Source organism: Niveispirillum sp. (genome assembly GCF_017996735.1).
GTDB lineage: Bacteria > Pseudomonadota > Alphaproteobacteria > Azospirillales > Azospirillaceae > Niveispirillum.
In genome coordinates this window covers 1-57,671 of record NZ_JAGOGJ010000008.1, presented here as the reverse complement: position 1 = coordinate 57,671, position 57,671 = coordinate 1, and the positions used below count along the sequence as shown (strand labels likewise).

Sequence of the window (57,671 nt, the reverse complement as noted above, 5' to 3'; positions counted from 1 at the left end):
TTGCCCAGGACCGTCAGGTGCGGAAAGACGGAATAGCGCTGGAACACCACGCCCCGGTCGGGGCCGGGTTCGGGCGAAATAGGCACGCCGTCGATCAGGATGTCACCCCTGGTCGGCACCTCCTGGGACAGCAGCATACGCAGGAACGTGGTCTTGCCACAGCCGGACGGACCGACCAGGGCCACGAAGGAGCGGGGGGCGATTTCCAGGTTGATCCGTTCCAGGACCACCTGTTCCCCATATTCCTTCCAGACGTCGCGGACGGAGATCTGCGTCATGACCCGGCCCTCGCATCCTCAAACCACGGGAAGGCCCGGCGCTGCAGCACCCGCAGGCCCAGATCCATCAGGAAGCAGAGCAGGGTGATCCAGGCCACATAAGGCAGGATCACATCCATGGCCAGATAGCGGCGCACCAGGAAGATGCGGTAGCCAAGGCCGCTTTCACTGGCGATGGCCTCTGCCGAGATCAGGAACAGCCAGGCGGGCCCCAGGTTCAGGCGGATGCTGTCGATCAGGCGCGGCAGGATTTGCGGCAACACGACGCGGATGGCGATGGTCCAGCTATTGGCGCCCAGGGTCTGCGCCTTGATCAATTGCTGACGCGGCAGATCGTCGATCTTCAACATCAGGTCACGGATCAGGCAGGGCAGAACACCGACCACGATCAGGGTGATCTTCGACGCCTCCCCCAACCCCACCATGATGAACAGGATCGGCAGGACCGCCAACGGCGGCACCATCGACACGACCGTGACGAACGGCGCCAGGGTGGCCCGGACATAAGGCAGCAGCCCCGCCGCCAGCCCCACCAGCAGACCGCCCGCCGCCGCGATGGCAATACCCGCCGCAAGCCGCATCAGCGAGGTGCCGGTGTCCAGCCACAACAGGATATCGCCCGTCCGTTTGTCCGGGGTAAAGGCCATCCGGTCGATGGCATCGACAAAGGATGTCAGACCGGGCAGCAGCTTGTCCGACGGGTTTTCCGCAAGCCGCACCGCCGAACCCAGGGCATAGGCAATCAGCACCGCCACAAAGGGCAGGGCGGCCAGCAGCATCCAGCTTGTCCGGTCGGGCCTTCGGTTGATCAGGCGCATGGGGTCACTCCGTTGCGGCCCGGCTCCCATCATCCCGGCGACAGCCGGGATGATGCATGGAACGGATATGCGTTCGTGCTTACAGCTTCCCGTCTGCCGCCGCCGCCATGTAGGTGTCGGTGAAGCGGAACTTCACGGAGCCCTTGTTGCCGTAGGTCACGCCGCCCGGAAACTCGATCCCCACGGCTTCGGCCGACGGTGCGCCATTGCCCAGCAGGCCGTGGTCGAACAGGAAGCCGGCGACCTTCTGCATGGTGGCCTTCGGCTCCGCCCCGCGCACGAAAGCAAGCGCATCGGCGGGCTTGTAGAACATGCGGGTGGCCTTCAACTGCGCGTCATACCCGGCCAGATCGGTGCCCGACGCCTTGCCCATGGCGGTGCGGGCGGCAATGCCGGCCGGCGTGTCGGCGGACATGAGGGCCATGGTTTCATACCAGATGCCGGCCAGTGCCTTGCCAAAGGCCGGGTTGTCCTTCAGCACATCGGTATTGGCAACGGTCAGGTCGATGATTTCACCGGGGATCTGGCTGCTGTCGAACACCTTCTTGGCGCCCGGCGTGGCCAGGATTTCCGCGACCAGCGGGTTCCAGGTGACGACTGCCGTCACGTCGGGCGTGGACCAGGCGGCGACCATGTCGGCGTCAGACGTGGAAACGACGCTGACATCCTTCTTTTCCGTCAGCTTCACGCTTTCCAGCGCGCGGGTCAGCAGGTAATGGCTGACCGAATATTCCACCAGATTGACCTTCTGGCCCTTGATATCGGCCAGCTTGTCCTTGCCCTTCAGGATGACGGCGTCATTACCGTTGGAGAAGTCGCCGACGATGACGGCGGTTGTATCCACACCACCGGCGGCGGGGATGGACAGGGCGTCCATATTGGTCACGGTGACGGCGTCGAAGGCGCCGGCCGTGTACTGGTTGATGCTTTCAACATAATCGTTGAACTGCACCACTTCGATCTTGATGCCGTACTTGTCGGCCCATTTCTTCACGATGCCCTGATCGGCGGCATACTGCCACGGCATCCAGCCGACATAGATCGACCAGGCCAGCTTGAAGTCCTTCTTCGGTGCCGCGAAGGCGGGAAGGGAGAGCAGCGAGGCGGCAACCAGGCCGGCGGTCAATTTTCCTAGGAAGCGGCGCGTTTTCATCATCCAACCCCTCAAAGGTTTCCAAAACCGGTTTGGGGGTTGGCGGAGACCGGAAGGGGGCGCCAACCCACCTCGATCTCCCGGGCTTTTGTCCCGCCGTGTACCAGACAGGGCCATGAAGGCGGCGTCTGGCGGCAGCTCTCGGACCAGACACCGTGTTTCCCACGGCCGGAACCCTAGCCACCCTTACCTTGCATAGCAGCAAGGGACGTGCCAGCACGGGATTGGCGGTTTTGTTGGGGTTGCCGGATGCGGCCTGGCGCGCCAACGGGCAGATTGCCTTTCATCGCCGCATAAATTTTGGGCATGTGCGAAATGATGCCAAGTGAGGTTGACAGCGGCCGCCGGCTTGGGCCATTTGCCAGCCAACGCCGACCTGACGGAGTACCCCCCGTGATCGAACGTCTCATCGAACGCACCCTTTATGCCAGCCGTTGGCTGCTGGTGCCGATGTATCTCTGTCTGGCCATTGTATTGATCGCCTTCACCGTCCGGTTCGGGGTGGAGGTCGTGCATATGTTCGATTACGCCCTGTTCGGGGAGAGCGAGGCCGACCTGATCCTGGCGGCCCTCAGCCTTGTCGATCTGACCCTGGTGGGCAGTCTGGTGGTCATGGTGATGATCAGCGGGTACGAGAATTTTGTCTCCCGCATCGAACTGGGTGAGGATGATGAGAAACTGTCCTGGCTGGGCAAGCTGGACAGCGGCACGCTGAAGGTGAAGGTGGCGGCCTCCATCGTCGCCATCTCTTCCATCCATCTGCTGAAAAGCTTCATGGACGCGGACAAGGTGTCGAATGACAAGCTGATGTGGCTGGTCATCATCCATCTGACCTTTGTGATATCGGCCGTGCTGATGGGTTGGCTGGACAAGCTGTCATTTGCCGGCAAGGCGAAGGACTGATCCAGGCGGGTCCAGTCGCGACGGGGCAATTGGCCCCATGGTGGACGGGACCCCTCTTGCCCTTCCTGGTCCGGCATCGTTCCATTGCCGGTGAGCGCCGGAGTGGCCTGTTTATCGCGGTGGGGCCGGCCTTTCTAGGCCTTCATCTCCTGTCTCTGCGCCCGCCGCCGACGGGCGGGTTGTGACCAATCGTTCCAGGGTCGCAATATTTCCTGCAAAGCCTCAAAAAATTTATTAAAAAATCCTTAAGGGTGGGATATGTGATCGCGACATGTCCCTGGCGGGAAAAGGGGAACCGGGATGACCGGGCTTGCTGGTGTTGCGCGCGGGTTGTTGTTGGCCGTTCTGGCCAGCCTTGCCCTATCTGCGGCCACGCATGCACGGCCGCTGACCTTTGCGTTCGGTGATCATAACGAAGCACCCTTCGCCCTGGTTGATGGGGGGCAGTTGAAGGGCGGTTTCGCGCTTGAATTCGGGCGGGCCATCGCCGCGCGACTGGGGCGGGAGGTTGCGTTCCGGTTCGTACCCCGCAATCGCATCACGGCGGAAATCACGGCCGGCAGCGTCGATGCCTATTGTCTGGCCGCACAGCCCTACTACCCCACCTTCGCCGCCGACCGGTTCACCCAGGCCTTGTTCAGTGATCAGGATATCGTGCTGCTGTCCGCCGGATTGCGCGGTCCCGCCGATATGACAAGTCTGGTGGGCGCGCGGGTGGGCACTGTACTGGGCTTTCTGTATCCGCCGGTGCTGGAGGCGCTGTTCTCCACCGGCGGGGCGGAACGGATTGATGCCCGCAATGCTGATGGCAATCTGCGCAAGCTGTTGGGCGGGCGGCTGGACGCCGTCATCCTGCCCCTGGCGGCCTGGCGGCTGGCCTTGTCCCGCGACCCATCGCTGGCGGGCGCTGTGCGACCGGATTTTATCTCCGTCGCGGTGCGTGAACGTGTCTGCCTTGTCAGCCCGTCCAGCCCCGTCACCGTGCCTGAAATGAATATGGCCATACAATCGCTGGCCGCGGACGGAACCCTGCCCGCCATGATCCGGGCCATGGGGCTGGACCTGCCCGGCGGACAATCCGCCAGCATGCCGGGCCCCGTCCCGGCGCCCGCGCGGCGATAGGGTCAGTCCAGCAAACCGTCGATATCGGTGATCAGCCGCTGGCGGCGTTGGACCACGGGCGCATTGTCGCCGGATGCGCCGTCGGCCGTTTCCGGCTCGCGCATCGGTTCCGCAAGACCGGCATCCGCGGCCAGAATGGCGGCAACGGCGGTGCGCACCTCCTCCCGGCGGTCGGCCGGTACCCAGAACTCAAGACGCACAAGCCCCGCCGCCTTGCGCCGGGCACGTGCCCTTATTTGCCGGATCGCGTCGCTCATCCCGTCACCCCTTCCGATGAGACCAGAGTAGTGCAACCTTCGTGCGAATGGAAAGTGCCGCCGATGCCTACCCGTCATTCCATGATTGCGGCATGGTGGTCGTCCGGTGCCGCAGCCTTCGGCTTGCGCAGCAGCAGCAGCAGGGGGATGGCTCCCAGGGTTACCAGCATCATCAGCTTGAAATCATTGATATAGGCGATCATGGCTGCCTGTTGGTTGACCATCAGGTCGGCGGCGGCCAGCAATTCGGGCGCCGCCTGGCCCGCCATGGTCAGCGGCCCCTCCACATTCGGATTGAAGGGGCTGACATGGGCCGCCAGTTCGGCGTGGTTCACCTGGGTAAAATGGGCCAGCGCCGCCGTGACGACGGAGACACCCAGGCTGTTGCCCAGGTTGCGGACAAGGCTGAACATGCCGGCGGCATCGGCCCGGTCGGCCGGGGCCAGGGTGGCGAAGGCCAGGGTGGACAGCGGTACAAAGACCATGCCGATCCCCAATCCCTGGATGACGCCCGAGAGGATGATGGGCATGCTGCCCATCACGATGGTGAACCCGGTCATCATGTGCAGCGACCAGCCCGTGACGCAGAGGCCCGTCAGGATCAGCAGCCGGGGATCGACCACGCGCATGAGACGCCCGACCATCAGCATGGAGACCATGACGCCCACGCCACGGGGGGCCATGACCATGCCGGTGGTGATGGTGGGATAGCCCATCAGCCGTTGCAGCATGGGCGGCAGCAGCGCCATGGCCGCCAGGACCACGATGCCGATGACGAAGATGAAGACCAGGCCCAGCAGCAGGTTGCGGTCCCGCAGCAGATGCGGCGGCAAAAAGGGCTTTTCCGCCGTCAGCATATGCACCCCGAAGGCCCAGAACGCCGACACCGATATGCCCAGTTCGATCCAGATTTCCGTGGCCGCGAACCAGTCCAGTTGTTCACCCCGGTCCAGCATCAATTGCAGGGCGCCAACGCCGATGGACAGCAGCGCAAAGCCGATGAAATCAAACCCACGCTGGCGCTTCTGTGCGTTCGGCAGCCATGCCAGGATGCCAAGGAAGGCGATGATACCGATCGGCACATTGATGTAGAAGACCCAACGCCAGTTGAGGCTTTCCGTCAGCCAGCCGCCCAGGGTGGGGCCGATCACGGGCCCGACCATGACACCCGCCCCCCACATGGCCATGGCCTGTCCATGGCGTTCGGGTGGGTTGATATTCAGCAGAACCGTCTGTGACAGCGGTACCAGGGCGGCGCCGAACACACCCTGCGCCAGCCGCCAGACCACCATCTCCGTCAGGCTTCCCGCCGTGCCGCACAGCATGGAGGTGACGGTGAAGCCCACCACGGATACCAGAAACAATTGCTTCAACCCGATCCGGTCGGCAAGCCAGCCCGTCACAGGTGTCATGATGGCGGAGGCCACGATATAGGAGGTCAGCACCCAGGTGATGCTGTCCTGTGCGGCGCCCAAACTGCCCTGCATGCTGGGCAGGGCGACATTGGCGATGGTGGTGTCCAGCACCTGCATGACGGTCGCCAGCATGATCGCAACCGTCAGCGGACCGTGTTTAAGGGGAGGGGACTGAGCGGTCATGGCGGTTCTCCCGCTTTACCGGCCCGCCGCCCGCGCGGTGGCGAAGCCGGGAAGGCCGCGGCTGTGGCCTGTGTCGATTTCGACATTGGCCGACAGGCCGGCACGCAGAGGCACCTTTTCACCCTCCGCCAGTTCCAGGCGCACGGGCACGCGCTGCACCACCTTCACCCAGTTGCCGGTGGCGTTCTGGGCCGGCAGGATGGAGAATTCGGAACCGGTTCCGGCCCCGATGCTGGTGATCTTCGCCGTCAGGGTGCGGCCGGGATAGGCGTCCAGTTCGATCGTCGCTGTCTGGCCCGGCTGCATATGGGTAAGGTCTGTTTCCTTGACGTTCGCTTCAACATAGGTGGCCTGGGTTTCCACCAGGCTCAGCATCGACAGGCCGGGCAAGGCGAATTGGCCCACGCGCAGCCGGTCGGTCTGGCTGGTCACGCCATCGGCCGGCGCCCGCACGATGGTGCGATCCAGATCCAGCGCGGCGCGGTCGCGGGCGGCCAGCGCCTGCATCACGGTCGGGTGGCTGTCGGTGGCGATGCCGGGGTCGCCACCCAGATCAGCCAGAGCGGCGGCAACGCCCTGCCGGGCCTTGGCCACGCCCTGCTCGGCGGAACGCAACTGGTTGCGGGTCTCGTCCAGCTTGGACTGCGCGGCGTACCCGTTCTGGGCAAGCTTGGCCTGACGATCATGGTCGCGCTGCCGGAAATCCTGTTCCTGCTCCGCATCCGCCAGTTCGGCGCGCTTCTGCGACAGGTCCGCCCGCATCCGCTCCACATTCAGCCGGGCCGTCGCGATGGCGGCTTCCGCCTGGGCCAGGGCGATGCGGTAGGGCTGCGCATCGATTTCAAACAGGACATCGCCCCGTTTGACGCGCATGCTCTCTCCCACATGCACATTGGTCACCAATCCCTGCACCTCCGGTGCGACGGCGACCTTGTCCTGCTTTATGTAGGCATTGTCCGTGCTGACATAGCGACCGCCCGTCACCCAGACATAGGTGCCGACCCCGGCCAGCACGACGGGCAGGGCGAGACCCAGCGCCAAGCGGCGCCAGACGGGCAAGGTGCGCTTGGCCACGTCACTCATGATCATCACCTTTGGAAAGATTGGTCCGCACCCGCGACAGCAGGTGCATCAGTTGATCGCGCTCGGCCTTGTCCAGGCCATGCAGCGCTTCCTCATAGAGGTCGTCGGCCAATGCCCGCATGGGGGCCAGGGCCTCGTGTGCCTTCTCGGTCAGGTAGAGCAGGCGGGCGCGCCGGTCATTGGGATCGGTTTGCCGCACCACCCAACCGCCTTCCTCCATCCGGTCCAGAAGACGGGTCAGGGTAATCGGCTCCACATCCAGCGCGTCGGCCAGTTCCGCCTGTTTCATGCCCTCCGCCTTGGAGATCTTGAAAATGGCGTGCCATTGCGCGCGGGTGCTGCCCGTGAAGCGCAGGCGCTGGTCGAACCGTTTGCGCAGCAGACGGGACGTGTCCGTCAGCATGGCGCCAAAGTTCAATGTGGATTCATGACTGCTCATGGCTATGCATAATATAAGTTAGCTTACTATAAGCAAGGCGCTGAGAGGGGGAGCCAGCCATGCGGGCGACGCGGGTATCGGGGGGCACGGTGCCGGCGGGGTGTTGCGGCCCCGCCGGTATCAAGGTCAATGGCTGACCACGACGCGCGCCTTGGCCATTATGACGCCTTGCTTTGTGCCCACGCCGGGTTGCATCATTTCGATAATTCTGTTGGAGCGACCGGTTTGAGCGCGGAGTTCGACCAGTTCATGAAGGCTGTCGTCCATCGCATCGCCAGGCTCCGCCATGACAAGCGTGAAGGGCAGCCTTGATTCTGCAAACTTGTCATCGATCGAACGATAATATTCTGATGATCTTCCCGCCGGTATCAGGTGATTTTGGAACCAGTAGATCAAGGCGGGTATTCCCTGTACGTTCTTCAGCGCGATTGCGGCGTCGGTTGTCAGCCCCAGTTCATCGACAAGCCGATGCAATTGGGGCTTGAATGTGGAGACATCGACCGAAGCATTTGATGATGCCGGGCTGATCGGTTTGACATCTCCTGCCGGGTGCCGCGACGGCCCGTCCCCCCAACCTTCATTGAAATTCCGCCTGTCATCGGTTGTAATGGCGACGTCACCCGTCGGATCGGGTGGAGCACTTGCGGGCTGCCCGCCCTTTTCCGGTTTTAGCGCATTGATTTGCGCCTGTAGGCGCATGATGGCGGCGTTCAGGTTGATTGCGACTTCTTCCCGCAACAGACTGATTTCATTTGTTTTTTCTATTGGTTTGTCTTGGAGGTCTCGTAATTCCCTCCCGAGAACATTGATGAGTTCGGTGTGATATTTTGAGTATTCACTTAAATGTTCGTTGATTTTATTGTCATATATTTGGAGTTGCATTTTAATGTTATTGTCTGAATCCTCATTTTTTGTGTATTCATATCGCCTCATAACTAAAATCAAAGCAAGACAGCCTGATGACATCAGGAAATTTATGATGGTAAGGGCAGTCACCCATCCGCCAGATCCTGCCGGTCCTGCCGGTCCTGCCGGTCCTGCCGGTCCTGCCGGTCCTGCCGGTCCTGCCGGTCCTGCCGGTCCTGCCGGTCCTGCCGGTCCCGCTGTTGCTGGTGCCGTTGTCGTCCGAACAGTGCCGCCGTTTGGCGGGGCGGGCAATTTAATCCGGCCTGCATCGTTGGCCATCTTGAAGGTGAGCTTGTGCAGGGATTCGGTTTTCGAGACATTAATGTCTTTTAGGCCTAGCTTTTCAATTAGACCGGACTCTTCTTTATTAATCCAGTCCATGATCGCTTTGCCCGGATCTATGGCATCGCCAAGTTGCGACGGTCCGCCGAAGCCGTCAGCGAGTTGCTCAAGGTCAGCTCGTTCCATGGCGCCGGTGGCGAATTGCCGGTCCAGTCGCCATAGACGGCTGCCAATCCCTTTCTCGTCCTTCATATCGACTTCGCTGCCGCACAGGAGGGAGAACAGCTCCTGCCAGGATGCGCCCTCCTTCAGCCATGGTTTCAGCTTGTCGATTCCGGCTGGGACCTTGTTCTCCGGTCCGGACAGAAGTGGCTCATTCCCTTTCCACTCTACCCATTGACCCACTGTTCCGTCGTCGTTAATCACCAAGCCCCCGGCAAACACCTGTACTTGCGCGCCTTGACGCAAACGAAGCAGAAGCCGGTAGGTGCCCTTCGCCCATTGCGCCCCGGCCGCCCGTGGCACCTGGCATTCACTTATATTATTGCCATCGAAAACAGCGATGTAGGACCAAGCCTGGACCGGGTCCCCCGTCTGGGCGGCCGCGACCAGGGGGTACAGGCACGACAGGCTGAGGGCGAGCGCCACGCTAAACAAGCGCGCGGTTATCCGGCAAAGGCCCCATCGACGGCTCATATCGGGTTCTCCATGGGGGGATTACGGCGATGGTAACCGGCCGGCAACAGGCCGATGCGGTGTTCGAACAGCCATTCGGACGCGGTCAAGGCCTGTTCGGTCCCATCGGCTTCGACCACCCCGATCCGCAACGCCAGTTCGCCATCCGCTTCCACACGCACGAACCGCGCGGCTCCGCCGGATTTTTTCAGGCTGACGTCACTACTGAAATAAGGTTTGAAGCCCGCAGTCCCCAAAGTGCCGCTCTGGTCGCGTGCCATGCCGAGGATGAGCCGGAAACGCCCCGACCAGGAACCGGGCAACGGCGCCACCATCGGGCTGTCCTTGGGCATTCCTTCTCCCAAGGAGATAAAGGTGAAGTCGCCGCTGGTGGCGTCGGGTGCTCCTTGGAACCCGAACCAGCCTGATTGCCCGGACGAGAAGCGGATATTCGGTGCATGCGGCAGGACATCCGCCAAAATCAGGGCTCCGAGACTTGTGATGGGCTTCAACATCTCATCCGACATGCGTACCCGGACTTCGGCGCTGTTCAGGTCGAGTGACTTCAACTCGGCGTTCAGTGCCGAACTGATGAAGGGAAACAGGCTGCCGCGTCCCGACATGACGATGCGTGTATCGCGCCGGCCGGGATACCGGTTCAGGGCAGTAACAGCATTGCGGATCAGCGTGCGTGCCGCCTGGCCCGGCCCCGTGGCAAAGGCCGTGAGAAACTGTTGCAAATCCAGGGACAGGTCGTCGCCAACCCAACTGAACCGGTGAGGGCGGCCAGCCCGGTCCGTGAATTCCAAGTCCGGCAACCGGGCGTCCGCGCGAAGGTCGGCCTCTATTCTTTGAATTTGCGTATGGATAACCGCGTTGTCCAAGGCGTCAAAATCGCCCAGGCGGGCAAAGGCCAAGCTGCTCTGCAATGTCAGCACGAGCCGAGCCAGGGCATGACCATTGGTCGCGGCCAGCGTATCAGCCTCCGGTTCCGCCCACCTCTGCCAGTAGGGCACGATGGGTACATCGCTTTCCAGGACAAGTCGCCGAAGCATCGCTGCCCGCAGTGATGGCATCAGGGCGCGTGTGAGCAGGGAAGAAATGACGTTGCCCGACACCGCATTGCTGCCATCGGTGAACACCTCTTCGACAACGACGTCGGAATGGTCGTTGATGGCGAGGCGGAAGGCCGACACATCCGTACTGCCGCCGCCCATATCGAAGGTGATCAGGCCGAAAACGTTGCCGGCTGCGACATCGGGCAGGAGTGGTCCGTTGAAGGCCCTGTGCGCCCATTCCGCCGTTACCGTCAACGGCAATGCCAGACTGGCCGGTGCCCAGCTTTCCGAGGCCAGTACCCGTGCGCCGGCGATTTCAAGCGGTTGCGGTTCGAGGCCCGCCAGTTCGAAAGCCTCCAGCAGTGCGCGCATCTGGGTCGGGGAGAAGCGGGAGGGGACGGTTACGACCGCACCGGTCACATTCGCGCCGATGGTGACCTCTTCTTCGATGAACGTCTTCACGTTCCTCAGATAGTCGCCCACGATTTCAAGCATCTGCCGGTCTGTGCCATCCGGCAGGAAGACCGGGTCGGCCTCGTCCATCCGCCATTTCAACCCTTCGAATACCTGGGTGTCCCCCTGGTCAGACCCAAAGCAGGAGAGTGCTTCACGGCCGATCACCTGCTCCAGTTTCCCGGCCGCCCCGATCCGATATGCGATTGCAGTGGGCAGATAAGGCGATGGCGCATCGAGGCGGAATGTCTCGGCGCGGCTGGACAGATCCTGCCGCCTGATTGACACGGCCGTTTCGGTTGTTCCGAAATCCACGGCGACCAGACCGCCGAATTTGCGATGCGGATGTGTGATGATGGTGACGGATGCCCTGGCGATAGCCGGCACCCCGCAGCCTTCCTCCATCACCCGCACTTCGCCACGCTGTATCCGGGGTCTTTCGGGCTGTGCCGACAGTTTCATACGGATCACCCGCTCGCCTGCCGGTTCCAGAATGAAGCCATCGGCGGGGTAATCGGCCTGACAAGTGATCGACTGGGTGGCGCCCTGTGGAGGCATGGCAAGTTCCAACGCCATCTCCGTGACCCGGGCAGGGATGCCCCCCACATTCGTGATGGTGACGAACACATGACCGCCGCGGCCTGCCTGCAGATGCCAGACCAGGGGAACGCTGATCCGCAGGCTCGCAGGGGTGTCTGGGGTCAGTCGGAACGGGATGCGATTGATGTCGTTGCTGGAGAGGGAGAAACGCAGTGTCAGGTCCAGGCCGGAAGGATTTCCCAGCAACTGGTCACGCAACGGGGGCGTGATGGACAGAGAGATCACGTACCGGTCGTTCGCCTGGGTCAGCAAGTCACTGCCGGCGGGAAGCACGACCAGCAGGTCCTTTTGCGACAGGCCCGCCCCCTCGATCTCGATGTTTTGCGGCCGTGCCATCAATCCCCTGGCCAGGCACAAGGTCAGAGCGACTGTCGTGTTTTCTGACAGCAGCACGTCCCGGCTCACGACGATCGAACGTTCCAGAAGGGTCAGGGTGGCAAGTGGCAGTCGCAGACCGACACGGCCGAGAGTTTGCGGTTCCCGTGCATGGGCCGGACGAAACCGAACATAGGCAAGGAGCGGTGCGGCGGGGATGTCGGGCGACCAGTTGAAGGTCCAGGCATCACCCGGCATCTCTATCGCGTCTGGCGGCACCGTTTCGCGCAGCAACTCTGTCCCGTTGATGGCGACGATGGTGAGGTCGCCACCAAGAACCGGAATCCGCCCGGCATTGCGCAGTTCAATGGAAACCGGCTTCGGTTGGGCATTTTCATTGAACTGCAACCCGTCCACGACCCGCGCCAATATCATGGCATGGCTGAAACCGCAGAGGCTGCAATAGAGATCCTGCGGGTGCGGGTCCCAATCCAGGTGGCAGATACAGTTATCCACGTCAGAACTCCAGGCGATCCTTGGCAGGAAGGCAGAAGATGCCGCTGTTAGGGGGACGTTCGACCGCCCATTCGCGGATCGTGTCGCGCTGTCCGCGTGCATCCTCGATCAGGGCTTCGTCTTCCTGCTCGATGCTGGCAGCAACCCGATCCATCACGCGGGACAGGGCGTCGTGGCCCGTCGGATTGAAACGTCCATGATAACGCAGCAGCACAAGCCACCGTGCCTGTTCGGTCACCGACATGGCGTTTGTCCGTCGCTCGACATCGGCCAGGATGGAGGCCCGCAGGCTTTCGCCACCCTGTTCGGTCAACCGCCGCAGAGCCAGCTTGACGGGCCCCAGGTCCATCTGCTCGTTCATCAGGCTGGACCGATCCGTGTACTGGAGTTCGATGCGGGATGATGTCCCATCGCCCGGACCGACCTTGGCGCGAACCACGCTGGCCAGCAGTCCAAGACCCAAAACCCGCAGCGCCTCGATGTAATTGGCCGGTTCGTCGCCGCTACGCACCAGGATGTCCTGGAATTTCTCGAAATTGACGTCGATATGGAGCGCCAGCCCAGCTTTCAGATGGGTGTAGTAACTCTGGTTGCGATAGAGGTCCAGGTCGGGCGTCACGACAAGCGGAATGCCGGCGCACTCGCTGTTGACATAGACGCGGTCCGCCGGGCTGTCCACCAGCACAAGCCGCTCACGGTAATTGTCCTGCATCTTGGACACGAACACGTTGCGGGTCGTCTCGGGACTGCGGCTTGAGGTGCCAAGGATGATTTCCTGCTTCTTGTACCGGAAGGCTTCACCCTCACTGACATGATGGGTCGGTTCGGCAAGCCAAGGCATGCCATTGTCACTCAGCCGGCGCAGCATGGTCCGATATTCGGCACCTTCCACGGGGAATTTGCGGGCGAAACGATCGATGGCATCGACGGTCCGCTCCTCCAGGTGGGGGGTGGCGCGGCGCGCAAAAGCCACGATCCGTTCGCCGGCCTTGCCGGGGCCGTCGCGCCCCAATGTGTCGCGCATCTGCCAGAGACCGCCACCCGTCTCTGTCGTTTCCTCGAAGAAGCGACGTGAAAGATCGGCCATCGCCGTTTCATCGATAGGCTTGCCCTCCCGGGTCGTATAAAAATCGTTGATGTCCCGTTCTTCCAGCAGGCTGATATTGATGGGGGAGTCGGGCAACTGTCGCAGCGAGTCCACATGGTTGCGCAGTAATGGCCGCACCGAATGGATCAGGTCATCCTCCAGCTTGCTCAGTTGTTTCAGGAGTCCCGACTCCAGGATGATGACCTTGCCGTCGGCGTCCTTGGTGGTGACGCCGCGTCCGATCAAATTGGTCAGACGCTCACAGAGCGCGGCGGCGGCGTCGTAGATCTGAGCCCGCAATTCCTGGACAAGGGCATCGGAAGCGAAATCCACGGCGACATCGACAATGGTCTGGCGGGTGAACTGCCCTCCCGTTTGTGGAAGCCAGCTCAGCCGGAGGGCAAGGTCGCGTCGACGCCGCTCTGACTGCGTCCGTGCGCGTTGTGACTGATTGACCAGAGAGAGGCGGGCCGTGTCGATGGTGGCCGTCAGTCGCCGCAGCAGTTCACGCGTCAGGGTGAAACGCTGCCCATGCGTATTCACCATCTCGGCGACGACTTTGTCCAGTTCCCCGGTGATGCGGATATAGGTGCCCTCCAGATGCTGTTCGACGATCAGCCGGGTCAGTGCGCCCCATTTTGTCCGGTCGGGATGGCTTGTATCCAGTTGCCCGCGCAGCAATTCACTCTGGAACCATTCCGTCAGACGAGGGGCGACATCGGGATTGCCGGCGCTGCGGACAAACTCGCTTCGCCTTTGTTCCACCTTGTTCTTGAGGATCTGTTCAAGCGAGTCACCGGTCGGCCCCCGCCCCAATTCCCGGACGAACAAAGATGACTTGGCACCATCGCCAACACGCATCAGCAGCCGTTCATGGATTTCCTTGGCGATCTGCGTGTCGAAATTATTGGGGATGGGGGCGGGTTGGGTCCAGTGACCGACCATCTCCTCCGCCAAGCGGTGCCGGACCAGGGCGGCGACGCGCTGGATGGGCACGTGCAGCTTGGACAAACCGAAACTTCCGTACCTGCAACTGAATTCCTCGATGATCTCATACCCGGGCAGGTTCCCATGGTAGGTCATCCGGACAACGCTGGTCAGGCTGTCCTGGAGGTTGGAGCGGCGGCTGGCCCATTCGGCCGCCAAACCCGTTGTCTTGCCGCCCAGTTCGACGAACAGGCTTTCCGCCAGCATATCGCAAAGCGCCGTCTTCTGGTCCACGCGCAATTCGCCGATGGGGCTGTCGGGTTTGTTGCCGATCAGGTAGGCCATTTCGAATACGGGCCCGCGCAGCGATTGTTTTTCCCGGAACTGATCCATGGTCCACATGACCGGGAACTGGTGCGCCGCCTTGTTGTCGTCCCCCTGCTTGGCAAAATTGTAATGCTCAAGCTCCATCAGCGCCGCATAGGCATTGCCGTAGATCTTGTGCGTATAGTCACGGGTGAAGACGGACGGCAGGACGATAATGCCCCGGATGGTGATGTTGGGGTCCAGTTGCTTCAGCGCGAAAGCCATGTCGAGGAACATGCCGCTGCCAGTGCCGCCTGCGACCGAGAATATCAACCAGGCATCCGTCCGTGATGCATCGACCTCAATATTGTGCGACTTCAGGACTTCAAGATGCCCGGCACTGTTCCGGATGTCGTCCAGAGCGCTGCGCAAGGCCTTCCGGATCGTCCCGTAATGCTTGAAAAAGGCCAGGCGGCCAAACATACGGATTTGCGCGGCGCCATCAGAGATTTCGCCATGGCGTTCCAGAGAAGGATCGAGCCATGCATAAATATTGGCGTGGTGCTTTCGTTCGGTGAAATAGATTTTCAGGTCGGACTTGGTCAGTTCGACAGGCACCGTCTCCCGGGCCTGGAAATTGACCTGTTCATAGAACCAGCCCAGTTCCTCGCCATCCAGCGTGCGATTGCGGGTGTCAGTATCGACCCAAAGATGCCCGATATGGCCGAAGGTGGAAACACCATGATGGTCCAGGAACATGCGGCGGAGTTGTAAAAGCACCTGTTTGCCGGTACCGCCCATGCCGATCAGCAATGTCGGACGTTGCTTGATCGGGGATTTCTTCGTGTCGTTGGCCATGTCCTATCCTCAGGTGGTACGCGGTCAGATCAGGGCGCTGGCCCGCAGGCCGGCCATTGCCAGAAGGGCGATCAGCAAGGTCAGCACGGCGGAGGTCACGGCCGTCCGGCTGACAAGGAGAAGAATGCAGACCAGGCCAAGCAGCGTTGAGAGGGACAGGAACCAGCCCTGGCCGACGCCGGGCGCCAGGAACATGGCGAACAACTCGATCCCGAAGAGGGCCCAGACCCAAAGGCTGGCCCGCAGGTGGGTCGGGTGGACGCCATTGCGCACCATGCCCGGCAGCAGAACCCTGTAAACACCATAGGCGCCCAGCAGCACGCCGATTACGGACAGGCCCAGGAACATCAGTTCCGTGTTGGCCGGCAGGATGAAGCGGAAATCCAGTATCGTCGGGGTCTGGGTCGGGGAACTGGTCTGGCGTGTCGCAAGGTCCTGCGCGGCGGCGATGCCGCCTGTTCCGCCAGCCAATGCCAGGGCCCAGAGGGCGGCCATAAGCCGGGGATGGCCGCGGGTCTGTCGGAACGGCATCAATAATCCTCCTCTTGATCGGCGATGGTTTGGTTCCGGCGTTGTTCAACGCTGAAATTGTAAATTTCGGGCTCATCATCGCCGGAGCGCGTGACCTCCACATCGATCTGGCCGCCACCCAGCGATAGAAGGCGTCCACGCCGAATACGCCCGCCGCTTCCCACCCAAAGGCCGATCACCAGCCAGCGAATGGTGACCTCGCACTGCCGGTCACCGCTTGTCATGTAGGCGGCGGTGGTCAGGGCCGGCGCCAACTGGGTTTCATCATTGGCGTCATTCCGCCCGATATAAATGCGCGGCCGCGCCGCCATGCGGAACAGCCACAACAAAAGGCCCAGCAGCAGAAGGATGGGCAGGGCGATCTGCAGAAGCGGCTGCCAGGGATAGCGGACGGTGAGATTGACCGGGATGACCAGGGCATCCTGAGTCAGAGCGTCGGTGGCGACCGCGCCGCGCACGATTTGGGTCAGACGGAACAGGAGCCCCTGCACCCCGACATCGGGTTTGTAAAGCTGGCTGATGTCGCCGTCGAAGCTCCAGTTGCGTCGCAGATCATCGGTCAGTTCCACCTTCTCGCGCTGCACCGAGTACTGGATGCGCAGCGAACCCGCAGCCTTCGTCTGGTTGGCCAGCGAAAGCCGCAACTTCGTCATGAAGGGCAGGTCGCCGAATTCGAAGGGGTGGACAGCGAATTCGATGCGGAAGCGCCGACCTTCCGGTACAAGATCATCCTGTTCCGGCGTGACGTGGGCACTGATAATGCCCTCGCTCACCATGGATTCATGACCATCTATGCTCAGGATGGCCTCGATCCGCGCATCCTTCATGATGAAGCCGTGGCCGGGTCGGATGACGGCTTCGAAGCCGAACGCGATCTGTTCTCCGACACTGAAATTTCCGATGTTGAGCGTATTGCCGATGAGTTCGACCGTGGCGCCTTCCTGATGCGTTACGGTCAGGGTGACCTGATCCGCATCGCCGGAAATATCGAGAGGCGTGATCGGCAGTGTTTCGAAGCGCAGGTCCGCCTGCTGGAATTGCGACAATATCTGCTTCAGGTCCCGCTGCATGGCGGTGATGAGGGCGCGGGACTCGTCACGACCGGTGCCGGATCGCACCAGCAGATAGATCGCCAGCGCCCGCTGTCCGACATAGGGCCGTGCTGGAAGGCTGGGACTTACCGGAGAATAGATCAGGCCATCGAAGGGCAATCGCAGTGGTGTCAGGACCAGATGGGCAATATTGTCGGACTGGAGCAGTCTCTCCCATTCCTTTTGCGAATCCATGGATGATTGGGCCCGATCATCCGCGACATTGTCGGTAATGATGATGGCGCCCTGTCCCGGCGCCGATTGCGACAGCCAAGTCCTCAAGGCATTGCCGAGATCGGTTTTCAGCCCGTTCAGCGGCACTGATTGCAAAGAGCCGTTCACAGCGCGAAGCGTTCCGTCGAACGCCCATTTCTGGCCGGCTGTACGATCCAGTGCCGACAGAAGATTGGGCCAGATGGTCTTGTTTCCGTTAAATCCCTTCATCGATCCGGAATTGTCGATCAGCACGTCGAAACCGGGTGCCGGCAATTCATTTTCGGCCTGGGGGCGGCTGGGACCGGGTGGTGTCTGGCCGGGTGCGGGCAGCACGAACAGCACCAGCATCGCGGCAGACAGCAACAGGCGACAAAGGCGCCAACTCATGCGGCACCTTCCGTGCTGGCTTCACCCGGCAGATCGACCAGCCTTACCCTCATGCCACTACCGTCCCTTGTTGCGAATACCAGCTTCCGATCGATGACAAGCGGGGGGAAGGCGCGGGCGATCTGCCCCGCCAGCGGCCGGCGCACACTCAATTCGCTGCGGCTGTTGCGCTTGCGCTGCCAGATGACCAACTGCGCTTCCTGGCCGGAGCTCTGGTCCGATACGCTTGTACGGGCAACGATGAACAGCAGGTTTTCACCGAACACCAGCGGTGTCACGAAGTTGCTGTCATCCGTTCGCTGGTCGCTCCATACCCGCTGCCCGTCGGCTGCGTAGCTTTCGACCGCCGACCCGTGGCACAGCAGCGCGCCGCCGGTCCATGGGTCGGGAAGCAGCACAGCCCGCCGGTCCGTGATCGGCAATGTGATGATCTGGCCAGAGGCTCCACCAAGCGGGAGGATCGCCAAGGCCGGTTCCTTTCGCAGCACAGGCAGAAACAGGGTGGCCGGCAGGTGGGCGGAAAACCGGATCGCAAGTGGTGACAAGGGATGTTCCTCCTGCCGTGCCCGCAGATTGACCGGGATTTTCCGACCGAGCTCGGTCGGAAGCGGAACGTAGCGGACGGGAGGGGTGTCCGGCTGCCCCTCCCAAAACAGGACACCATGTCCATCCGATAACCAGAAACCGGGGCCTCCCTGCACAGCGCCCATGTCTATGGCGCGATCTACCTTGATTTCGGGGGGCAACGGTTCGCCGATATGCCACGGTCCCACGCCAGATCCCGTCGCAAGCAGAATTCTGTCGCCTTGCCGAAGCGCCACGACAAAACGGCCGTCACCAGATGATGCCGTCGCCGCGAAAGCCTCTCCCGCCATCGGCGGAATTCCCCTGATTTTTGGAGTGGCTGTCAGTCCCGGGCCGACGATTATTGTTGCGGTTTCGGCCGTGGCAACAAGCACGCCGGCGGGTGTGACGGCGGGTGCCGATACCCATGCCGTGTAGGGTGGCAGGCTGCCCAGGGTATGGGCGCGCCCGGCGCCACGCGCAAAGGCCAATGTCTGCGGTTCCAGCAGGTGCAGCCGGCTGGGCTGCTGATCGCCGGCTGCGGACACGACCAACAGGCCCGCGCCGCTGGGAAACCAGTTGAGAGCGCGGTCCGTGTCCGACAGTGACAGGAGTGCTTCCAATGTCCGCGTTTCCGCCTCTTCCGCCCCCTTTAGACGGGCGCGCAAGATTTCCGGCGCCGGCAACGCGGCGAGTTCGTGAAAAGGTTGAAGAAGCACTCCACATTGCCGGCAGAACCGGGCCCCATCCCTGTTGATGGTGTGGCATGCCGTGCAACGCCGCGCCACGCCACCACAGGTCCGGCATCGCCTTGCGGCGCCGGCGGTCGGGTTGAATGTATGGTCGTCTTCCCAAGGAAAAGGACAGGGCTCGTCTCGCACGAGGTACCCCGCTCAGTTGTGCCTACGCCTATTGCGATAGCATAACGCTTATAACTCTGGTACATAAAATTGAACAGTACGGCATTAACCAGTCGTATTTACATGTGTATTCGGGGTGGTTACACTATTAAGGTCTGGAATTATGGAAAAATCCCTCGAAAATCAGAATGGAATTCTGAAATCTGACAACGACGGTGCGCAAAAATTGCGATTCCAAGATTTCAGAGGAAAGTCGCATAAAAACAGAATGATCATGTTGTTGTCAATGTTGATTATTTCTCCAGTTTTTATCGTACTTATTTCCTTTAAGGTTGGTCTTCTTGATTGGGTGTTTCTGATTTTACCTGGAGATTATCTGCCGATTTTTTATAAAGAAAACAATATTAAGCCATCATTATTGGTATTTATTACTGTTGTTGCGGTGATATCTATACTGTTCGTCTTGAGTTTTAAGCTGTGGCGTGAGGTCGGATCGAATGGCAGGGGGCTGGCCATACTTCGCGATGACAAAAAATTGCGGCAACTAAAGGAAGGGGATTTCGAGGGGGCCGTCGAGATACTGCAAGGAATGTCCCCTGCCAAGCGGCGGGCGATGCCGGAGATCCTGCAGGAACAGGTTGAGGCGCTGGATCGGGTTTTCCGGTTGCACGCCCGATATTCCGATGCCTTCGCCTGCGCCCTGGCTGATATGCCGCGTACCCCGGGGCGGCCTTATTCCCTGCGATCGCTGCATCAGTTTCTGGTCAATCTGCTTTTGGCGATCGGCATTGTCGGCACCTTCTATGGCCTGATCCTGTTTCTTCAGGACCCGGCCTTCATGGAACTCCTCAAGACATTTCAAAGGCCCCAAAACTCGTCGAGTCCGGGCCTGTCATCGATCACGACAAGCTTCCAGTTAGCTTTTGGCACGTCGCTGCTGGCCTATGGCGCCAATGCCGCAGGGCGGTTCCTTCTGGACATCGCGGACGAGGATGCGGAGGCGACCTGGGCCGCGTATCAGGAGCTGCTGCTTCTCCCCTTCATCCACGCTTTTCCGGTGCGCGGCACGGTGGGCACCGTGGAATGGGATTCGCGGTCACTGGCGGCGGTGGAAGAGGTGTCGAAGACGCTGGTCATCATCTCCCATGGTCTGGCGGACATGCACGCTGCCCAAAGCAAGACGATCGACGTCATGAAGTCACATGCGGAGGCCCTGCAGGAAGCGATGTTGGCCGTTCCCGGTATCCTGAACCGGATGGACGACCGGGCGGAGCTGTTGGCCGCGCGCCTAGACGCGTGTGCCGCCGGTGTGGAGCGGGCGGCGGTACGGTTGGACGGTGCCGCCACCCGGATTGGCAATGCCGCCAGCAATATGGAGAAACAGGTTTCCGAGGCGGCCGGCCTTATCCAGGCCGCTATAGCGGCTTTGGTTAACGCCAGTCGCGAATTGTCGGAATTGCTTGAGAAGAAACTGTCGACGGGGGTCAAGACCGTGTCGGAAGCGGTCGAGAAAGCGACAGGGCATTTCCAGGAGGTTGAGACCGGTGTGAAAACCGTCGTGAAGGAAATGACCGGCGGGGTGGGCGCGCTGAAGACGATCATCGATCAGTTGCTGGGAGCCGCAGTGACACTAGACGAATCGGTCCGCCATGCGGGTGGGGATATGACCGCTGCCGTCAATGCCGTGTCCGTGTCGGTGGGACGGGCGCTTGAGACGGACAAGAATCTCAGGGAAGCCCTTAAGCGGCAGATCGATCAGCAGGTGATAGAGCTTAAGAATATTCGCGCTGCCCTTGATACGCTTCAGAAGCTGGCCCACACGGAATTCGAACGCCGGGCTGGTGGTGCATGAAGCGAGATTTTGTCAGCTCGAATGAGATCGCCTTTGCTGATGTTGCCATGGCAGTCCTCGGCCCGATCCTGTTGCTTTTGGTTGTCTTCATCGTTCTGGCGACGGGGAACAACTGTCCGGACTTATCCTCAGACGAATTGAAACGGGCGGCGCTAGGTCTGCAGCAGTGGATCACCGACACAGATTATGAAGAACGCAGGGCGGCCGTCCACCGGCGGTGCCCGGAATTGTTGCAACCATCAGGTGATGCGGGCACGGAAAAGGCCTATAAAGAGGTGCCAGCCCCACTTGCCGGTTATTGCCCCGGCCAATGGCCGAAGATCATCCAGGCGGCCTTCTTGTCGGAGGAGCAGGTCATGCTTCACGCGCAGGAGGTCAGCAAGGTTGACCGCGCCGCCGTGATCTGTTTTGGCGGAACCGAGCACACTTGCGAGCCCGTTCGGGCACGGGACAGACAACGGAAGGCGAACGAGCTTTCTCAATGGTATGAAGATGAGCAGCGGGCGGAACTTGAAGATATGAAAAGCCTGGAGAGGCTCTGCACGGCAGACGAGAAGCGCTCTCAACCCAGGGCTACGCCAACTGATCCTCCCTTGTTGCAAGGGATCTGCCATGAAGATACGGAGGCACTGGCAAGGATGTCGCGCCGGTCTCTGGCGGAAATACGTGCATTGGCAGGGCGCCGCCAGATGACCCTGCTGATGCTCCGGCGTTGCCTCACCGATGTGGACGTTCCGACACCCAGGGATGCCCGGCTTCATTTCCTTGCCTGTTCGACAGTTCCGGCCAAGTCGTCGGACGTGCAGGAGGAGATGCCCGACGAAGATCTGCGAAGTCGGCTCCGGGCAGAGGCGGATCACATCCTCAGCACGTTGAAAGCCGACCCAAAAATCAACCGTGTCGATTTTTTTGGCCACACGGATAGCCGTCGCATTCGTGATCGACAGAATTGCCAGCCGGACACCATTCGCGACAATCTGGACCTGTCGTTCCATCGAGCGAAATATTTCAAGGAACGCATGCTTGAACGGCTTGCGGTTGATCCGGATATTGCACCCCGCCTTGGTACGACCGGTCGGAACGCATTACGCCTCTACGCCATCGGGGTCGCCGACGAAGAACTTCAGGACAAGAACCGTCCGGAAGCCGATGTGAACAGACGCATCGAAATTCGGTTTGTAACGGAAGGACGCCAGCAGCAGGAGGGAGCACAATGATCCCTGCCAATAGGACCGACCTTCGGTTCGGTGCTGCCCGGGTGGCGGTTGGGGACGCCCGGGACCCTGACCGTCTGTTGCATCTGCGTGATTGTGGTGGCTTTGCCGTCGGCCCGTGGAGCAGTCCCGGCAGTCCCCTTGCCGACATGGCACTTTTCCAGCGGATTTGTGCCGAGGGGGGGTGGAACATGGCGATGCGTTTGGCGACCAGACCCCTGCGGCGACCGGAGGAGATACTGGCTGCCGAAAAGGATCATTGTCCAGATACAGTCTTGACCACGCTGACCCTGGCTGAGGCCGAGGGACTGGCCCGCGCGGCCAACGGCCGGTTGCCGGACGAGACAGAGATGGAGCGTATATTGGGCGATGCTCCGCATATTCTTTCCCGTCTGCCGCCAAATATCGACATATGGACCAGTTCTCCCTGGTCGGCGTGGAGTTACCGGCTGGTGGTTCCTTCCGATCATGTAAATGTGAAATGGCTGGCGCATCCGTCCAGGATTTTGCCCGATGTGGCGGCGACGTCTCCGGTTTGTCAGTTCCGGATGGTATCCCCCCCCGCTCGGCGGGTGGCGCAGCCGGATTACACGGGGGCTTGTGTGATGGTTCGCGACCTGCCGCCGGGTGGGGGGCCGTCACGATGAAGGGGGGCGAGCGAACAGGAGTTGCGGCCCCGAAGCCGTGTCCGAACTGTCTGACGCCGGTGCCTGATGCATCGCTGGAATGGCTTTGCGCCCATTCATGCCAGGATGCCACCCGAGGCCGCCGCCACCGGATTCCGCTGGGTGATGTGAAGACGGAGGCGCGATATACCTGGACCGCGTGCCCGCCCTGTAAAGTGAAGCTGACGCGTGCGCGTCTGCCGGGCTGCGACCTGGATTGGCCGCAACCAATGCATGCCGATGCCGCTGACATCCGTCATGTGGCCTTTGTGCAGATGGATGGTGATGGTGATATCGCTGTGCCCGAGCACCGCGCCAGTTTCACGGCCTTTGCGAACGCTGCCGTTTCCACGGGTATGGCATTTCCCAATATACAGGACTGGGTGCGCTGGCGCACGGCATCGCCCGATCTGGGCTGGGTGGAATTGCCACAGGATACGCCATTGTCCTTGGCGGGTACCGTGGGAATACCCGGCAAGACCGTGAGATTGTGCCTTCATTTCTGGCATAGTCACGGCGCCGCGCCCGCGACATGCCCGGTCCGCGCGTCATTGCCGGTTCGCCTTTCCATGGCGGATGCGGTCATATTAATGATCTCCGCCCGGTATCTGTTGGAAACGTCAAGGGACCACCTCTTGGCCGGCGTAAGGGAACTGGCCCGACTGATGACCCAGGACGGCAAGGGCCGTCCGCGCCTTTTCTTGTGCCTTTCTGCGGCAGAATGGCTTCTCAGGCACGCGGGTCTCTCTCCCGCCGGCTTTAAAACCCACCCCTGGGACAATGATCGACGCATGCAGTGGCTGGATCACTGCGCCGGATTTGGCGACATCGCCAGGCTTTCGCCTGTCCTAACGGCCTTTGGGGCTGTCAGCCCGGTCATGGTGGCTGCTGACGACTTCGCTCAGATGACCGACCTTACGGTCTTTACCACCTGGATCAGGGGTCCGGTTCTGAAATAAAGGGGGCTTAGATGGAAAAGAATCCACCCGTCACGGCAGCAGAGTGTCTGGATCCTGCCGACGCTGCCATGGTCAGCGCCTTTTATAAGCTGCAGCGGCTCCAGAAATCCGTCAGCCGGCGGTTTCCAGCTCTGTTTGGCGAGGAGATGCGATGGGAGTTTTTTAAACGCAATATTCCAGCAAGCCGGAGAGATTTGGCTCCCATCTTTATGTTGATATTTGCGCTTTGCGCCATCGGGGCGCTGCAGGCCGGAGCGGGGAATGATGGGATTTTCAACATAATGGTCAGCGCGTTCTTTGCCTATTTATTTGTGAATATGGGATTCAAAACGGAGATTGGTCGTATTATATCTTCCGTGATCATGGTTGTCTTTTTTCTATTTTCAGTCTCAGTCTTTGTTTTGAGTGTTAAAATTTTAGGGATAGAAAAATTTGATGTTGCAGCGTTTTTTGTTTTATTTATCTTTATTCACTTCATTCGAATTGGAATTGAGAAAATTGTCAATGGCGATCGAGGGTTTTTTCCTCGATGGGTTCGGATATTGGCGTTCAGGTTAATTTACAAAATAGAAACTGTTGCAATATTTCTCTCTGTGCTATTTGGATTGCTATTTAGTCACATGCTGAATTTTCGGTGGAAACGGGATAGGTCACAATGCGTGGCTTTGGAGTGTTGTGGATTTCCACGGGCCAGTCTGGCGGTTGCCTGCAAGCGTTGCGGCACAGCGACAGGGGAGGAACGGGGATTCGTCCACCTTGATCCGGGCTTGGACCGGCCCTGGGTCTTTGTATGCCCGCACGCTGACTGCAATCATCCGCATTTGGTTTGGCCCCATGGTGAGCGCGAAAAAAATGTCGATGTAGGGGTGACACGATGCAGGTGGGGGCAAGGGATTTGTTATCAGATCAAGGCTGATATAACGATCCAGCTTGTCGCGTTTGGCGGTGCGAAGCTGGAACCGGTCATTGCCCGGATCGCGCAGTGGGCGGACCCCAGCAAAGCGCAACCTGAGAAGAACGGAAATATTGTCCGCATCCGTCTTAAATTACCCATGATAAATGAGCCTAAATGGCTGGGCATCGCGGTCCGTCAGCCGGTCCACGCGCCATTTCATGAGAAGCTGCCTATCCTTCTGGTGCTGCCGCCGCTGGGCAAGCCGGAAGATCATCCTGCGGTTTCAATGGAGCCGGCATTACAGGGGCTGCCGGTTCATGGAGATCCGCCGCCGCCGGTTTGGCTCTGGTGGCCGTATGATTATGCCCCTCCGCCGGGCTCGCCGCGTCTGATCAGGGACGCCAAAGATTTGGCGGATATGCTGAATCTCAACCTTGTGCTGGCCGCCGACCCATGGATGCCTGCGCGAGCCATGGAGGCGACGGCGTGAGCGGTTTCGCGGTGGAATGGCGGGATCAGAAAGATGAACTGGGCTTGGTGCTGCGTCCCATGCCGGCGGAGTTCTATCGCGCCACCTTGATTGCGGTGGCGGACACGGCGCTGGTGGGTGCTGACAAGAATGGCACCCTGAAAATGCTGGACACGTTATTGAGCTACCATGGAAATATGCCCAACGACCCCGCCTGGATCACGGTCCTGGGCGCGCGGATGATGCCAGTCAGGATGGATGCGCAGCGACCGGGGCCGGTACAGGCATTGCTCAGTCGCTGCCTTGATAAGCCGCCGCCTGCGTTCGGGCCGTGGTGGACGCCGACGGAGCGCAGCGTGGAGACGCTGGCGAACCTACTCGGCAGATCAGTGGAGGTTTTGGCGCTTTGGCCCGATGGGGGGCAGTTCCCGACACCGCTGTCCTGGCAAGAGGGGCCTGGCCGCCAGCTGGTAAAATGTACAAGCGGGGCCGCCCAGGAATGGCATTCGATCCTGCTGGACCGTTTCCAGGGGCTGCCGGCGCCTCGCCATGGGGACAGCGTCGTGATTGAGATACGCTCATCCCTTGCCGGCAGAGTGCAAGTGACGCCACCCGCGACGGCTTTGGGTTGTGTGCTTCAGTTCCACAACCAGGGGGGCTTGTTGAAACTACCCCCCTGGGGACCAGACTTGGCTCGCCCGTTGCGTCTGGCGACCCTGGAAAATGGGAGCCCGGCCGACCTGGATATCCTCAAGGCGGCGACCCGCATGTCGCAAATCGGATAACTGCGGCCGGGCAGTTTGGTCAGCCGATGCCGGCCGCCGCCGCGTGTTTTTTGCGCAGTTCGTAAATCACCACGCCGATGGCCAGCCAGATGCCCAGGCGCAGATAGGCGTGCTCCCCCAGGACCGAGATCAGATAGCCGCAGACCGCAATGGAGACCAGCGGGATCAGCGGGACCCACGGCACGCGGAAGGGACGGGGGGCATCCGGACGGGTCCGGCGCAGGACAATGACGCTGACCGACACCATCATGAAGGCCAGCAACGTGCCCGACGACACAAGTTCCGCCAGGAAGTCGATGGGGAACAGGCTGGCCAGCGTCGCCGCCACCGAGCCGGTGATGATGGTGCTGATATGCGGGGTGCGGTAGCGCGGATGGACCCTGGCGAAGACTGACGGCAGGATACGGTGCTGCGCCATGGCGAAGAACACGCGCGGCTGCGCCATCAGCAGCACCAGAATGACAGAGGTCAGGCCCGCGATGGCGCCAAGCGACACCAGCGGCAGCAGCCAGGACACGCCCTCTCCCATGTTCGCCACGGCCAGCGCCACCGGGGAGGGCACCGACAATTGGGTATAGGGCACGGTGCCGGTCAGGACCAGCGACATGGCGATGTAAAGCACGGTACAGACGGCCAGCGAGCCCAGGATGCCGATTGGTACGTCGCGTTGCGGTTTGCGGGCCTCCAGCGCTGTGGTGGCAACGGCGTCGAAGCCGATATAGGCGATGAACACCACGCCCGCCGCCTTCATCACGCCGCTGATGCCATACTGGCCGAAGGTGCCGGTATTTTGCGGGATGAACGGGACCCACAGGTCGGGGTTCACATGGAAGGCGCCGACCGCGACCACCACCAGGATGACCGCCACCTTGATCAGCACCACCACCATGTTGGCCGCAGATGACCGCTTGACGCCGATGACGGCGCACAGGGTGGCCAGGCCGATGATCAGGGCCGCCGGCAGGTTGATGACCGATCCCGTCGTGACCAGATGTCCCTCCTTCAGGGCGAAGGGCGCGCTGGTGAAGGCCGCCGGCAGGGTCAGGCCGACACTGTCGCACAGGGCAGAGAGATAGCCCGACCAGCCGACGGCCACAAAACTGGCCGCCACCAGATATTCCATGATCAGGTTCCACCCGACCAGCCAGCCGATGCGCGGCCCCAGCGCGTCACGCGTGTAGGAATAGGCACCCCCCGATTCCTTCGACGTGGCCGCCAGTTCCGAATAGCACAGCCCCGCGCAGCCGCAGGCAAACGCCGCCAGCAGGAAGGAAAGCGATACGGCAGGGCCGGCATAGTCCGCTGCGGCCGAACCCGTGATCACAAAAATGCCGGCGCCGATGATGCAGCCGACCCCCAGCAGCACAAGCTGTACCGGCCCCAAGGCCGGCAGCAGGCCGCTGCGATGATCCCCGTTCTCTGTCATTATGACCCCTAAGGCCTGTCGTTTATGCACGCTTTCTATGTTGTCGGCGTATTCAGGGCAAGTGCATATAGTTTCATTTGAAACGAATTTCCTTCCAATGCTTTTGTCGACCGGTGTCATTGCAATTGACACCGGTTTCCATTAGGGTCGCTCCGCCAAGGCCGCAGGAGACGGCCCTATCCAGGAATCCTCTTTCATGTCGGGGGAAAAGATGGGAAGTGAAACGACCGGAGCCGACGGCGTCAAGGTCGGCCGGGTCCGCTGGATCGTGGTGGCGCTTTTGTTCACTGCCATGGTCATCAACTATGTCGACCGGCAGATGATCGGCGTGCTGAAGCCGACCCTGTCGGCGGAGTTCGGTTGGACCGAATCCGACTATGCTGACATTATCTTCTGGTTCCAGTTCACCTATGCGCTGGCCTATGTGGCCTTCGGGCGCATCGTGGACCGGCTGGGGGCCCGCTGGGGCTACGCGCTGGCCTTCACCATCTGGACCATCGGCCATTTCGCCCATGCGGGTGCGAAATCGCTGGCGGGCTTCATCATGGCCCGCATGGTGCTGGGCGTGGGTGAAGGCGGTGGCTTCCCCGGCGGTGTGAAGGCCGTGGCGGAATGGTTCCCCAAAAAGGAACGGGCCTTCGCCACCGGTCTTTTTAATGCCGGCACCAATATCGGCGCCATTATCACACCCCTGGTCGTGCCGGCCATCACCATCGCCTATGGCTGGCAGATGGCCTTCATCATCACCGGCCTGGCCAGTCTAGTCTGGCTGCCGCTGTGGCTGATCCTGTACCGCCGCCCGCGTGACAACAAGCATGTGGGTGCCGCTGAACTGGCCCATATCGAAAGCGATCCGCCGGATAGCACGGAAAAGATCGGCTGGCTGCGGCTGCTGCGGGTCAAGGAGACCTGGGCCTATGCGCTGGGCAAGTTCCTGATCGACCCGATCTGGTGGATGTTCCTGTTCTGGCTGCCCGATTTCCTGGGCAAACGCCATGGGCTGGACCTGAAAAGCTTCGGCATTCCGCTGGTCATCATCTATCTGCTGTCGGACGTGGGTTCCGTGGCCGGCGGCTGGTTGTCGTCCAAGATGATGCAGAACGGCGCCAGCATCAATCGGGCCCGCAAGACGGCCATGTTGATCTGTGCCCTGTTCGCGCTTCCCGTGGGTTTTGCGGCCTTTGCCGATCAGCTTTGGGTGGCGGTGCTGATCATCGGTATTGCGACGGCGGCCCATCAGGGCTTCTCCGCCAATCTCTACACCCTGCCGTCCGACGTGTTCCCCCGCGCGGCTGTCGGCTCCGTCGTGGGTATCGGCGGCATGATCGGCGCCTTCGGCGGCATGGCCATGGCCAAATATGCCGGCTATGTGCTGGACAAGATCGGCAGCTACACGCCGATCTTTGTGGTTGCCGCCTCGGCCTATCTGCTGGCCCTGGGGGTCGTCCACCTGCTGTCGCCGCGCATGGAGCCGGTGCAGATCAAGGATTGATCGGCCTTTCCCCCTCCTTCCTCCATCGGGTGGACGGAGGGGGAATCCGTCAAGCCGGCCGCAGCCCCGTATAGCGTGCCCGTGGCCGGATCAGTACGCCCGAGCGCGCCTGTTCCAGGTAATGCGCCATCCAGCCCGCGCTGCGGCCCAGGGTGAACAGGGTCAGCGGCGCATGTGGAGGCAAGCCCAGCCGGTCGGCCAGCAGCACCAGCGCAAAGTCGATCGTGGGCGGTGTGCCCGCCAGATCCGTGGCCGCCCGTGCCAAGGCCAGGGCCCGGCGCATGCGCGCATCCCCGCCCCAACTGGCGGCCATCCGTTTCAGCAGCCAGGTCGCCCGCACATCGCCCTGCGGATAAAGCGGATGGCCGAAGGCCGGCAACTCCTCCCCCCGGGCAAGGAAGGCGGAAAGGGCCGCCGCCGGGTCCGGCGCATCCAGCAGGCCCGGCAGCACGGCCGCGAGCCGCGCCGTCATGCCGCCATGGCGCGGGCCGCGCAGGGCACCGATCCCAGCGGATATCGCCGCATAGGGGCTGGCCCCCGTGGAGGCGACACAACGCACGGTGAAGGCCGAAGCGTTCAATTCATGGTCGGCGCATAAAACCAGTGTCGCGCGGATCAGTTCCGCCCCGGCGCCGGAAACGTCCCACGCCGTGCATAATTGCTGATGCAAAGGCTGGGCGGACGGGACCGTGCCGGCCAATATGGCCGATGTCAGGCGCAGGATGCGGGCGCCGGTGCGTGCAAGTCCCGCCGGCGTGCGATTGACCGCCCGCCGGTCGCCCACCGCCGCCAGGGGCAGGACCGCCAGAAGACGGTCAAGAGGGTCAAGGTCCGACGGCAGGCCGATCAAGGGGGGGGGATCGGGCGGATCTTCCGCAAAAGGGTCGTCGGTGACATCCCAGAGCAAGCCGGCTACCGATTCCACCGATGAGCCCGCCGCCAGATCCGCGACATCCCGGCCCCGGTAATAAAGACGGTTGCCGGTGATCAAGGTGATGGCGCTTTCCAGCACCGGCGCGCCCCAATCCAGCGCCCGTTCCCCCGACGTCTCTGCCGGCCGGTCGCGCCTGGCCACCAGCGCGCGGACATCATCGGCCCGGTAAAGCCGGGTGCGCCCGCCGGACGATGGTTCCGACCGTATCAATCCACGGCTGACATAGGCGTAAAGGGTGGCCAGGCTGACCCCGAGTTCGGCCGCGGCTTCCTTGGCGGACAGGGTCGGGGGCGTGGACATGGCCAAAGACATCGGTTTTGTGATGCAGCGGCGCCTGTATATCAGCGCGTGACCGGTCTGGCCAGCCTCGGCGCCAAACGCTGCTTACTTTGAGCCGGCCGATTGTCTGCGCGAAGAGATCAGCAGACCCAGCCCGAGCAGCCCCACGATCCATAGCCAGGGACGGAACAGCATGTTGTCGGCTTTACCGACCGCTGCCGGTTCCTGATGCGGTGCCGTTTGGGGTGACGAAGCGGCTTCCGTCTTGCCGGCCGGCGCCGGTCCGTCCTGTTGGCTGTTGCTGTCCTCTGCGGGATATTCATCCACATGCTGTTCATGCATGGCCTTCACGGCGTCGCTTGCCTTGGTGGCAAAGGTGTCGCTCGGGGTGTTCCATGCCGTCGCCCCCTCCGCCACGTTCCTGCCGGGACCGCTTCCGTGATCTTCCGCCAGATGGGCGAACGTGGCGGGAATGGGCGACAAGGACCCGTTATCGCCTGCGGAGGCCTGTTTCACGGCATCAATGACCGAAGCGTCGGATGGCGGCGCACCTGTGTCTTGGGGGCGCGTGCTGACCGGATCGGGTTTGGCCGGGTGTGATGCGCCGGTCCCGGACGGGTCGGAGGTCGCCCGGCCGGCGCTTACCCGTGCGTCCCGTCCAAGGGGTGGCATCATCGGATCCGGCCCTGTGTGGCCCTCGGGTACGGCCTCGTGGCTGTTATCCTGGTCGCCCCTGTCCATTGTCGCCATCATCGTCTCCAGAATGTCGCGGGCTGTTGTTTCCATTCTGACAACGGAATTGCTGGTAGCTGGTTCCATGCGGTTGCCTTTGCAGGAACCAAACAGTTCTACGCCTGTTTGTGCATGTGCCGTCGTTTCCGGATCGGCAAAGATCCCAGGAAGGTGTGAGCCATGTTCATGCATGACAAACCGCTGAACTGCACGGTCCTTGTTGGTGCGCCCGGTTCCAGGCCCGCCGGCCGGAAGCTGACACTGATCGGCGGGCCGAATGGGGAACTGACGACGGTCCGCCCGTAATACCCGACGTCCCGTAGCACTCGGCCCCCAACCCGGCCAAACAAACCCAGCCAAAGGAGAGTTCACATGCCCAAGCAGCCCAAGGGTCTCAGCGATCTGTTCTATGAGACGCTGAAGGACATCTATTACGCCGAGAAGCAGATCCTGCGCGCCTTGCCGAAAATGGCCCGTGGCGCCCATGCGGCGCAATTGCGCGAAGCCTTCGAACAGCATCGCGCGGAGACGGAAGGCCAGATCGAGCGGCTTGAATCCATCTTCGAGATGATCGGCAAGGCGCCGCGCGGCAAGACCTGCGACGCCATCATCGGCATCATCGATGAAAGCAAGGAAGTGATGGAGGATTTTGCCGGCAGCGAAGCGCTGGACGCCGGAATCCTTTCGGCGGCACAGGCCGTCGAACATTATGAGATCAGCCGTTACGGCACGCTGATCGCCTGGGCGGAACAACTGGGCCTGACCGACGCCGTTCCCCTGCTGGAGGAGACGCTGGCCGAGGAAAAGCGCACCGATCTGCTGCTGAGCAAGCTTGCCCTGTCGTCCATCAATGCCGAAGCGGCCTGACCGCCGGCCTTTTTGCGAACTATCCGGAGCCGGTGAAGGCCGGCTCCGGATATCCAGATATCAGACGTTCAGCAGCAGGTTTTCCCGCTCCCAACTGCTGATCACGCGCTGATAGGCGTCATATTCCGCCTGCTTCACAAAACTGACGGCCGAAATGAACCGTTCCCCCAGAATTTCCTTCAACGGCTTGCAACTGTTGAACTTGTTCAAGGCGTCGCCCTGGTGGCGCGGCAGAGAGAAGGCCAGGCGATGGGCGGAACCCTTTACCGGATCGGACGGTTCCAGTTCCTGGGTCATGCCGATATAGCCACAGGCGAGGGAGGCCGCGAGGGCCAGATACGGGTTGGCATCGGCGCCGGCCACCCGGTTTTCGACACGCCGTGCCTCGGGCGGGCTGACCGGAACGCGGAAGCCGGTGGTGCGGTTGTCGCGGCCCCAATGCACATTGATCGGCGCGTCCGACCCCTGCACGAGACGGCGGTAGGAATTCACGTTGGGCGCCAGCAGCGGCATCGCATAGGGAAGGTATTTCTGCAGGCCGGCGATGAAGCTCAGGAACAGTGGCGTATCGCTGCCATCGGCATTGGCGAACAGGTTGACGCCGGTCTTGGCATCCACCAGTGACTGGTGGACATGCATGGCGCTTCCCGGCTCGTTCTGCATCGGCTTCGCCATGAAGGTGGCATAGACCTGATGCCGGATCGCCGCTTCGCGCACGGTGCGCTTGAACAGGAACACCTGATCGGCCAGTTCCAGCGCGTCGCCGTGATTGAAATTGATTTCGATCTGGGCGGCACCGGCCTCATGGCTCATCGTGTCCACGTCGATTTCCTGCTTTTCGCAGAAATCGTAGACATCCTCAAAGATCGGATCAAATTCGTTGACGGCGTCGATGCCATAGGCCTGCCGTCCGCTTTCCTGCCGGCCCGAGCGGCCGACGGGCGGGACCAGCGGGTAATCCGGGTCCTTGTTGACGGCGACCAGGAAAAATTCCAGTTCTGGTGCTACGATCGGCTTCCATCCCCGCGCGTCGTAAAGGCCGAGGACCCGCTTCAAAACCGAACGGGGGGAAATGTCGACGGTCGATCCATCGGCATAAAAACAGTCGCAGATGACCTGGGCGGTGGGTTCATTGTACCAGGGCACGATCCGGACGCTGGTGGGGTCGGGCGTCATATAGACGTCCCAATTCTCCACGCTGGTCACATCCTCGTCTTCCGGATACTCACCCGTGACGGTCTGGATAAAAATGGATTCAGGCAGGCGCAGGCCACGGTCCCGCAGGATACGCAGGAATTTCTCGGCGGGCACGATCTTGCCACGCGCAATGCCGGCCATGTCGGGCACCAGGCACTCAACCTCGGTGATGTTCCGCGAACGGATGAAATCTTCCAATGTACTCATGACCACGCCGCGGGTTGGCGGCCCAGATGCACCCGTCGCAGCCGGAACCGGCCCGGCATTCGGGGCTGGGAAATGGTGCTACGCCCGCAGCCCTCCACGTTGTTTCGGATGGTTCAGTATAGGCAGAGGAAAGGGGGGGCAGGCAAGCGGGTTACGCGGATTTTCGCTGGTTTCCGCGGCCCGGTCGATGCGTGCTAACGTTGTGCCGTGGCCAGTTTCACGGCCAGTCCCACAAAGACCAGGGCGGCGATGCGGTTCAGCCACACCTGTGCCCGGTCGGACCGGCGCAGCCATCGGCGGATGCTGCCCGCCGCGAAAGCGATGCTGGAAAAGGCCAGCAGCGCGCAGAGCATGAAGACCGCCCCCAGGACAAACATCTGCGCCACCATCCCGCCGCGTTCCGGCGCCGTGAATTGCGGCAGGAAGGCCAGGAAAAAGATCGCGACCTTGGGGTTGGTGACGTTCATGATGATGCCGCGCAGATAAAGCCGGCCCCACGCGCCGCGTCCCTCTGCCTCATCCGACAATTGTTCCGGTCCCGCACGCCAGGCGCCCCAAGCCAGATAGAGCAGGTACAGCGCACCCGCCACCTTCAACAGGGTGAAGGCCAGTTGTGAGGTCTGGAATATCACGGCCACGCCCAGCGCCACGGCGGTGGTGTGGACGATCAGGCCGGTGCACAGACCCAGCGTTACCACCACGCCCTTCCACGGCCCCTTCAGTGCCGATTGGGTCAGCACGAAGATATTGTCGGGGCCGGGGCTGTAGGCCAGCAGCAGCGCCGTGACGGCGAAGGCGGCCAGGATATTCGGCTCTATCGGCATGGCATCACCTTGGGGTTAAAGGTGCGAAAAGGGGGGCGGCCGGCCGGACGCCCCCCTGCCGGTCAGCGCGGCGCCAGACGGATCGCCCCGTCCAGGCGGAAGCTCTCCCCGTTCAGATAGGTGTTGCGGCAGATTTCCAGCGCCAGACTGGCATATTCCGCCGGGCGGCCCAGCCGCTTGGGGAAGGGGACCGAGGCTGACAGGCTGGCCCGGACATTGTCCGCCATGCCTGCCATCATCGGGGTTTCCATGATGCCGGGCAGGATGGAATTGATGCGGATGCCTTCTGCCGCCAGATCACGGGCGACAGGCAGGCTGATGCCCAGGATGCCGGCCTTGGATGCCGTATAGGCGGCCTGACCCATCTGACCGTCGGTGGCGGCGACGGAGGCGGTGTTGATGATCACCCCGCGTTCACCATCATCCAGCGGCTCGGCCCCCGCCATGCCCGTGGCCGCCGCCACGATGCAGCGATAGGTGCCGATCAGGTTCACCTGCACCACCTTTTCGAACAGGGCCAGTGAATGGCCGGTGATGGCGCCTGTTTCGCGATTGCGGCCCACTGTCTTGGCCCCGGCCACGATGCCGGCGCAATTCACCAGGATACGTTCCTGGCCATGGGCCGCGCGGGCGGCGGCAAAGGCCTGGGCCACGCTGTCGTCGCTTGTCACATCGACGGGCACGAAAAGGCCGCCGATCTCCGCCGCGACCTGCTGGCCCCGCTCCGCATTCAGGTCGAACAGCGCGACCTTCACGCCCGTGGCGGCCAGCGCGCGCGCCGTCGCCTCACCCAGGCCCGATGCCGCGCCCGTCACGATGGCGGCGATGTCCTTGTTCAAAAGCATGATCTTTTCCCGTCCGGTCTGTCTCTGTTGTCGGCTTGTCCGGCCCCTGGCCGTCGCCGCCTTCTGCATAACCGTATCCGGTTCACGACCCAAGCCTCGCGATCGGCCGTCCCGTGATCTGCGGGCAAAAGAAAACCCCCGTGGCTGGATGCGCCCACGGGGGTCTCTTCACTACCGAAACCACAAGGACCTATGTCAAGACGTGGTCTCGGGATGGTTGCTGCGATGTATCAAGTAATCGCAAAATGTTGCTGCGGTGGGATCATGTTTCTACACACCCTCCCAGGCTACGGAACGCAGTTGATCACCTTAACGATTAGGCCGCCCACTGCGTACGGGGCGTTTTGACCTTCAAGATCACCCTCCGTATCTTTGTTACGATTTGATGGTGCCCCCATCATGCATGGGCGTCAAGCATTTTTGTGGGGGGTGCGGCGACCCTATCCAGAAGATCACGGCATGGCCGGAGGCTTGGATACGGCGTTGGCGCTGCCACAGGGGGGGGGGCGATTGTGCCGGTGACAAATCCCTTGTCCCGTGATGCGCCTGCTGGGTTACCCTTCCGCCATCTCGGGGTGTGATACCCCTGCCGTCCCTTGAAGGAGCGTTCGCCTTGAAGCGTTTCGGTTTGTTGCTGGCCGCCGGTGTGGCGCTGCTGGCCCTGGGCAGCCCGGCCATGGCGGCCGATGCCAATCCCCTGCCGCCGGCCGCCGTGAAGGCCGCCACCGATATCCAGGCCAAGGCATTGGCCGGGTCGGGGGCCTTCGGTTTTGTGGAATCACTGACGGTGCGGGTCGGCCCGCGCCTGGCCGGCTCGCCCGCCGCCAAGGCCAGCCATGAATGGGCCGAAGCGCGGTTCAAGGAACTGGGCCTGTCCAACATCAAGGTCGAGCCCTTCACCGTCGATGGCTGGGAACGCGGCGTGGAGTCGGCGACGATCACCACCCCCGTGGCCCATCACCTGCACGTCTCCGCCCTGGGGCACAGCGTCACCACCCCGCCGGAGGGCATTACCGCCCCCGTCGTCCGGTTCGACACGCTGGAGGATCTGGAAGCGGCCCCCGACGGCAGCCTGAAGGGCAAGATCGCCTTCGTCGATAAGAAGATGACCCGCCTGCAGGATGGCGGCGGCTATGGCGAGGCCGTGGGCGTACGCGGCAAGGGCCCGGAGGCGGCGGCGCGCAAGGGGGCCGTCGCCCTGCTGATCCGGTCCATCGGCACCGACAGCCACCGGTTCCCCCATACGGGCATCACACGCTATGCCGACGATGTGACGGCCATTCCCGCCGGCGCCCTGTCCAACCCGGACGCCGATCAGTTGAACCGCGTCCTGGGCCTGGGTCAGCCGGTCAATGTGAAGCTGGTCCTGTCCAGCCAGGCCATGGGGCCGCTGTCGGACGCCAATGTCATGGCGGAGATCAAGGGCCGTGAACTGCCCGAAGAGATCGTCGTGATCGGCGCGCATCTGGACAGTTGGGATCTGGGCACCGGCGCCCTGGATGATGGGGCCGGCGTGGGCATCGTCCTGGCGACCGCGAAAATCCTGAAATCCATGCCGCAGGCCCCGCGCCGCACCATCCGCTTCGTCCTGTTCGGGGCGGAGGAGGTGGGGCTGGTCGGCGCCGTGGCCTATGCCAAGCAGCATGCCGCCGAACTGCCCAAGCATCAGGTGGGCACGGAGGCGGATTTCGGCGCCGGCCCCGTCATCACCTTCAACGCCGCCGTGCGACCCGAGGCGAAGCCGGTGATCGACGCCATCGGCCGGATTCTGTCCCCGCTGGGCATCGTGCCCGGTCGCGGCCCCAGTGGCGGCGGCCCGGATATCGGCCCGATGGCGGCCGAAGGCGTGCCTACGGGCGGTCTGGGCCTGGATGGCACCGACTATTTCGATTACCACCACACGGCCGACGATACGCTGGACAAGGTCGATCCCAAGAAGCTGGATCAGGCGGTTGCCGCCTTTGCCAGCTTTGTCTGGATGGCATCGGAATCGCCCGTCGCCTTCGGTCCGTTGGAAAAGAAGGCGAAGTGAGGATTGTGGTTGGGACGGACGGTCGTGTCCGTCCCAACCATCGCGTCAGAAATCGACCGAGGTCGACAGTTTCACGGTGCGCGGCGCCCCCTGCAGCAGCGTGCTGCTGAAACTGTCATAGGCCGACGCCCAGTAACGCTTGTTGGCGACATTGTCGACATTCAGCCGCAGGCTGACCGGCTTCTCGTTCATTTCGAACACATAGCGCGCGCCGATATCGAAGCGGGTCCAGGACCCGATCTCCAGCGTATTGGCGGCATTCACCTTCTGCTCGCCCGTGCGCACCACGCGGCCGGTCAGGGTGGCGGCCGGCAGGAAGGGCAGGTCCCATTCGACATTGGCGTTGGCGGTATAGGCGGGCACGCCCGGCGCCCAGTTGCCCTCGTTCACGCCGCCACCGGTGCGGCGCAGTTCGGCCTTGCCCACCGACAGGCCGCCGATCAGGCGCAGCCCCTCGACCGGCTCGCCATCCAGGCTGAATTCCACGCCGCGATTGCGCTGCTCCCCGTCCAGCACATAGACCTGCTGGCCGGTCGGGTTTGCCGCGTCGACGGGCCGGGTGAAGGCGCTGGGCTGTTTGGTCTGATACAGGGCCAGGGACAGGCCAACCCCGCCCACCACGATCTTGCCGCCCAGTTCATACTGTGTGGACTTGTAAGGCGAGAAGACCTCCCCGGAATTGACCAGCTTGGGATCGATGGGCGCGCTGGGTCCCTGGGCCAGACCCTGGATACGGTTGATATAGAGGGAGACGCCGTCCACCGGCTTCACCACCAGACCGATGACCGGCGTATTGGCGCTTTCGTCGTAGGCGCCCGTGCGCGACCCGTCGGCATAGGAATAGGACTTCACCTGGATCGCCTGATGGCGCAGGCCGACCGTCAGCAGGGCGCGGTCATCGAAGGCGCCGATCGTGTCAGAGATGAACAGGCTGCCCAGTTCCGTGCGGCTGAGGGGGAACGGGTCATCCAGATCGCCGCCCGCGAACCATGTCGAGGGGCGCGCCACCGATGGCGTGTTGTACAGGTTGGTGGCATAGCCCTGAAGGAAATCATAGGCGTTGCGGTTGACCTGCCAGATCATCGATCCGCCGGCATTCACCTCATGGCTGACCGGTCCGGTCCGGAACTTGGCCCGGATGCCGGCCTGCCCGGCCTCGTTATTGTCGGTGCGCGGCACGAACATGCCGTCACCCGTGGCGGCACCGGTCACGATATCGGTCACGGTGATGCCGCCATACAGCCCGCGCTCCGACCCATCACGGGCACCGAAGGCAGCATAGGCGGTGATGTCGTCGGTCAGGTCATATTCGCCCTTCGCCATGCCGAAAATGTCGCGCAGGGTGGAATAGGTCCAGGGCTGGCCATAATTGGCATCGGCATCCGGCACCCGGGGGATGGCGGTGGAGACCGTCACCTTGGGCCGCAACTGCCGCACATGCATGCGCTGATAGGCCAAATCCAGGCCCAGACGCGCCCGGTCGCCGGTCCAGTCGATGCCGGCGCCCAGCACATAGGCGCTGCGGAATTCCCCATCCACCGACACCTCGCCCCGGCGGGCCGCGCCATTGACGCGGATGCCGATGCTGTCGTCGGGGCCGGTGCGGCGGGCAATGTCGAAGCTGCCGCCGACATGCCTGTCACCCGTATAGTTCAGGGTGGCGCGGGTCAGCGGTTTTGCCCCGGCGCGCTTGGGCGCCAGATTGACCGAACCGCCAATGCCCGACCCGCCGGGGGCGGCACCATTCAGGAAGGCGCTGGCGCCGTTCAGCACCTGCACCTGCTCATACAGTTCGGGCGCGATCAACTGCCGCGGCGTCAGGCCGTAAAGCCCGTCCAGCGCGATATCGTCTCCATAGAGCGGGAAGCCGCGCATGATGAACAGTTCCGCTGCATTGCCGAAGGCATAGCCGGTGCGGATCGACGGATCATTTTCCAGAACCTGGCCCAGCGTCTGCGGCTGCTGATTCAGGATCAGGGTGGCGCCGTACGACTTGATGGCAAAGGGCACATCCTCGGCCGCCTTGTCCCCCAGCACGCCGACGGACCCGCCCCGGATCACCTGGGTCTGGTTGCCGCGCTGGGCCGTCACCACGATCTCCGACAGGCTGTCGGTCGCCTGGGCCAGCGCCGGCAGCGGTGCCAGCAGCGAGGCACCAGCAAGGATCAAAGCACGAAAACGCATCCGAAACCCCCATGCGGCCTGGTCCGGCCGCCCTTTCAAGAAACAGTTTGAGAGTGCGACCAACAGTCAGTCGCGTTGTGTCCGCTAAAAAATCAGGATCGTCGGGCCGCCATGGCCCAGGCGACGGCCAGGACCGGCACCGCGAGCGCCGCCCACGACAGGGCATCCCGCCAGCCATCCCCCGTCAGCGCGGCCACCAGACCGACGATGGAGAGCACCGCGATGAGGATAGGGGCCGCAAAGACGGCCCAGAGCGATCGCCGGCTCATGGTGCGGCCCTCACGGCCACAGATGCCTCAATCTCCCGCAATCGCGCGTCGGAGGCCGTGCCGCGTTTGGCGAGCCACAGGTAAAGCCCGGACCCCAGGATGACGATGCTGAACAGGTCCAGCACGGCCCAGAGGATCTTCAATGGCAGCCCGCCATAATCCCCGAAATGCAGCGGCTGTGACATCAGCAGGGTCTGCACATACCAGGGAAGGGGGCGCATGGCGGTCAGTTCCCCCGTGCGGGCATCGACCAGGGCAGGGGTCAGCAGCTTTTTCGTCAGCGGCGTGTCGCCCTGCAAAAATACCGCATAGTGATGGCCCGTGCTGAAGGTGCCGCCGGGAAAGGCGACGAACTGTACCCAGTTGCCGGGTGCCGCCCGCCGGGCCATGTCCACGGCCGCCTGCAGGGAACCCATCTGATCGGGCGCCACGGGGTCCTGCCCCTTGTAGGCGGCGGTCATATCGGACAGGTCGCCCGCCTGCCAGACCTGGACTATGGGCGTGGCCAGCGTATTGATGACGCCGGTCAGGCCCACGACACTGCCCCAGGCCAAGGTCACGATGCCCAGAAGATTATGGTAATCCAGCCACTTGACGCGCCGGGACCGGCTGGCGCGGACCGTGCCGAAGGCCAGTTTGCGCATGAAGGGCGCGTACAGCACGACACCCGACACGGTCGCCACGAAGAACAGCACCCCCATAACCCCCAGGAACAACATGCCGGGCAGCCCCAGAAACATGTCGGTGTGAAGCTGCAACAGGAAATGCATCACGCCGTCATCGGTGATGATCCCCACCAGTTCCCCTGTCCGCAGGTCAAAGGACCGCAGGGTCATGTCCGTTTCCGCCGCATCGGGGCGGGGGCCGGTCGTGACATTCACGACCGGCCGGTCCTCATCAAAACTCATGAACAGGCCGACATGGCCGGGCCGGTCGGACAGGGCGATGGCCAGGATCTCGTCCAGCGACCGGGGGCCGGCATCGGTGACGGCCAGGGCCTGGTCTTCCCCCGTCATCGCCTCGATCTCGTCATGGAAGATCAGGGGCAGGCCGGTCAGACACAGCATCAGCAGGAAGAGCGTGCAGATCAGGCTGGACCATTTATGGACCAGGAACCAGGCACGGATCGTCCGGGACGACATGGGGGAAACCGCCATCTGTGATATTGCGATTAATTCGCATTTTATAGGCGCCGTTCCGCTGCGGTGCAAGATACGCCGGCTGTGACGGATGCCGTGGACGGGCCAATTATGTTCGCGATCGGGCCATGCAGGGTTCAGTCTGGCCGCAGCCATTCCCGCATTAAGGCCGTCACACGGGCCGGCTGTTCCAGCGGGGCCAGATGGCCGCAGCGGGACAGGATGTGCAATTGCGCGTCCGGAATCAGGGCCGCGATTTCCCGCGACCGGTCCGGCGGTGTCTGCGCATCGTCGGCGCCGACGATCACCAGAGTGGAAACCTTAATGACCCCCAGATCGGGCCGGCTGTCGGGCCGCGACAGGATGGCCGCCTGCTGCCGGCAGAAGGCATCGCGCCCGACCCGTTCCGTCATGGCCAGTACCACGCCCCCGATCTCCGGCACGGCCACATGGTCGGGATGCACCTGGGTGGAGAGAAGCCGGGGCGACATGCCCCGGAACTTGCCGATACGCGCCAGTTTCAGCATCGCCTCGCGCCGCTGTCTTTGTTCGTTCGTGTCGGGACGGGCGGAAGTATCGATCAGGCAGAGATGCGTCACCCGTTGCGGTGCGCGGCGCATGATCTCGAATGCCACATATCCCCCCATGGACAGGCCGGCCAGCGCGAAACGGTCGGGTGCGTTAACCAAAACGGAGTCGGCCAGATCGCCGATCCTTTCATGACCCGTCAGGTCCGGAACAAGGGTGTCAGCGATGTCGGACAGGTTTTCAATCTGGTGCGCCCACAGCGCCCGGTCGCATAACAGGCCCGGTAACAGAAGGAGGGGCTGCCTTGCGTGCGGCGTGGGGTGCATCATCGCCCGAAATCCTTGCTCTCAAAGGCCGAAATTGATATCGAAGGCGCGACCGTATTCCATCGTGTCCCTGATCGCCAAATGCCGGGGATGCAGGGTTGCCAGCGGTCGATCGATTATCGCCGCCGACGTCACGGTGCTTGTGTTCGACGTCGCCTCCAGAATGATGAAGGCCTAATGCTGTTCTCGGAACTTGGACTCGGGTCCGAAGTCCTTCGCGCTGTTGAAGAAGTCGGCTACACGACGCCGACGCCGATCCAGGAAAAAGCCATCCCGTGGGTCCTGCAGGGGCGGGATGTGCTGGGCTGCGCCCAGACCGGTACGGGGAAGACCGCTTCCTTTACCCTGCCCATGATCGAAATCCTGGGCCGTGGCCGCGCCAAGGCGCGCATGCCGCGGTCGCTGATCCTGGAGCCGACGCGCGAACTGGCCGCCCAGGTGGCCGAGAATTTCGAGCTGTATGGCAAGTACCACAAGCTGTCCATGGCGCTGCTGATCGGCGGCGAAAGCTTTGGCGACCAGATCAAGAAGCTGGAACGCGGCGTCGATGTGCTGATCGCCACGCCCGGCCGCATGATGGACCTGTTCGATCGCGGCAACATCCTGCTGACCGACATCAAGGTCCTGGTGATCGACGAGGCGGACCGCATGCTCGACATGGGGTTCATCCCCGATATCGAACGTATCGTCAGCCTGCTGCCGCGCAAGCGCCAGACCCTGTTCTTCAGCGCGACCATGCCGCCGGAGATCAAGCGTCTGGCCGACAAGTTCCTGACCACCCCGGAAGAGGTGACGGTCAGCGCCCCGGCCAGCACCGCCACCACGGTCGCCCAGCATCTTGTGGTCGTTGACGAACAGGACAAGCGCGAGGCGCTGCGCCGCCTGATCGCCACCGACGACGTGAAGAACGCCTTCATCTTCTGCAATCGCAAGAAGGACATCGCTGTCGTCCACGGTTCGCTGGTCAAGCATGGCTTCAATGCCGGTGCGCTCCATGGAGACATGGTGCAGTCCAAGCGCACGGAGACGCTGGAAGCGTTCAAGGCCGGCAGCATCGACCTGCTGGTCTGTTCCGACGTGGCCGCGCGCGGCATCGACATTTCCAATGTCAGCCATGTGTTCAATTTCGATACGCCGCATCATTCGGAAGATTACGTCCACCGTATCGGGCGCACGGGTCGCGCCGGTAAACTGGGACGTGCCTTCACCATCGCCACGCCGGAAGACGGCAAGCTGGTGCAGGCCATCGAGAAGCTGATCGGCAAGGAAATTCCCCGCTTCGCCGTTGAAGGGGTTGAGACCGCCGAACTGTCCTACGATGCCGATCCGCGCCGTCGTGGCCGGGGGGCGCCGAAGAAGGACGAGCCGCGTCGCGGTGGCCGTGACCGTGGCGAGCGTGCTGAACGCGCGCCCAAGGCTGAGCGTCCCGTGCATGTGCATGTGGAGCCCGAAGCGGCCGAAGCCGCCATCGAGGCCCACCAGCAGAAGCGTGAGCGGCCCGAGCCACGGAATGATCGCAATCGCGAGCGGCCCGAGGGCCGTCCGGAAGCCCGTCCTGAAGGTCGGGGCGAGTTCCGCCGTGACGAGCATCGTCGTGACGAGTATCGCCGCGACCGGGACGACCGTCGTGACCGTCGCCCCCGCCGTGACGAGGATGATGATCGTGGCCCGCCCGTGGTTGGCTTCGGTGACGATGTGCCGGCCTTCATCCTGCGTGCCGCCCGCCCGCCCAAGGTCAGCGCGGCTGAGGTCGAAACGGTTGACGGCGCGGAGAGCGTGGAGTCCTGAGCCCATGCAGACGATTTTTGTCCAGGTCAAATGCGAACTGGGTCGTGCCTATGATGTGGCAGACCTGGCGGTGCAGAGTGTGCCGGAAGTATCGGAAGTGCATTCCGTCTCCGGCCAGTATGACTTGATGATGAAATGTTTTTTGGAGGATGGCGAGGATATCGGTCACTTCGTGACCGGGCAAATCCAGACCCTGGATGGGGTGAAGGATACCTTCACCATCATCACCTTCAAGGCGTTCAGCTAAATCCATTGGTCTTTGAAGTGTAGAAAAGGGGTGGTCCGGCAGCGGGCCGCCCCTTTTGCTTATGCGCCCAACCATCCCAGCAGTGCCGCCACAACCCGTGCGGCGCCCTGGCCATCGATGCCGCCGGCGGCGATGCGGCGTGACAATTCCTGACGGGCGGGAAGGTCGGACCATAGGCCCCGGACCTTGTCACCGATCATGTCGGCGACATCCGCCCGATCGCCGCGCGCCTCCACCACCGCCGCCCAGCCTTTGCTCCGCGCATCATCAGCGGCTGGTGCCTGATTGTCCGCGACCACGGCCAGCAGGCTGGGCACCGCCACGGCCGCCAGTTCCGCTACGGTGCCGCCGCCCGCCGTCACGGCCAGCCCCGCCGCTGCCATCAGGCTGCCCATCTCCCGGCTGTCGATATGCAGGCGGACCACGCCGGGGAAACGGGCGCAAGCGGCGCGGATGCAATCCAGGGCCGGGTTGCTGCCGCCCGCCACCACATCCAGCCGGACACCCGACGGCAGGGAGGGGGCCAATCTTTTCACCACCGGCACCGTCAGGCCCGCCGGATCGGACCCACCGAAGGTCAGCAGGATGCTGTTCCGGGCCGCCAAGGGCAGGCGCGGCGCAGCCGCTGCCTGCCGTATCTCCCGCCGCAGCAACAGGTAGGCCTCCCCCGACAGGACCGTCGCCCCCGGCGCCAGGGTGGCATAGGGCAGGGAGGCGGCGCCCGGCGCCGGGTTCCAGACCAGATCGGCATGCAGCATCCGGTCGGCCAGATCATCCAGGGCCAGCACGGCGCCGAACCCCGGCCGCACCGCCGCGCGCCATCCGGCATCCAGCCAGTAACTGTCGACCACCAGCGCCGTAGCCCCCAGGCGGTGCGCCAGGGCCAGCAGGTCGGCGGGTTCGTCCCCCGCCAGCGGATGATGGTCGAACCCATCGGCCAGCAGCCGTGCCCGCAGGGATTCGGTGATCTCCCGCGTGGCGAAAACCGGAACCGCCCCCTGGTCACGCAGTGCCTCCGCCAGGGCCAGACAGCGCATGATGTGGCCGGTGCCCTTGGCGGGACTGGCATCGGCGCGGATCAGGACCCGGTTCGCACCCGACATCAAGGCGGCTTCCGCAGGCGATTGCAGGGATGGGGTAAAGCCCTAACACCCGCCCCGTCCTCCGTCCAGCTTGGATCGGGGCCACGCTTTATGCTCTAGTGGGCGAACGACATGAAGGTCAGGACAGTGAAGCCATGAAGGCCACCATCGAAGGGGTACGGATCGCCGGTGTGCGGGCCGTGGTGCCGCGTCAGCGCCATTCCTTTGTCGAGGACCCCGGCATCTTCACCGAGGATGAGGCGCGCAAGCTGCATGCCGGCATCGGCGTCTATGAACGCCGGGTCCTGCCGCGCCCCTATTGTGCGTCCGACATGTGCCGGGCGGCAGCAGAGGGGCTGCTGCAACAACTCGGCTGGGACCCGGCATCGGTCGATGTGCTGATCTTCATCAGCCAGGATGCGGATTATGTGCTACCGGTCACGGCGGCGGTGCTGCAACGCCATCTGGGCCTGCCGACATCGGCCGCCTGCTTCGACGTCACCCTGGGCTGTTCGGGCTTTGTCTATGGCACCTGGATGGCGGCCCGGCTGCTGAGCGGCAGCGCCAGGCGCGCGCTGGTCCTGTGTGGCGATAACTCCACCCGCTGGCTGCACCCGGAGGACAAGGCGACCTTGCCCCTGTTCGGGGATGCCGGATCGGCCACGGCGCTGGAGATCGATCCCGATGCCGCCCCCATCCATGTCAGCCTGGGCACCGATGGGGCGGGGGCCAAGCATATCTTTGTGAAGGCTGGCGGCAAGCGCGACTGCCTGATCCCCACCGATCCGCCCCGGTCGGAGGCGGAGATGGCGCGGCTGTACCGCGATGCCCGCCTGTACCTGAACGGGGCAGAGGTCTTCACCTTCACCCTTCGTGCCGTGCCCGGCCTGCTGAAACAGGCGATGGCCGATGCCGGGGTGACGGTGGACGATCTGGACTATGTCGTCCCGCACCAGGCCAACAAGATGATGTTGGACCATATCCGCAAGAAGATCGGATGTGATCCGGGCAAATACATCATCGACATGGAAAAATACGGCAATACCAGCAGCGCGTCGGTGCCGCTGGCGCTATGTTCACGCCTGGGCGCCGAACTGGAAAGCGGCCGCAAAAAGCTGCTGCTGGCCGGGTTCGGCGTCGGCTGGTCCTGGGGCACCATCCTGGCCGATATCGGGCCGATCCCCGCGCCGACGGTGGCGGAACTGCCCGAAGACTATCCGGTCATGGAGGTATGATGCGGCCCGTTGCCCGCTTGCGCCCCGGCGGCGCGGCCATTAGGGTGCGCCCGGAATTCGATCTGGAGGAATTGACATGAGCTTCGTCGGTATCGGCCTTTTCCTGGCGGCCAGCGTCCTGGCCGCCCTGTGCATTTCCGCCATCAAGGCGCCGGAAGGCGACGGCGGTCATGGTCACGGCCATCATGGCGGCCACGGTCACCATTGATCCCTGACGCCGCCGCCCACCGGGGTGGCGGCACTCAGCATTCGGAGTTGCAGAAACGGCAACTCCGAGCCTGTGCAACAGTGTGAAACGGAAAATCCTGTTTCAGGAGTTCGCTTCCTGCCAGCTCCGAATGCTTGCTTGCGCCATGCAACCGAATGAAACAGCGTTTTCCCGCATTCGGAGTCGGGCCATCGCCCCCTCCGGATGGAGGCGGCGTTTAACGCGGACGGATTTCTGGTGGGGATGACCCATCGTAGCATCGGCGATACGTCCATGTCGCCAATTTCCAGCGGGCGCCTGATTACCAAACCCCTGGACCCGGTGCGGACAGTGCCGTAAACCTGTGTTCGGCCACCGTATCTGGTGGCGCGATATCACCGTAACCCCCAAGCCGTAGCGATATGCCCGACGCCCTTGCCGATAACCTCGCCCTGTCGCCGCTGGAGGCGGCGCAGGATGCGTTGCGCAAGGTCTGGGGTTACCCCGCCTTTCGCGGCATGCAGGCCGACATTGTCGAGCATGTGGTGGCCGGGGGCGATGCCCTGGTCCTGATGCCCACGGGCGGGGGCAAATCGCTCTGTTATCAGATCCCGGCCCTGGTGCGGCCGGGCGTGGGCATTGTTGTTTCCCCGCTGATCGCCCTTATGCGTGATCAGGTCGATGCGCTGCGCCAATTGGGCGTGCGGGCCGCCTATCTGAACTCCACGCTGGACTGGCGGGAGGCGCAGGAGGTGGAGCGCGCGTGTGAGCGCGGCGACCTGGACCTGCTCTATGTGGCACCAGAACGGCTGGTGACGCCGCGCTTCCTGGAATTGCTGGAACGGTCGCGCATCGCCCTGTTCGCGCTTGACGAGGCGCATTGCGTCAGCCAGTGGGGCCATGATTTCCGGCCGGAGTACCTGCAGCTCTCCATCCTGCATGAGAAGTTCCCCGAGGTGCCGCGCGTGGCCCTGACGGCGACCGCGGATGCGCAGACGCGCACCGATATCGCGGCGCGTCTGGGGCTGACCGACGCGCGCCTGTTCCTGGCCAGTTTCGACCGGCCCAACATCACCTATCGCATCCTGCCCAAGGATCAGGAACGCCGGCAATTGCTGGATTTCCTGCGCCGCCGGCCGGAGGATGCGGGCGTGGTCTATTGCCTGTCCCGTGGCAAGGTCGATGCCATCGCCCAGTATCTGGCCGAACAGGGGGTGGATGCGCTGCCCTATCATGCCGGCCTGGACCCGGCCACGCGGCAGGCCAATCAGGACCGGTTCATCAAGGGCGAAGGCGTGGTGATGGTGGCCACCGTCGCCTTTGGCATGGGCATCGACAAGCCGAACGTGCGGTTTGTGGTGCATATGGACCCGCCGCGATCGCTGGAGGCCTATTATCAGGAAACCGGCCGCGCCGGGCGCGACGGGTTGCCGGCGGAAGCGCTGATGCTCTATGGCTTCGCCGACGTCGTGCAGATGCGCATGATGGTGGAAAGCTCCGACAGCCCGCCCGCCTTCAAGCGCACCGAACGGCAGAAGCTGGAAGCGCTGCTGGGCTTCTGCGAGACGGCGCGCTGCCGGCGGCAGACGCTGCTGACCTATTTCGATGAGGAATATCCCAAGCCTTGCGGGAAGTGCGACACCTGCTTCCAGCCGGTGGAAACCTATGACGGCACGGTGGTGGCGCAGAAGGCGCTGTCGGCCGTGTACCGCACGGGCCAGCGGTTCGGCGTGGGCCATCTGGTCGATGTGTTGCGTGGGGTTTCCACCGACAAGGTGGTGGAAAAGGGTCATGACAAGCTGAAAACCTTCGGCTGCGGCACCGAACTGGGCAAGCAGGAATGGCACAGCGTGTTTCGGCAACTGGTGGCCAACGGCCTGCTCTGCGCCGATCCGGAAGGCCATGGCGGCCTGATCCTGACCGAAACCGCCCCGCCGGTCCTAAAAGGGCAGGAGGTGGTGCGCCTGCGCCGCGATCCGGCGGCGGAAGCCAAGGGCAAAGGCAAGGCATCCTGGTCGGGCAGCGGCGGATCGTCGAAGCCGAAAACCTCCACCGCCGGCCTGTCACCCGCCGACGATACGCTCTGGCACGCGTTGAAGGCCCTGCGCCTGGAACTGGCGCGGGAGCAGGGGGTGCCGCCCTATGTCATCTTCCATGACGCAACATTGATGGAGATGGTGCGGGAGAAGCCGACCGACCTGGACGAACTGGGTACGCTGCAGGGCGTGGGCGCGCGCAAGCTGGAACGGTACGGCGAGTATTTCCTGGACGTGATCCTGACGCATTCATAGGTCTGGTCGGATCTGCATCCCGACCAGACCTGCTTGTCTGCAATCCGCCCTTAAAAAGGCATCTTGAAGCCTGGCGGCAGCTTCAGCCCGCCCATCAGGGCGTTGGTCTGCTCGGCCGTGAAGGCTTCGATCTTGCCCTTGGCGTCGTTATAGGCGGCGGTGATCAGGTCTTCCAGCACCTCGACATCCTCCGGATCGACGATGGACTTGTCGATCTTCAGGCCGCGCAGGTCGCCCTTGCCGTTGAGGGTCAGCTTGACCATGCCACCCCCGGACACGCCGGTGACCTCATGTTCCTGCATCTTGGCCTGCATTTCAGCCATCTTGGACTGCATCTGCTGGGCCTGCTTCATCATCTGGCCGATATTCTTCATGGCTCAGAAGTCTCCTTCATAATCGCCCTCATCCATGGGCGGTGGTGCATCGAAATAAGGGCTGTCGGCCATTTCGTCACCCCCAAAAGCGTCCATCGCTTCGGGAATTTCGGGTTCGGCCATCGGCGGCGGCGCCAGGACCACCTGGCTCTGGTCGATGATCTTGTCGATCTTCGCACCGGGAAAGGCCTCCAACACGGCCTTGACCAGCGGATGCTCGGCGGCTTCGGCCCGCTGCCGCAGTTCGGCCTCGCGTTCCTGTTCGGCGATGCTCGGCTCCCCCGCCGCGCCGGACACCGACACGACCCAGCGTTTGCCGGTCCATTCGGTCAGCAATTGCCCGACCTTGCCCGGCAGGTTCTGCGGACAGGAGGGCTGCAGCCGCAGCTCGATCATACCGGGTTCGAAACGGACCAGATGGACCGAGGCACGCAACATGCCGGCCAGCACACCTTCACGCTTGTCCAGGAACAGGTCGGCCACCGCGCGGAAGCTGGTTGGTTCCGGAACCGTATCGACCTTGCCCACGGGCTGTGGCGGAGCCACGGGGGCCGGTGCAGGCACACCGGCAAAGGCCCGTCCCCCCGCCACCATGGCCATGGGTGCCCCCTGCGTCGGCGCGGAATGCACCATCGGCCCGGTTCCACCACCGGCAAAACCACCCCCGCCGCCGGGACCGCCCCCGCCCCCGTGCAGGGCGCGGGCGGCCGCTTCGGCTCCACCCGCCTCGTTAATCTTGCGGATCAGTTCGGCGGGGCTGGGCAGGTCGGAGGCATAGGACAGGCGGATCAGCACCATTTCCAGCGCCTGCATGGGCACGGGCGCGTGCTGGATCTCCGCCAGACCCTTCAACAAGATCTGCCAGGCCCGCGACAGGGCCGCCATGCCCAGCTTCTGGGCCAGCGCCACGCCGCGCGTGCGTTCATCCTCCGGGATCGACGGATCATCCGCCGTTCCCGCCACGATGCGCGCGCGGGTCAGGAAATGGGTGAAATCCAGAAGATCCTGCGCGATCACGATGGGATCGGCGCCACAGCGATGCAGGTCGGTCAGAATGTCCAGCGCGTCGGCCGGCTTCGCTGTCACGGTCGCTTCGAACAGGTCGATGACGCGGGTCCGGTCGGCCAGGCCCAGCATGTCACGCACCTGGGCCACCGTCACATTGCCGCCGCCCAGCGCGATGGCCTGATCCAGCAGCGACAGCCCGTCACGCACTGACCCGTCGGCCGCCCGCGCGATCTGGGCGATGGCGTCGGGTTCCACCGGCACGCCTTCCTTGGCGGCCACGCGGGTGAAATGGCCCACCAGGGTGGGATGATCCACCCGGCGCAGGTCGAATCGCTGACACCGCGACAGCACCGTCACCGGCACCTTGCGAATCTCGGTGGTGGCGAAGACAAATTTCACATGCGGCGGCGGCTCTTCCAGTGTCTTCAGCAGCGCGTTGAAGGCGCTTTTCGACAGCATATGGACTTCGTCGATGATGTAGAGCTTGTAGCGCGCGGCCGAGGGGGCATAGCGCACGCCCTCAATGATCTCACGCACATTGTCGACGCCGGTATTGGAGGCGGCGTCCATCTCGATCACATCGACATTACGGTCGGCCGCGATGGACACACACATCTCACACACGCCGCAGGGGCTGATGGTCGGCCCGCCCTGACCGTCCGGCCCGACGCAGTTCAGGGCGCGGGCAATGATGCGCGCCGTCGTCGTCTTGCCCACCCCGCGCACGCCGGTCAGCATATAGGCCTGATGGATGCGCCCCGACTGGATGGCATTGCGCAAGGTCCGCACCAGCGCGTCCTGCCCCACCAGCTCGTCAAAATTCTGCGGCCGGTATTTGCGCGCCAGCACACGATAGGCGGCACCGGCGGCGGAATGGCTGTTCGTTTCGTCGGTCACGGGGCGTCTCGGGTCTACGGCAGGGCGGAGGCGAGTTTAGTGATGCCAGCGCACAGACGCCACGGTTTTACGATTCCGCTTTTTGAAAAGGCGGCGTCACGGCGACAGATTTTGGAAAAGGTGGGAGGCTGGACGAACGACCCGAGCCGAAACTCGTTACGGCTGCTTCCTTCCGGACCTGACCGGGTTGGCGAGGGACCCGCCCGTTGCCAACCTCCCGACGCCTATATCGGCGAGTGTGGGCGGAAAGACAAGGGAGAAATCCGCAGGGGCCGCTCTGACACTTGCGCATTGGCGGCTTGCACGGACGCATGTCACCGTCTCCAAACCATGATGAGACTGAATTTCTATGCCGGGTCAGGCCTGGATCGGGCTGCCCACCGGCGCAAGGACGAAGACTGGCTGGCCGCGCGTCTGCGCCATCCCCAGGCGGCCCGTATCATCCCGTGGTGGCGGGGCCGGCATCTGGTGACGGGGGCTGACGAAGCACCGCTGCCCGTCTATCTGCCCGTCACCGCAGACTGGTGGGGATGGCATCTTTCCATGCCGCCCATCTATCTGGGGGATGATGGCGGCCATTCCTACTTCGCGGTCGATCTGTCGCCGCTGGAAGATGTCGACACCCATGCGGAGGTGGCGAAGCTGGGCCGGTTCGTGGAACTGCGCTCGCTGGGCACCCGCATCGGGCAGCGGGCCGGCGGCATGTATGCCTATATCCGGGCCCTGATGCTGTGGCACGGCAAGCATAAATTCTGCGGGTCCTGTGGGGCGGCCACGGCGGCGGCGGAGGGGGGGCACAGCCGGCGCTGCACCAATCCCGATTGCGGGGCCCAGCATTTCCCCCGCCATGACCCGGCGGTGATCATGCTGGTCCATGATGGCGGCGACCGCTGCCTGCTGGGCCGGCAATCGCGCTTTCCGCCCGGCATGTATTCCACGCTGGCAGGATTCGTTGAGCCGGGCGAAAGCCTGGAAGAGACGGTGATGCGGGAATGTTTTGAAGAGGCGGGCGTGCGCGTCACCGACGTTAAATACCATTCCAGCCAGCCCTGGCCCTTCCCATCGTCCCTGATGCTGGGCTTCCACGCCCGCGCCACCACACTGGACGTGAAGGCGGATGAGGATGAGCTGGAGGATGTGCGCTGGTTCAGCCGGGATTTTGTCCGGCAGAATCAGGGGGGCGAGAGCTTCCGCCTGCCGCCCTTCGACAGTATTTCCCGACAGTTGATCGAGGCGTGGCTGCGGGGGTAAGCGGGTGCTGCTTGCCCCCGCGCATGCGCCCTGCCATCCTGACCGCCCAACCCGATCCAGCCGGAGCAAGTGCCCAAATGTCCGACCTGTCCCTGCCCGCCACCAATGTCGTGGCGGCGGAACTGTCCACGGTGCGTGATTTCATCCGCTATGCCGTCAGCCGCTTCAACCGTGCCGGGCTGGTGCATGGGCACGGGGCCGTCACCGCCTATGACGAGGCGGCGTTCATCGTGCTGGAAACGCTGAAGCTGCCGGTGGATCAGCTTGAGCCCTATTTCGATGCAAAACTGATCCCGGCCGAACGGCTGGCGCTGGCGGAGATCATCCATAGCCGCGTTACCACCCGCAAACCCGCCGCCTATCTGACCAAGCGCACCTATATCCAGGGCGTGCCCTTCTATGTTGATGACCGGGTCATCGTGCCCCGCTCCTTCATCGGCGAGTTACTGTTCGGGGACCTGTTCGGCGGCGAGCAGGATTTCGCCCTGGTCGATGATGTGACGGAGGTGGAGAAGGTGCTGGACCTTTGCACCGGTTCCGGCTGCCTGGCCATCCTGGCGGCCAGCATCTTCCCGCTGGCCGATGTCGATGCCGTCGACCTGTCGCCAGACGCGCTGGAGGTGGCGAAGATCAATGTCGCCGACCATGGGCTGGACGAACGGGTGAAGCTGTTCCAGGGCGACCTGTTCAAGCCGCTGAAGGGCAAGAAGTACGATCTGATCATCTCCAACCCGCCCTATGTCGATGCCGAGGCGATGGACAATCTGCCGCCGGAATATCAGGCCGAACCGCGCATGGCCCTGGTCGGTGGCGATAAGGACGGCATGGCCATCGTGCATCGCATCCTGAAGGACGCGCCCAAATACCTGAATGCCGGCGGCGGGCTGCTGGTGGAAGTGGGCACGGGCCGCGCCGCGCTGGAGGAAGCCTATCCGGATGCGGAATTCCTGTGGCTTGAAACCGAACACTCCTTTGGCGAGGTGTTCTGGATCACGCGTGAACAGTTGCTGGAGCTTTGAAAATACCGCCGGTCCCGGCGCTGATGATCTTTCCGTTCATTGGTGCCGGGATTTGGACCGGTTATGGTTGAACACCCCCCGCCAATCCTTATATTGCCCAAGACATTTGGAGCGGAAAGGCGGAAAGCGGCGTGATACTGACAGCCATCCTTGCCATTATCCTGGCGGCTTTTATCGCCCCCACCCTGAATCGGGTGCTGCCTGCCCTGTCGCACTGGTTGCTGGCATTGGTGCCGCTGTCCGCCGCCTATTGGTTCGCTATACAGGTGCCCGGCGTCGTGGCCGGTGTGCCCGTGCTGGAAAGCACATCCTGGGCGCCGTCGTTGGGCGTGGCCCTGTCCTTCCGGCTGGACGGGTTGTCGCTGCTGTTCGCGCTGCTGATCTGTGGCATTGGTGCCTTCATCCTCATCTATTCCGGCGGCTATCTGCGCGGCCATCCGCGTGAGGGGCGGTTCCACCTGTTCATCATGGCCTTCATGGCCGCGATGCTGGGACTGGTCACGGCCGACGACCTGATCAGCCTGTTTGTCTTCTGGGAACTGACCAGCATCACCAGCTTCATGCTGATCGGCTTCAACAATGAGGATGCGCGGTCCCGCCGCTCGGCCATCCAGGCGCTGATGGTGACCGGCGGCGGCGGCATGGCGCTGCTGGCGGGGCTGGTCCTGCTGGGCATGGCGTCGGGCGAATGGTCCCTGACGGCCATCGCGGCGTCGGGGACCGACCTGCGCACCCACGCGCTGTATCCCGTCCTGCTGGTCCTGCTGTTGCTGGCCGCCTTTACGAAGTCGGCGCAGGTGCCGTTCCATTTCTGGCTGCCCAACGCCATGGATGCGCCGACCCCGGTCAGCGCCTATCTGCACTCCGCCACCATGGTAAAAGCCGGCGTCTATCTGCTGGCCCGGCTGAACCCCACTCTGGGCGGCACCGAACCCTGGTTCTGGGCGCTGACCATTGCGGGCGGCGTCACGGCCCTGTGGGGATCGGCCATGGCCCTGCGCTCCACCGACCTGAAAAAGATCCTGGCCTATACGACCTTGATGGCGCTGGGCGTGCTGGTGCTGCTGGTGGGTATCGGCAGCGACGGCGCGATGAAGGCGTTCGCGGGCTTCCTGCTGGCCCATGCGCTCTATAAGGGGGCGCTGTTCATGGGGGCCGGGTCCGTGGACCATGGCAGCGGCACGCGGAACGTGGGGGAACTGGGCGGCCTGTGGGCCAAGATGCCGGCAACGGGCCTGTTCATCGCCATCGCCGCCCTGTCCATGGCGGGGCTGCCACCGATGCTGGGGTTCCTGGGCAAGGAACTGATCTATGAGGATGTGTTCGGCGGCGGGCAGTATGTGGCGCTGGCCGCCCTGCTGCTGGCCAACTCGTCCATGGTGGCGGCCGCCGGTATCCTGTTCCTGAAGCCATTCCTGGGGGTACCGACCAAGGCGGCCGCCGGTGCCCATGAAAGCGGCCCCGCCCTGCTGGCCGGTCCCGCCCTGCTGGCGGGCCTGTCGCTGCTGTTCGGGCTGTGGCCGGCGCTGCCGCAAGGTTTGCTGGCAGCCGCAGCCAGTGCCGCGCGGGGTGCGCCGCTGGAGCTTGACCTGCATCTCTGGCACGGGCTGACCCCGGCCCTGGGCCTGTCGGCCGTGACGGTGGCGCTGGGTGTGGGCCTTTATGCCGGATTGACCTCCGCCCGCACGCTGCTGGCCGGCGTGCAGCGCGTCACGCGCATCGACCATGACAAGGCCTGGGACTGTCTGCTGTCCTTGCTGGACCGGCTGGCCGGCCGGGTTGCGGGTTGGCTGCAGGACGGGCTGCTGCACCGGTATCTGGCCTGGATATTCTCCGGCATCCTGTTCCTGCTGGGTACCACCCTGGCCGTGCGCGGTGGTCTTGTCTGGCCGGGCATCAGCCTGGAGGTGGAGGACGCGCTGGGCGGATCTCTGGCCGTGCTGATGCTGGGGGGCACGGTGGGGGCCATCCGCGCCCATTCCCGCATGGAGGCGGTGCTGGCGCTTGCCATCACCGGCATGTCGGTCGCCCTGTTCTTCCTGCTGTTCAGCGCGCCGGATGTCGGCATCACGCAGTTGATGGTGGAGACCCTGTCGGCCATCATCCTGGTGCTGATCATGGCGAAGCTGCCGCTTCTGCCCCCGGGGTCAGACCGGTCACACCGTGTAGCCATTTTTCACGGCTTCCTGGCTATCGGCCTGGGCGGAGTGGTCAGCGCCATCCTGCTGGCGGCACTGGATCAGCCGCTGGCGCTGGGCCTATCGCGCTTCTTTGGCGACACCTCGCTGCTGGAGGCGCATGGCCGCAACGTGGTCAACGTCATCCTGGTCGATTTCCGCGGCTTCGACACGCTGGGTGAGATCACGGTGATCGCCACCGCCGGACTGGGCGTTTTTGCGCTGCTGCGGGCACGCATGGGCAAGAGCAAGGGGCGCAAGGCATGATGGAAAGCCTGATCCTGCGCACGGGCGTGCGCCTGCTGCTGCCATTGATGCTGCTGTTCAGCATCTTCATCCTGTGGCGCGGCCATAATGAACCGGGCGGCGGCTTTGTCGGCGGCCTGATCTGTGCGGTGGGATTCGCGCTGCACGCCATCGCCTTCGGGGTAAAGGCGATGCGCGACATGCTGCGGATCGATCCGCGCACCATCCTGGGCACGGGCCTGCTGGTCGGCATCACGCCGGGCTTTCTGGGCGCGCTGTCCGATGAGCCTTATATGACGGCGCAATGGCTGGGCGCGCTGGGCACCCCGGTTCTGTTCGATATCGGGGTCTATCTGGTGGTGGTCGGTGCGATCCTGGCCATGGTCCAGACCCTCATGGCGGAGGGAGAGGACTGATGGAAGTGATCATGGCCCTGACCGTGGGCGGCATGGTTGCCGGCTCGGTCTATCTGTTCCTGTCGCGACAGTATCTGCGGGTGATGTTCGGCGTCATCGTGCTGTCGAACGCCGTCAATGTCGCCATCCTGACCGTGGGCCGGCTGACATCCGGCCGCGCGCCGCTGATCAGCCGCGGGAACGAGGTGATGGATCAGGCGGCGGCCAACCCGCTGCCCCAGGCGCTGATCCTGACGGCCATCGTCATCGGTTTCGGCCTGCTGGCCTTCGCCCTGGCGCTGGGTTACCGCGCCTATCAGGAGATGGGCACGCTCGACACCGCCGCCATGCGGGCGGCGGAGCCGGAGGACAAGCGATGACCCCCTGGTTGACTGCCGCCCCCATCCTGGTGCCGATGTTGACCGCAGCCCTCTGCGTGGCGGCCTGGAAATATCCGGTGGCGCAGCGCGTGCTGTCCCTGCTGGGCAGCCTGATCCTGCTGGTCATTGGCGGCATTCTGGGCCGGGGGGTGATGGAGCAAGGCGTGCAGGTGGCCCAGATGGGCGCCTGGGCCGCGCCCTTCGGCATTACGCTGGTCGTGGACCCGCTGTCGGCGGTGATGGTTTTCATCTCTGCCGTCATGGGGTTCTGCGTCGCGCTGCACGCGCTGGGTGACATCGATCCCGTGCGCGAAAGGGGCGGCTATCACGTCGTTTTCCAGATGCTGATGACGGGCGTCTGCGGCGCCTTCGTCACGGGCGATCTGTTCAATATGTATGTCTGGTTCGAGGTGATGCTGATCAGCAGTTTTGTGCTGCTGTCGCTGGGCGGCGTGCGCGAACAGATCGATGCCGCCGTCAAATATGTCTGCATCAACATGGTGGCGACGGCCTGCCTGCTGCTGGCCGTGGCGCTGCTTTATGGCGTGACCGGAACGCTGAACATGGCCGACCTGTCACTGCGGGTACCCGATGTGCCCAGCCAGCCGGTGATCAGCGCCATCGCGGTGCTGTTCATTATCGCCTTCGGCATGAAGGCGGCCCTGTTCCCGTTCTTCTTCTGGCTGCCGGCGACCTATCACACCCCGGCCGTGTCGGTGCAGGCCATCTTCGCCGGCTTGCTGACCAAGGTGGGCGTCTATGCGCTGATCCGCGTCTTCACCCTGATCTTCACGGGCGACACCGCCTGGACGCATGGCATTCTGATGTGGATGGCCGGCATTACCATGATCGTGGGCGTGCTGGGCTCGCTCGCCGCGCGCGACCTGCACCGCGCCTGGTCCTGGCAGGTGGTGGCCCATATCGGCAGCATGGTGATGGGGCTGGCCATTTCCACGCCCCTGGCCCTGGCGGCGGCCGCCTTCTACATGGTGCATGACATCGTGGTGAAGACGAACCTGTTCCTGGGGGCCGGCCTTGTCCGCCGTCTGGCGGGCGGCAGTACCGACTATAAGTACCTGGGAGGGCTGTTCAAGACGGCACCCTGGCTGTGTCTGCTGCTGTTCGTGCCGCTGGGCTCGCTGGCTGGTTTCCCGCCTCTGTCGGGCTTCTGGGGCAAGCTGCTGCTGGTCCGCGCGGGGCTGGAGGCGGAACAATATGTCATGGTCGGCGTCTTGCTGCTGACGGGCCTGCTGACCATCTGGCTGGTGGGGCGTGTCTGGGCGGAGATGGTGTGGAAGGCCCCGGCCGAACCACCGGCGGAGCCGGTGCAGCCACTGTCCGCCGCCCGTTCCTATGTGCTGATCCTGCCGCTGCTGCTGCTGTCCCTGATCACGGTGGCCATCGGCGTCAATCCCGAACGGCTGATGAACGCGGCGGGGCAGGTGGGTGACAGCCTGCATGACAACACCGCCTATGTGGAGGCGGTGCTGGGCGGGTCACCCGGACGGCCGACCCTGCTGGGCGCGGCGGAGGTGTCGCCATGAGCCTGATGGTCGTCAATATCCTGCTGGCACTGGCCTGGATGGGCATCATGTCCAATTTCAGCCTGGGCAGCTTCATCGCCGGCATCACCCTGTCCCACGCCATCCTGTGGATCGCCCGGCCGCTCTATCCGGAACAGACCTATTTCC

At 63.1% G+C, this 57,671-nt stretch carries 48 protein-coding genes, 1 other RNA gene and 1 riboswitch (1 of these 50 running past the window's edge); of the genes, 22 read left to right on the top strand and 27 right to left on the bottom strand.

Features of this window, described 5'->3' with window-relative positions:
* The 3 genes from KBA48_RS05020 to KBA48_RS05010 all read right to left on the bottom strand — a co-directional run.
* Positions 1-278, bottom strand: the start of a protein-coding gene (locus KBA48_RS05020; protein WP_292903905.1) for an ABC transporter ATP-binding protein. Its footprint begins 553 nt before the window's first position; only the first 278 of its 831 coding nucleotides appear in the window; its start codon is at positions 276-278; its stop codon lies off the left edge, out of view.
* On the bottom strand, positions 275-1,096 hold the full coding sequence (locus KBA48_RS05015) for an ABC transporter permease (protein WP_292903904.1): 822 nt from the start codon (positions 1,094-1,096) through the stop codon (positions 275-277). Before KBA48_RS05015 ends, KBA48_RS05020 begins: the two co-directional genes overlap by 4 nt.
* Before the next feature lie 79 nt (positions 1,097-1,175).
* Positions 1,176-2,252 (bottom strand): putative urea ABC transporter substrate-binding protein, encoded by a 1,077-nt coding sequence (locus KBA48_RS05010; RefSeq protein ID WP_292903903.1) that lies wholly within the window; start codon positions 2,250-2,252, stop codon positions 1,176-1,178.
* Positions 2,253-2,324: 72 nt separating this feature from the next.
* A riboswitch (guanidine-I (ykkC/yxkD leader) is annotated at positions 2,325-2,440 on the bottom strand.
* A gap of 205 nt (positions 2,441-2,645) precedes the next feature.
* Here KBA48_RS05010 and KBA48_RS05005 point away from each other — a divergent pair.
* Both KBA48_RS05005 and KBA48_RS05000 read left to right on the top strand, forming a co-directional pair.
* Positions 2,646-3,152 (top strand): TIGR00645 family protein, encoded by a 507-nt coding sequence (locus KBA48_RS05005; protein WP_367273809.1) that lies wholly within the window; start codon positions 2,646-2,648, stop codon positions 3,150-3,152.
* 300 nt (positions 3,153-3,452) lie between these two features.
* A complete protein-coding gene (locus KBA48_RS05000) occupies positions 3,453-4,274 on the top strand; it encodes an ABC transporter substrate-binding protein (RefSeq protein WP_292903901.1) in 822 nt (273 codons plus the stop codon).
* 2 nt (positions 4,275-4,276) lie between these two features.
* On the opposite strand, the gene KBA48_RS04995 is transcribed toward KBA48_RS05000, so the two are convergent.
* From KBA48_RS04995 to KBA48_RS04950, 10 genes are all read right to left on the bottom strand, one after another.
* Positions 4,277-4,531: a hypothetical protein gene (locus KBA48_RS04995; RefSeq protein WP_292903900.1), complete on the bottom strand. Its 255-nt coding sequence runs from the start codon at positions 4,529-4,531 to the stop codon at positions 4,277-4,279.
* A 74-nt stretch (positions 4,532-4,605) separates the two neighbouring features.
* Positions 4,606-6,129, bottom strand: a complete 1,524-nt coding sequence (locus tag KBA48_RS04990; RefSeq protein ID WP_292903899.1) for a DHA2 family efflux MFS transporter permease subunit — start codon at positions 6,127-6,129, stop codon at positions 4,606-4,608.
* Positions 6,130-6,144: 15 nt separating this feature from the next.
* Entirely contained in the window at positions 6,145-7,212 is a 1,068-nt protein-coding gene (locus KBA48_RS04985; protein ID WP_292903898.1) for an HlyD family secretion protein, read from the bottom strand.
* A complete protein-coding gene (locus KBA48_RS04980) occupies positions 7,205-7,651 on the bottom strand; it encodes a MarR family winged helix-turn-helix transcriptional regulator (RefSeq protein ID WP_292903897.1) in 447 nt (148 codons plus the stop codon). Before KBA48_RS04980 ends, KBA48_RS04985 begins: the two co-directional genes overlap by 8 nt.
* Before the next feature lie 126 nt (positions 7,652-7,777).
* Entirely contained in the window at positions 7,778-9,535 is a 1,758-nt protein-coding gene (locus tag KBA48_RS04975; RefSeq protein ID WP_292903896.1) for a hypothetical protein, read from the bottom strand.
* A complete protein-coding gene (locus KBA48_RS04970; RefSeq protein WP_292903895.1) occupies positions 9,532-12,456 on the bottom strand; it encodes an Hsp70 family protein in 2,925 nt (974 codons plus the stop codon). The genes KBA48_RS04975 and KBA48_RS04970 overlap by 4 nt, the downstream gene beginning before the upstream one ends.
* Position 12,457: 1 nt before the next feature.
* Positions 12,458-15,634, bottom strand: a complete 3,177-nt coding sequence (locus tag KBA48_RS04965; RefSeq protein WP_292903894.1) for a tubulin-like doman-containing protein — start codon at positions 15,632-15,634, stop codon at positions 12,458-12,460.
* A gap of 24 nt (positions 15,635-15,658) precedes the next feature.
* Positions 15,659-16,165, bottom strand: coding sequence for a hypothetical protein (locus KBA48_RS04960; RefSeq protein ID WP_292903893.1), 507 nt, complete (start codon positions 16,163-16,165; stop codon positions 15,659-15,661).
* The gene (locus KBA48_RS04955; protein WP_292903892.1) at positions 16,165-17,724 is read right to left on the bottom strand and encodes a hypothetical protein; all 1,560 of its coding nucleotides are present in this window, start codon (positions 17,722-17,724) and stop codon (positions 16,165-16,167) included. Before KBA48_RS04955 ends, KBA48_RS04960 begins: the two co-directional genes overlap by 1 nt.
* Positions 17,725-17,855: 131 nt before the next feature.
* Positions 17,856-19,142, bottom strand: a complete 1,287-nt coding sequence (locus KBA48_RS04950) for a hypothetical protein (RefSeq protein WP_292903891.1) — start codon at positions 19,140-19,142, stop codon at positions 17,856-17,858.
* 304 nt (positions 19,143-19,446) lie between these two features.
* Between KBA48_RS04950 and KBA48_RS04945 the strand changes: the two genes are divergently transcribed.
* The 6 genes from KBA48_RS04945 to KBA48_RS04920 all read left to right on the top strand — a co-directional run bounded on the left by KBA48_RS04945 (position 19,447) and on the right by KBA48_RS04920 (position 26,122).
* Complete coding sequence (locus KBA48_RS04945) at positions 19,447-21,135, top strand: hypothetical protein (RefSeq protein WP_292903890.1); 1,689 nt, start codon at positions 19,447-19,449, stop codon at positions 21,133-21,135.
* Entirely contained in the window at positions 21,132-22,352 is a 1,221-nt protein-coding gene (locus tag KBA48_RS04940; RefSeq protein ID WP_292903889.1) for a hypothetical protein, read from the top strand. The genes KBA48_RS04945 and KBA48_RS04940 overlap by 4 nt, the downstream gene beginning before the upstream one ends.
* A 272-nt stretch (positions 22,353-22,624) precedes the next feature.
* Positions 22,625-22,996, top strand: a complete 372-nt coding sequence (locus KBA48_RS04935) for a hypothetical protein (RefSeq protein ID WP_292903888.1) — start codon at positions 22,625-22,627, stop codon at positions 22,994-22,996.
* Positions 22,997-23,244: 248 nt separating this feature from the next.
* A complete protein-coding gene (locus KBA48_RS04930) occupies positions 23,245-23,973 on the top strand; it encodes a hypothetical protein (RefSeq protein WP_292903887.1) in 729 nt (242 codons plus the stop codon).
* 11 nt (positions 23,974-23,984) lie between these two features.
* A complete protein-coding gene (locus KBA48_RS04925) occupies positions 23,985-25,358 on the top strand; it encodes a hypothetical protein (protein ID WP_292903886.1) in 1,374 nt (457 codons plus the stop codon).
* Entirely contained in the window at positions 25,355-26,122 is a 768-nt protein-coding gene (locus tag KBA48_RS04920) for a hypothetical protein (protein ID WP_292903885.1), read from the top strand. Before KBA48_RS04925 ends, KBA48_RS04920 begins: the two co-directional genes overlap by 4 nt.
* Positions 26,123-26,141: 19 nt before the next feature.
* Here the strand turns inward: KBA48_RS04920 and KBA48_RS04915 are convergent, their stop codons facing one another.
* Positions 26,142-27,548, bottom strand: coding sequence for an amino acid permease (locus KBA48_RS04915; protein WP_292903884.1), 1,407 nt, complete (start codon positions 27,546-27,548; stop codon positions 26,142-26,144).
* A 211-nt stretch (positions 27,549-27,759) separates the two neighbouring features.
* Here KBA48_RS04915 and KBA48_RS04910 point away from each other — a divergent pair, with 211 nt between their 5' ends.
* A complete protein-coding gene (locus KBA48_RS04910) occupies positions 27,760-29,040 on the top strand; it encodes an MFS transporter (protein ID WP_292903883.1) in 1,281 nt (426 codons plus the stop codon).
* Between the two features lie 49 nt (positions 29,041-29,089).
* Here KBA48_RS04910 and KBA48_RS04905 read toward each other — a convergent pair whose 3' ends face one another.
* Both KBA48_RS04905 and KBA48_RS04900 read right to left on the bottom strand, forming a co-directional pair.
* Complete coding sequence (locus KBA48_RS04905; RefSeq protein WP_292903882.1) at positions 29,090-30,274, bottom strand: citrate synthase family protein; 1,185 nt, start codon at positions 30,272-30,274, stop codon at positions 29,090-29,092.
* An 84-nt stretch (positions 30,275-30,358) separates the two neighbouring features.
* Positions 30,359-31,177, bottom strand: coding sequence for a hypothetical protein (locus KBA48_RS04900; protein WP_292903881.1), 819 nt, complete (start codon positions 31,175-31,177; stop codon positions 30,359-30,361).
* A gap of 180 nt (positions 31,178-31,357) precedes the next feature.
* On the opposite strand from KBA48_RS04900, the gene KBA48_RS04895 reads away from it, so the two are divergent.
* The gene (locus KBA48_RS04895) at positions 31,358-31,852 is read left to right on the top strand and encodes a ferritin-like domain-containing protein (RefSeq protein ID WP_292903880.1); all 495 of its coding nucleotides are present in this window, start codon (positions 31,358-31,360) and stop codon (positions 31,850-31,852) included.
* Positions 31,853-31,912: 60 nt separating this feature from the next.
* Here the strand turns inward: KBA48_RS04895 and KBA48_RS04890 are convergent, their stop codons facing one another.
* From KBA48_RS04890 to KBA48_RS04880, 3 genes are all read right to left on the bottom strand, one after another.
* Positions 31,913-33,256 (bottom strand): glutamine synthetase family protein, encoded by a 1,344-nt coding sequence (locus KBA48_RS04890; RefSeq protein WP_292903879.1) that lies wholly within the window; start codon positions 33,254-33,256, stop codon positions 31,913-31,915.
* A gap of 194 nt (positions 33,257-33,450) precedes the next feature.
* Positions 33,451-34,080, bottom strand: a complete 630-nt coding sequence (locus KBA48_RS04885) for a LysE family translocator (RefSeq protein ID WP_292903878.1) — start codon at positions 34,078-34,080, stop codon at positions 33,451-33,453.
* A gap of 62 nt (positions 34,081-34,142) precedes the next feature.
* On the bottom strand, positions 34,143-34,925 hold the full coding sequence (locus KBA48_RS04880) for an SDR family NAD(P)-dependent oxidoreductase (protein WP_292903877.1): 783 nt from the start codon (positions 34,923-34,925) through the stop codon (positions 34,143-34,145).
* A 613-nt stretch (positions 34,926-35,538) separates the two neighbouring features.
* Between KBA48_RS04880 and KBA48_RS04875 the strand changes: the two genes are divergently transcribed.
* Entirely contained in the window at positions 35,539-36,957 is a 1,419-nt protein-coding gene (locus KBA48_RS04875) for a M20/M25/M40 family metallo-hydrolase (RefSeq protein WP_292903876.1), read from the top strand.
* A gap of 45 nt (positions 36,958-37,002) precedes the next feature.
* Here KBA48_RS04875 and KBA48_RS04870 read toward each other — a convergent pair whose 3' ends face one another.
* The 4 genes from KBA48_RS04870 to KBA48_RS04855 form a co-directional block, all read right to left on the bottom strand.
* The gene (locus KBA48_RS04870) at positions 37,003-39,141 is read right to left on the bottom strand and encodes a TonB-dependent siderophore receptor (RefSeq protein ID WP_292903875.1); all 2,139 of its coding nucleotides are present in this window, start codon (positions 39,139-39,141) and stop codon (positions 37,003-37,005) included.
* A 92-nt stretch (positions 39,142-39,233) separates the two neighbouring features.
* Entirely contained in the window at positions 39,234-39,410 is a 177-nt protein-coding gene (locus tag KBA48_RS04865; protein ID WP_292903874.1) for a hypothetical protein, read from the bottom strand.
* Positions 39,407-40,552: a PepSY domain-containing protein gene (locus KBA48_RS04860; RefSeq protein WP_292903873.1), complete on the bottom strand. Its 1,146-nt coding sequence runs from the start codon at positions 40,550-40,552 to the stop codon at positions 39,407-39,409. Before KBA48_RS04860 ends, KBA48_RS04865 begins: the two co-directional genes overlap by 4 nt.
* A gap of 134 nt (positions 40,553-40,686) precedes the next feature.
* Entirely contained in the window at positions 40,687-41,406 is a 720-nt protein-coding gene (locus KBA48_RS04855; RefSeq protein ID WP_292903872.1) for an alpha/beta fold hydrolase, read from the bottom strand.
* 174 nt (positions 41,407-41,580) lie between these two features.
* Between KBA48_RS04855 and KBA48_RS04850 the strand changes: the two genes are divergently transcribed.
* On the top strand, positions 41,581-43,191 hold the full coding sequence (locus KBA48_RS04850) for a DEAD/DEAH box helicase (protein WP_292903871.1): 1,611 nt from the start codon (positions 41,581-41,583) through the stop codon (positions 43,189-43,191).
* 4 nt (positions 43,192-43,195) lie between these two features.
* Positions 43,196-43,438: an Lrp/AsnC ligand binding domain-containing protein gene (locus KBA48_RS04845; RefSeq protein ID WP_292903870.1), complete on the top strand. Its 243-nt coding sequence runs from the start codon at positions 43,196-43,198 to the stop codon at positions 43,436-43,438.
* A 59-nt stretch (positions 43,439-43,497) separates the two neighbouring features.
* On the opposite strand, the gene pseG is transcribed toward KBA48_RS04845, so the two are convergent.
* Entirely contained in the window at positions 43,498-44,541 is a 1,044-nt protein-coding gene (pseG, locus tag KBA48_RS04840) for a UDP-2,4-diacetamido-2,4,6-trideoxy-beta-L-altropyranose hydrolase (RefSeq protein ID WP_292903869.1), read from the bottom strand.
* A gap of 134 nt (positions 44,542-44,675) precedes the next feature.
* Here pseG and KBA48_RS04835 point away from each other — a divergent pair, with 134 nt between their 5' ends.
* The 3 genes from KBA48_RS04835 to recQ all read left to right on the top strand — a co-directional run bounded on the left by KBA48_RS04835 (position 44,676) and on the right by recQ (position 48,233).
* On the top strand, positions 44,676-45,755 hold the full coding sequence (locus KBA48_RS04835) for a 3-oxoacyl-ACP synthase III family protein (protein WP_292903868.1): 1,080 nt from the start codon (positions 44,676-44,678) through the stop codon (positions 45,753-45,755).
* A 76-nt stretch (positions 45,756-45,831) separates the two neighbouring features.
* Positions 45,832-45,963: a hypothetical protein gene (locus KBA48_RS04830; RefSeq protein ID WP_281255163.1), complete on the top strand. Its 132-nt coding sequence runs from the start codon at positions 45,832-45,834 to the stop codon at positions 45,961-45,963.
* Between the two features lie 401 nt (positions 45,964-46,364).
* Positions 46,365-48,233, top strand: coding sequence for a DNA helicase RecQ (gene recQ, locus KBA48_RS04825; RefSeq protein ID WP_292903867.1), 1,869 nt, complete (start codon positions 46,365-46,367; stop codon positions 48,231-48,233).
* A gap of 50 nt (positions 48,234-48,283) precedes the next feature.
* On the opposite strand, the gene KBA48_RS04820 is transcribed toward recQ, so the two are convergent.
* The 3 genes from KBA48_RS04820 to ffs form a co-directional block, all read right to left on the bottom strand.
* Positions 48,284-48,607, bottom strand: a complete 324-nt coding sequence (locus KBA48_RS04820) for a YbaB/EbfC family nucleoid-associated protein (protein ID WP_292903866.1) — start codon at positions 48,605-48,607, stop codon at positions 48,284-48,286.
* 3 nt (positions 48,608-48,610) lie between these two features.
* Entirely contained in the window at positions 48,611-50,512 is a 1,902-nt protein-coding gene (locus tag KBA48_RS04815) for a DNA polymerase III subunit gamma/tau (protein WP_292903865.1), read from the bottom strand.
* A 120-nt stretch (positions 50,513-50,632) separates the two neighbouring features.
* An RNA gene (gene ffs, locus KBA48_RS04810) (signal recognition particle sRNA small type) lies at positions 50,633-50,730 on the bottom strand.
* 112 nt (positions 50,731-50,842) lie between these two features.
* On the opposite strand from ffs, the gene nudC reads away from it, so the two are divergent.
* From nudC to KBA48_RS04780, 6 genes are all read left to right on the top strand, one after another.
* Positions 50,843-51,763: an NAD(+) diphosphatase gene (gene nudC / locus KBA48_RS04805; RefSeq protein ID WP_292903864.1), complete on the top strand. Its 921-nt coding sequence runs from the start codon at positions 50,843-50,845 to the stop codon at positions 51,761-51,763.
* A 77-nt stretch (positions 51,764-51,840) separates the two neighbouring features.
* A complete protein-coding gene (gene prmB, locus KBA48_RS04800; RefSeq protein ID WP_292903863.1) occupies positions 51,841-52,782 on the top strand; it encodes a 50S ribosomal protein L3 N(5)-glutamine methyltransferase in 942 nt (313 codons plus the stop codon).
* A gap of 131 nt (positions 52,783-52,913) precedes the next feature.
* The gene (gene mbhE, locus KBA48_RS04795; protein ID WP_292903862.1) at positions 52,914-55,226 is read left to right on the top strand and encodes a hydrogen gas-evolving membrane-bound hydrogenase subunit E; all 2,313 of its coding nucleotides are present in this window, start codon (positions 52,914-52,916) and stop codon (positions 55,224-55,226) included.
* Entirely contained in the window at positions 55,223-55,621 is a 399-nt protein-coding gene (locus KBA48_RS04790; RefSeq protein ID WP_292903861.1) for a Na+/H+ antiporter subunit B, read from the top strand. The genes mbhE and KBA48_RS04790 overlap by 4 nt, the downstream gene beginning before the upstream one ends.
* Positions 55,621-55,980: a Na+/H+ antiporter subunit C gene (locus KBA48_RS04785; RefSeq protein WP_292903860.1), complete on the top strand. Its 360-nt coding sequence runs from the start codon at positions 55,621-55,623 to the stop codon at positions 55,978-55,980. Before KBA48_RS04790 ends, KBA48_RS04785 begins: the two co-directional genes overlap by 1 nt.
* Positions 55,977-57,524: a proton-conducting transporter membrane subunit gene (locus KBA48_RS04780; protein ID WP_292903859.1), complete on the top strand. Its 1,548-nt coding sequence runs from the start codon at positions 55,977-55,979 to the stop codon at positions 57,522-57,524. The genes KBA48_RS04785 and KBA48_RS04780 overlap by 4 nt, the downstream gene beginning before the upstream one ends.
* The last annotated feature ends 147 nt before the right edge of the window (positions 57,525-57,671 follow it).

Coding starts and splice junctions, on each gene's coding strand:
- KBA48_RS05015 (WP_292903904.1), bottom strand. CDS start 1,096: ATGCGCCTGATCAACCGAAGGCCCGACCGGACAAGCTGGATGCTGCTG.
- KBA48_RS05010 (WP_292903903.1), bottom strand. CDS start 2,252: ATGATGAAAACGCGCCGCTTCCTAGGAAAATTGACCGCCGGCCTGGTT.
- KBA48_RS05000 (WP_292903901.1), top strand. CDS start 3,453: ATGACCGGGCTTGCTGGTGTTGCGCGCGGGTTGTTGTTGGCCGTTCTG.
- KBA48_RS04995 (WP_292903900.1), bottom strand. CDS start 4,531: ATGAGCGACGCGATCCGGCAAATAAGGGCACGTGCCCGGCGCAAGGCG.
- KBA48_RS04990 (WP_292903899.1), bottom strand. CDS start 6,129: ATGACCGCTCAGTCCCCTCCCCTTAAACACGGTCCGCTGACGGTTGCG.
- KBA48_RS04985 (WP_292903898.1), bottom strand. CDS start 7,212: ATGAGTGACGTGGCCAAGCGCACCTTGCCCGTCTGGCGCCGCTTGGCG.
- KBA48_RS04980 (WP_292903897.1), bottom strand. CDS start 7,651: ATGAGCAGTCATGAATCCACATTGAACTTTGGCGCCATGCTGACGGAC.
- KBA48_RS04975 (WP_292903896.1), bottom strand. CDS start 9,535: ATGAGCCGTCGATGGGGCCTTTGCCGGATAACCGCGCGCTTGTTTAGC.
- KBA48_RS04965 (WP_292903894.1), bottom strand. CDS start 15,634: ATGGCCAACGACACGAAGAAATCCCCGATCAAGCAACGTCCGACATTG.
- KBA48_RS04960 (WP_292903893.1), bottom strand. CDS start 16,165: ATGCCGTTCCGACAGACCCGCGGCCATCCCCGGCTTATGGCCGCCCTC.
- KBA48_RS04945 (WP_292903890.1), top strand. CDS start 19,447: ATGGAAAAATCCCTCGAAAATCAGAATGGAATTCTGAAATCTGACAAC.
- KBA48_RS04940 (WP_292903889.1), top strand. CDS start 21,132: ATGAAGCGAGATTTTGTCAGCTCGAATGAGATCGCCTTTGCTGATGTT.
- KBA48_RS04930 (WP_292903887.1), top strand. CDS start 23,245: ATGCATGCCGATGCCGCTGACATCCGTCATGTGGCCTTTGTGCAGATG.
- KBA48_RS04925 (WP_292903886.1), top strand. CDS start 23,985: ATGGAAAAGAATCCACCCGTCACGGCAGCAGAGTGTCTGGATCCTGCC.
- KBA48_RS04915 (WP_292903884.1), bottom strand. CDS start 27,548: ATGACAGAGAACGGGGATCATCGCAGCGGCCTGCTGCCGGCCTTGGGG.
- KBA48_RS04910 (WP_292903883.1), top strand. CDS start 27,760: ATGGGAAGTGAAACGACCGGAGCCGACGGCGTCAAGGTCGGCCGGGTC.
- KBA48_RS04905 (WP_292903882.1), bottom strand. CDS start 30,274: ATGTCCACGCCCCCGACCCTGTCCGCCAAGGAAGCCGCGGCCGAACTC.
- KBA48_RS04900 (WP_292903881.1), bottom strand. CDS start 31,177: ATGCATGAACATGGCTCACACCTTCCTGGGATCTTTGCCGATCCGGAA.
- KBA48_RS04895 (WP_292903880.1), top strand. CDS start 31,358: ATGCCCAAGCAGCCCAAGGGTCTCAGCGATCTGTTCTATGAGACGCTG.
- KBA48_RS04890 (WP_292903879.1), bottom strand. CDS start 33,256: ATGAGTACATTGGAAGATTTCATCCGTTCGCGGAACATCACCGAGGTT.
- KBA48_RS04885 (WP_292903878.1), bottom strand. CDS start 34,080: ATGCCGATAGAGCCGAATATCCTGGCCGCCTTCGCCGTCACGGCGCTG.
- KBA48_RS04880 (WP_292903877.1), bottom strand. CDS start 34,925: ATGCTTTTGAACAAGGACATCGCCGCCATCGTGACGGGCGCGGCATCG.
- KBA48_RS04870 (WP_292903875.1), bottom strand. CDS start 39,141: ATGCGTTTTCGTGCTTTGATCCTTGCTGGTGCCTCGCTGCTGGCACCG.
- KBA48_RS04865 (WP_292903874.1), bottom strand. CDS start 39,410: ATGAGCCGGCGATCGCTCTGGGCCGTCTTTGCGGCCCCTATCCTCATC.
- KBA48_RS04860 (WP_292903873.1), bottom strand. CDS start 40,552: ATGTCGTCCCGGACGATCCGTGCCTGGTTCCTGGTCCATAAATGGTCC.
- KBA48_RS04855 (WP_292903872.1), bottom strand. CDS start 41,406: ATGATGCACCCCACGCCGCACGCAAGGCAGCCCCTCCTTCTGTTACCG.
- KBA48_RS04850 (WP_292903871.1), top strand. CDS start 41,581: ATGCTGTTCTCGGAACTTGGACTCGGGTCCGAAGTCCTTCGCGCTGTT.
- KBA48_RS04845 (WP_292903870.1), top strand. CDS start 43,196: ATGCAGACGATTTTTGTCCAGGTCAAATGCGAACTGGGTCGTGCCTAT.
- pseG (WP_292903869.1), bottom strand. CDS start 44,541: ATGTCGGGTGCGAACCGGGTCCTGATCCGCGCCGATGCCAGTCCCGCC.
- KBA48_RS04835 (WP_292903868.1), top strand. CDS start 44,676: ATGAAGGCCACCATCGAAGGGGTACGGATCGCCGGTGTGCGGGCCGTG.
- KBA48_RS04830 (WP_281255163.1), top strand. CDS start 45,832: ATGAGCTTCGTCGGTATCGGCCTTTTCCTGGCGGCCAGCGTCCTGGCC.
- recQ (WP_292903867.1), top strand. CDS start 46,365: ATGCCCGACGCCCTTGCCGATAACCTCGCCCTGTCGCCGCTGGAGGCG.
- KBA48_RS04820 (WP_292903866.1), bottom strand. CDS start 48,607: ATGAAGAATATCGGCCAGATGATGAAGCAGGCCCAGCAGATGCAGTCC.
- nudC (WP_292903864.1), top strand. CDS start 50,843: ATGATGAGACTGAATTTCTATGCCGGGTCAGGCCTGGATCGGGCTGCC.
- prmB (WP_292903863.1), top strand. CDS start 51,841: ATGTCCGACCTGTCCCTGCCCGCCACCAATGTCGTGGCGGCGGAACTG.
- KBA48_RS04790 (WP_292903861.1), top strand. CDS start 55,223: ATGATGGAAAGCCTGATCCTGCGCACGGGCGTGCGCCTGCTGCTGCCA.
- KBA48_RS04785 (WP_292903860.1), top strand. CDS start 55,621: ATGGAAGTGATCATGGCCCTGACCGTGGGCGGCATGGTTGCCGGCTCG.
- KBA48_RS04780 (WP_292903859.1), top strand. CDS start 55,977: ATGACCCCCTGGTTGACTGCCGCCCCCATCCTGGTGCCGATGTTGACC.